Below are 55468 nucleotides of genomic sequence, written 5' to 3' on the forward strand. Positions count from 1 at the left end.
TATCGCGCTGGGCCAGGGCCGCAACGAAAGCCCCGGCGAGGTCGGCGCCCGCGCCGTCGAAACCCTTCACGCCATCGTCGCCTCGGGCAAGGCCCAGGGCGCGGAACAGACAATCACCCAAGACCAGAAGGCAGCCGCAGAATGACAGATTTTACCAACCAGACCGCCATCGTCACCGGGGGCGCACAGGGCATCGGCCGCGCCGTCGCCAACCGCCTCGCCAAGGGCGGCGCGCGCGTCGCTATCTGGGACCGCGACAAGACCTTGGGCGACAGTGCCGCAGATGAGATCGGCGGCGGCGCCTTCGCCTGCGCGGTTGACGTCTCGGACTGGGCCAGCGTCGAAGCGGCGATGAAGACCACGCTCGACACCACGGGCCGCGCCGACATCCTGGTGAACTCCGCCGGCATCGCGGGCTCGAACGGGCCACTGGCCGACTACCCGGTCGAGGAATTCCGCCAGATCACCGAGATCAACCTCTTGGGCACCTTCCACGTCAACCGCGCGGTGGTGCCGTCGATGACCGACCAAGGCTATGGCCGCATCGTCAACATCGCCTCGGTCGCGGGCAAGGAGGGCAACCCTAACGCCAGCGCCTACTCCGCGTCAAAGGCGGGCGTGATCGGGCTGACCAAGTCGCTGGGCAAGGAACTCGCCGACAAGGACATCGCGGTGAACTGCGTGACACCTGCAGCCGCACGCACGCGGATTTTCGATCAGATGAAACAGGAGCACATCGACTACATGCTGTCGAAGATCCCGCGCGGACGGTTCCTGGAGCTTGACGAGGCGGCGGCGATGATCGCCTGGCTCTGCTCGAAGGAGAACAGCTTTACCACCGCCTCGGTCTTCGACCTGTCGGGCGGCCGGGCGACCTATTGATGGCGCATTGGCTGGACGGGATCGCGCTGGTCGACGGGCACCACCATTTCTGGGAGCTGTCGCGCTTTCCCTATCGCTGGCTCGCCCCCGACGCCCCGCCGGCCCGGTTCGGTGACAAATCCACGATCCGCCGGGATTACCTCCCGGCGGACCACCTCGCGGCGTTCGAGGGCCTGCCGCTTGCGGCCAGCGTCCATGTGCAGGCCAACTGCGGCGCAGCCGACCCGGTCGCGGAAACCCGCTGGCTGCAGGAACTCTCGGACAGCACCGGCTGGCCCACCGCCATTGTCGCCGAGGTCGACCTCTGCGATCCCGATGCACCTGAGCAAATCGCCCGTCACCTGCAATCGCCGGCCCTGCGCGGCATCCGGACGCCGGTGGCCTGGGACGATGCTGGCCGCTGGCGGGTGGCAGGCAGGCCCGGCGTCTTGTCAGATGACACCTTCCGCAGCGCGCTCGGGCAGGTGCAGGCCGAAGGGCTCTGCCTCGAATGCGTCGTCGTGCCGGCGCAGCTTCCAGAGGTGCTGGCGCTGGCGCAGGCCCATCCCGGCCTGACCATCGTGCTCAACCATTTCGCCACGCTGGAACCCGAGCAGCCCGGCAACCTGCAGGACTGGCGAAGCGGCATCGCGGCGCTGCGCACGGTGCCCAATGTCTGCGTCAAGCTCTCCGGCCTGTGGACGGTCGACCGGCAGTGGCAGGCCTCTGTGCTGCGCCCGCATGTCACGCACCTGCTGTCCTGCCTCGGCGCGGATCGCGTGCTCTATGGCTCGAACCTGCCGGTCGAAGGCGTCAACTGCCCGCTCGCCCGCCAATTCGACCAGCTCAAGGAAATCCTCGAAGGCCAGCCGAAAGACGCCCTGCGCGCGATCTTTTCCGACACCGCGCGCCGGGTCTATCGCCTCTAGCCGCGCGGATCGCCGGTCGGCCCGGGGTCGAGCCGGAAGATATGCGGCGCCGCACCCTGCGGATAGAGCTGCCGCACGCGCGGATCATGGCCCGGCACGATCAGCCGCGGGTCAGAGGCCAGCGCCCGCAGCCGGGCGAACCCGTCAAGCATGTTCTGCAGGTCGACCACGATCGGAAAGGGCTTCCGCGCAAAGACGTTCTCGTAATAATGCGCCGCGTCGGAGGCCAGCACCAGCCAGCCCGCCGCGGTGCGCACCCGCACGCATTGCAGCCCGCGCGAATGGCCGCCGATGCAATGCACGGTGACACCCTCGGCGACCTCGGCATCGCCGTCGTGAAACACCACCTTGCCGGAATAGAGCCGGGTCACCGCCTCGCAGATGTGCGGCGCCGTGAACGGCGCGCGCAGGGTGTGGTGGCACATGCAGGGGCCGGTGGCGAACTGCATCTCGGCGGCCTGCATGTGTAGGGTCGCATTGGGAAAGAGGTGCAGCCCGCCGGCATGGTCGTAATGCAGGTGGGTGACGATGACCCGGGTGACCGCCTCGGCCGCCAGGCCCAGGGGCTTCAGCGCGTCCCGCGGGTCAAGCTGGATCGGCCGGCCGCGCGCTGCCGCCTCGGCGCTGTCATAGCCGGTGTCGACGAGGATCACCTCTTCGCCGCGGCGCAGCACCCAGATGTAGTAATCCATCGCATGCGGCGCATCGTGGTTGTCGTCGAACAGGAAGCTGTCGGCGCGGGTGCGGGCATTGCGCTCGGCGTATTTGACGGCGTGAACCTCCCAGGCGCTCATTGCGTCACCTGGGTGAAGGTGGCGACCGACTTGTCGGCGATCATCCCGGCGACCTCGGCATCGAAGCTCTTGAAATGCGTGCTTTGCAGGTGGGTTTGGAACGCGTCGGCATCGTCATAGAGCTCGTAGAGAAAGATCACGTCATCGCCGTTGCTGCAGACGTCGAACTGGCGGCAGCCGGGTTCCTGCTCCAGCGAGGCCCGTGCATTGGCCTGCATCAGGGGCAGGAAGGCGTCGCGGGTTCCGGCGCGCAGGGTAAAGGTCACGGTCACGGCATACATCAGGCAGGGCGTCCTTTCAGGCGGTTCAGGGCCCGTTTCGCCACCGGCATCTGGCCGAGGATCAGGGCAAGGATCAAGGTCAGCAGGATCGCCGCGCCGGGCCGCGAGACAAAGACCGAGAGGTCCCCGTCGGACAGCAGCAGCGAGCGGCGGAAGGTTTCGTCGAACATGCCGCCGAGGATCACGCCGATCACCAGCGGCGCGATCGGATAGCGCAGCAGGTTCATCACATAGGCCACGAGGCCGACGCCGAGCATCAGGTAGAGATCATTGAGCCCGCCGCCGACACTGAACGAACCGATGGTGGTCAGCACCATGACCAGCGGCAGGAACACCGTCTGCGGGATGCGCAGCACCTTGATGAAGATGCGCGCGGTGAACAGCCCCATGATGAACATGGTGAAACTGGCCAGCACCATGATCGCGACGACGCGCAGGATGATCTCGGGGTCGATGGTTGGGCCGGGGATCACGTTGTTGATCTTGAAGGCGCCCATCAACGCCGCCGCCGGCGGCGAGCCGGGAATGCCCAACACCAGAAGCGGGATCAGCGCGCCGCCGATGCAGGCGTTGTTGGCGGTCTCTGAGCAAAGCAGCCCCTCGAGCGAGCCCTTGCCGAACTTCTCGCCCTCCTTCGAGACGGTCTTGCCGACGCCATAGCTGACCCAGCCCGCCACGTCCTCGCCGACGCCGGGCAGGGCGCCGACACCGGTGCCGATCACGCCAGAGCGGCCGATGGTGGGCAGGTAGCGGCGCATCGCGGCCATGTTGGGCAGGATGCGGCCCTTGAGCTCGGCCACCTGTCCGGTCTTGACGTGGCGCATGCCCTCGATGATCTGCGGCACCGCGAAGGCGCCCATCAGCACCGGCACCACCGCCACCCCCGACAGCAGGTAGGACCAGCCGAAGGTATAGCGCGCCTCGCTCAGGATCGGGTCCATGCCGACCATCGCCAGCGCCAGACCGATCAGCCCGGCGATCCAGCCCTTGATCGGAAGGTCCTCGCTCATCAGCGTGCCCGACAGCAGGATGCCGAAGAGCGCCAGCAGGGCCTTTTCCGGGCTGGCGATGTTCTTCGAGATCAGCAGCAGCACCCAGACGAAGATCAAAAGCGCCGCGGTGCCGACCAGCGTGCCGATGAAGCTGGCGGTGGTGGTCAGCCCCAGCGCCTCGGCGCCACGGCCCTGTTTCGCCAGCGGGTAGCCGTCCATCGCGGTGGCGGCGCTGGCGGCGGTGCCGGGGATGTTGAGCAGGATCGACGGGTAGGAGCCGCCGTAGATCGCGCCGACATAGGCCCCCAGCAGGGCGATCAGCGCGTAGTCCAGCGGGATCTTGTTGCCGAAAAAACCGGTGAGGATGGTCACCGCCAGCGTCGCCGTAAGGCCGGGCAGGGCGCCGAAGGTAATGCCGAGAAACACCGAGGCGATCAGGTAGACATAGGTCAGCGGGTCGCTGACCAGCGCGGCAAAGGCAAGGCCGAAGCCCGCCAGTTGGCCGAGGACGAATTCCATCTCAGGACCTCCAGATCGGGCGCAGGTGGACGTAGTAGCTGTATTCGATCTTGGCAAAGATCAGCCCGCCGCGGTTCGGCACGTTCTGGCGAAAGCCGAAGGCCATGGCGCAGATCAGCAGCAGCGGCACGCCGAGCGCCAGCACCGGGGTCAGCCGCAGCGCGCGATCGCGCACGCCGGTCAGCTGGTGCCAGAGGGTCAGCGCGACCAGCAGCGCCAGCGCCACCCAGTCGTCACCGTGACGGGCCCATTCGGCTTGCGGGAAATGCATCACCAGCGCGCTCAGCGCGGCGACGGCAATGGCCAGCAAAGGCAGCAGCGGGCGCGGCGCGGGGCGGCCGTGAAAGCTGGCGATCAGCGCGGTGATCAGCAGGCCGGAGGCGAGGATGAAATCGACCCGCGGCACGAGGCCCACGATATAGCACAGCAGCATCAGACCGACGGCGGCAAAGCGCCAGAGCTCGCGCGGCGACCAGCCGAGGCCGGCGGCGCTCAGCGCCTGCGCCGCGCCGCCCGAGCGGATCGAGATCGAAAGCAGCACGCAGGCCAGCACCAGCAGCGCGCCGAACAGGCCCAGCGGCACGATGGCGGCCGAGGTGTACCAGTCGGCGCTGTTGACGCCGGCGCCGTTGCTGCCGCCAAGCGGGATATCGAGCGTTCTCCACAGGAAGAACAGCGACAGCGCGATGAGCGCCAGCGCGCTCCAGAAATCGCGTGCGCGCAGCAGGCGCGTTTCCTGCGCCGCGGTATCGGGTGAATTATCCAAGGCGGGCCTCCCAACGGCAGGGCGGGCGCCGTGGCGCCCGCCGGAAATGGTGCCCCGGCTTGACCGGGGCGCTCCGAGCTTACGGTTTCTCGATGCCGAGGTCTTCGGGCATGACCTTGGCCGCACCGAGGTCCTTGAGCGTATAGGCAAAGGTGCTCTCGAGGTTGGCAAAGAGCGCCTGCGCCGCCTCACCATACTGGCCGCCGACGTCGTACTTGTTGGCCTTGGCCCAATCCGCGACCGTCTCGGACGCCATCGCTTTCTCGAAGGCTTCCGCCAGAGTCGCCTTGACGTTGTCCGGCGCCGAGCCGTGCACGGCAAAGCCGATCGCCTGTTTCAGCGGCAGCACCTCGGAGAGACCCGCGTAGCTGTCGAAGGCCGAGGGCACGGTCTGGCCGGCGATCTCGACGCTGTCGGCGGTGAGCATCGCCAAGGGCTTGAGCTGGCCGCCCTCGATCAGCGCTGCCTGCTCGGCCAGCGAGGTCACCACCAGCGCCACTTCGCCGGCAATCGCGGCTTCCTGGCCGGGGGCCGAGCCCGAGTAGGGCACGAACTTGAAGGTTGCGCCCGAGCCCTGTTCCAGCGCCAGCAGGTTCAGGTGGTGGATTGAGCCGGCGCCGCCAGCGGCGGCGGGCACCGAGCCGGGCTCGGCCTTGGCGGCCTCGATCAGGTCGGTCAGACTGTCGTAGGGGCTCTCGGCCGGCACCGAGATCAGGTCGGGCGAGCCGCCCACGATGAAGGGATACCAGTAGTCGAACTTCTTGTCCCAGCCGCCCTGGACGGCGGCGGTGACGTTGGATTCCGACAGGCCGACCAGCGTATAGCCGTCATCGGGCTGGTTGGCGGCAAAGACAAGACCGTTCGAGCCGGCGACGCCGCCGGTCTGGTTGATCACGTTGATCGACACCGGCAGGTGCTTTTCCATCTCGGCCATGATCATCCGGTTGATCGTGTCGGTGCCGCCGCCGGCGCCCCAGACAACCGCGTTGGTAATGTCGCGATAGGGGTATTCCTGCGCCACGGCGCCGCCGGCAATCCCGCCGGCCAGCGCCAGCGCCGCCAGCGTGCTGGTGATCGAAAACTTCATCTGTCCATTCCTCCCAAAAGGCTTTGCGTTGCTTATTGCGTTTTTTTATGTATGCATTAAATAACACGCTGTCAACGCCGTTCGCAAGATGCCCGGCGCCCCCGCAACCACCGAGAAGGCAAAGCCAGAGATGACCGACACATTTGAGATTGCAGTATTCGAGGGCGACGGCATCGGGCCGGAGATCACCGCCCCCACCGTGGCCCTGCTGAAACAGATGGCCGCCGCCTCGACCGGCTATGACCTGAGCTTTGCCACTCTGCCCGCCGGCGCCGGCCATTACGCCAAGACCGGCGAATCGCTGCCCAAGGAGTCGCTGCGCATCGCCGGCGAGGCCGATGCCATCCTGTTGTCGGCCATGGGCCTGCCGGACGTGCGCTATCCCGACGGCACCGAGATCTCGCCGCAGATCGAGCTGCGCATGGCCTTCGGCCTGTTTGCCGGGGTCCGCCCGGTCAACGTGCGCGCCGGCCAGCCCGGGCCGCTGACCCTGCCGGAGGGCCGCGAAATCGATTTCGTGCTGATCCGCGAAAGCACCGAGGGGCTGTTCTATTCGATGGGTGCCGGCGAGGTCACCGAGACCGAGGCGCGCGAGACCCTGCGCATCACCCGCGAAGTTTCGGAGCAGCTGTTCCGCTTCTCCTTCGACCTGGCGCAGAGCCGCAAGCAGCAGGGCCGGGGCCCCGGCCGGGTGACCTGTGTCGACAAGGCCAACGTGTTCCGCGCCTTTGCCTTCTTCCGTGGCATCTTCGACGAGATCGCGGTCGAATATCCCGACCTTGCGGCCGATCATGCCTATGTCGACGCCACCGCGCTCTGGATGGTACAGAAACCTTGGGATTTTGACGTGCTGGTGACCGAAAACATGTTTGGCGACATTCTCTCCGACCTCGGCGCCGGGCTGATGGGCGGGCTCGGCCTCGCGCCCTCGGCCGATATCGGGTTGAAACAGGCGGTGTTCCAGCCCTGTCATGGCTCGGCCCCCGACATTGCCGGGCAGGGCGTGGCCAACCCGCATGCGATGATCCTGTCGGCGGCGATGATGCTCGACTGGTTGGGCATCAAGCACGACAATGCCGCGCTGCGGGCCGATGGCGCGCGCCTGCGCGAGGCGGTCGAGGCGGTGGTCGCCCGTGGCGATTGCCTGACCCGCGATCTGGGCGGCACCGCCGGGACGGACGAAGCGGCCGGCGCGGTGCGGGCCATGCTGCAGACGGCGCAGGCGGCATGAGCACCGCGCCCCTCACGCCGCCGCTGCGCGTGGCCTGCATCGGGGCGGGCTACTTCAGCCGGTTTCACTATGGCAGCTGGGCGCGGATGAAGCGCGCCCGGCCGGTGGCCTCCTGCAACCGCGACATCGCCAAGGCGCAGGCCACCGGCCTGCCGGCCTATGATGACGTGGCCAGGATGCTGGCCGAGGTGCAGCCCGACCTGCTCGACATCATCCTGCCGCCAGAGGCCCATGCCGCCACCATCCGGCTGGCGCTGGCGGGTGGCGTGAAACGGATGATCTGCCAGAAGCCGTTCTGCCGCACGCTGGAAGAGGCGCGCGCGATCACCGCCGAGGCCGAGGCCCAGGGCGCGGTGATCGTGGTGCACGAGAACTTCCGCTTCCAGCCGTGGTACCGTGCGGTGAAATCGGCGCTGGAGCGGGGCGTGGTGGGCGATCTGCAACAGGTGACCTTTCGCCTGCGTCCCGGCGACGGGCAGGGGCCGCGCGCCTATCTCGACCGCCAGCCCTATTTCCAGCAGATGGAGCGTTTCCTGATCCACGAGACCGCGGTGCACTGGGTCGACACCTTCCGCTGGCTGCTCGGCAACCCGAGCCATGTCTACGCCGACCTGCGGCGGATCAACCCGGTGATTGCTGGCGAGGATGCGGGGTTCGTGCTGTTCGACCATCCCGGTGGGGTACGCGCCCTCTTCGACGGCAACCGCCATCTCGACCACGCCGCCGACAACCAGCGCCGCACCATGGGCGAGGCGCTGTTTGAGGGTACCGAGGGCGCGCTCAGCATCGAAGGCGATGGCGCGGTGCGCCTGCGCCGCCATGGCGAGACCGCCGAAGAAGTGTTGCTGCCGCCCGACGCTCATGACGGTTTCGGCGGCGATTGCGTCCATGCCTTGCAGAGCCACGTGGTTTCCGGTCTTCTGGGGGACCAGCCGTTGGAGAACACGGCGCGCGACTATTTGACGGTGATCGAGATCGAACAGGCCATCTATGCCTCTGCCGCCGAGGGGCGCAAACTCTCGCTGACCGGGGCGGCCGGGTGAGCGACAAGGCGCAAAAGCCCGCCTCCAACGCGCAGCGCGCGGTGCGGCAACTGCGCGAGATGGTGTTCTCGGGCGAGCTGGCGGCGGGATCGGACCACCTCGAGACCGAGCTGGCCGAGCGGCTGGGCATGTCGCGCACCCCGGTGCGCGAGGCGGCGCTGCTGCTGGAAAGTCAGGGGCTGGTCGAGATGCGGCCGCGCAAGGGCGTGCGCATCTTGCCGGTCTCGGCCTCCGACATGCGCGAGATCTATGACGTGCTCACCGAGCTCGAGAGCCTCGCGGCCGAGCGCGCCGCAGAGGCCGGCTATTCTGAACCTGAACTCGCCGCGCTGGCCGGGGCGATCGCCGACATGGACCGGGCCCTTGCGGCCGAGGATCTCGAGGCCTGGGCCGAGGCCGACGACCGGTTTCACGCCGAGCTGGTGCGGCTCGGGGGCAATTCCCGGGTGCGGATGATCGTCGCAATGATGAGCGACCAGGTGCGCCGCGCCAAGGCCTCGACGCTGTTTGTCCGGCCGCTGCCGGTGCAATCCAACGAAGACCACCGCGAGGTCTTTGCCGCCATCCTTGCCGGCGATCCCGCCCGTGCCCGCCGGGTGCACCGCGACCACCGCCGACAGGCCCGCGACGTGCTGACCGGCATTCTCGAGCGGATGCGCCTGCGCAACCTTTGATCCCGGTGCCACGGCGCTTTGCGCTGCCGGCCCCCCCTCTTGCCATGTTTTCGTCTTCACCCCGCCGGTCGTTGCCCGAGCGGGGCGAAATATTTTCCATAGCCAAGCGCGTTCCAATTTAGTACGTATCAATTTGTACTAACCAATCGCGAGTCACAGTCCCTTGGCGATCGATCCAACCCTTCAGCACGCGCCGGCCGCCCGTGGTTATGTGCTGCGCCATGCGCTGGCCCAGCTGCTGCTCTGGTCGGGGTTCTATTACCTTCTGCCGGCGGTACTGCCGCATATGCTGGCCGAGACCGGCTGGTCCGACGTGCAGCTCTCTGCCGCGATGAGCGCCGGGTTCCTGATCTGGGCGCTGCTCTGCCCGCTGGCGGGCAGCGTGATCGACCGGGGCTGGGGGCCGCGCGCCATGCGGCTGGCGGGGCTGGCGGGAGCGGGGCTGTTGCTGGTGGCCGCCACCGGGCAGAGCCTCTGGCTGGTGGGCGCGGCGCTGGTGCTTCTCGGAGCGCCGATGGCGATGACCCTCTATGATCCCTGTTTCAGCCTGATGATCCGCCGCTTCGGCCCGGCCGCGCGCCGGCCGATCACCACCGTGACGCTGATCGCCGGGCTCGCCACGCTTTTGACTTTTCCGCTGGTCGCCGGGCTGTCTGCCGCCGGGCTAGGCTGGCGCGGCATCTTCGCGGCCTTCGCCGGGCTGGCGCTGGTGGCGGTGCTGCTGCTGCCCTCAGAGCCCGCCGGAGGCGCCGTGGCGCCGGCCTCAGTCGCGCCGGAGGGGCCGGCGCCGGGTGCTCGCACGCTTGTCTTCGGGCTGGCTTTCGCGCTGCTGATCTTCGGCCATGCGGCGCTGTTGTTTCAGCTGCCGGCACAGCTGGCCAGCACCCGCGGGCTCGACAATGCGCTGCTGCTGCCGATGGTGCTCGGCCCGGCCCAGATCGCCGGCCGGCTGCTCTGGGAGCGGCTGCAACGTGGCTTCGGTCTCGAACGGGCGGCGCTGGGGCTGTTTACCGTGATGCTGCTGCCGCCGCTGCTGCTGCTCGATCCCGGTGCCGGCCTCTGGCTGGTGCTGCTGGCGCTGCTGGTGCAGGGCGGCTGCTACGGGGTGCACACCATCCTGCGGCCGCTGCTGGCGGCGCATTGGTTGCCGCGGGCAGGCTTTGCGCGCCGGCTGGGCAGCATCGCGATGATCGGCCTGCTGCTGATGGCACTGGCGCCGGCGGCGGCGGCCTGGGTGACTGCGGCGCTGGGCCTGCCGGGCCTGCTGGCGCTGGTCTTCCTCGCCGATCTCGTCGGTCTGGCGCTCTTGGCCGGGCTGGTGATGCGCGCGCGACAGGAGGGCTGGGCATGAGTGATGTGCGGATCGCCGGCGGCGCGATGACGCCGTTCAACCGCCGCAAGGATGCAAGCTCCTGGCGTGACTGGTGCCTTTCGGCCTTCACCGATGCGCTCGCCGATGCGGCGCTGATGGCCGGCGATATCGACGCGCTGATGGTGGCGAGCGAGAGCGATTTCTTCTCGCTGCAGCTCAACCCCGCGGCGCTGATCGCCGACGAGCTGGGCCTTCGCCGCATCCGGGTGCAGCGGGTCGAGGGCGGCGGCGCCACAGGCCACCTCGCGGTTCAGGCCGGCGCGGCGCTGGTGTCCTCGGGCCAGGCGCGGCGGGTGGCGGTGCTGGGCGTCGAGGCCTCGGCCTCGCATCTCGATGGCGCCAGTGTCGGCGGGCTCTACAGCCTGTCGTACGATGCCTGGTCAGAGGGCGAGAGCGGCATCGGGTCGGCCTCGATCTACGCGCTCTCGGCGCTGGCCTTCATGGCCGAGACCGGTGCCACGTCCGAGGATTTTGCCCGCATCGCTGCCCGAAACCGCCAGAATGCGCGGCACAACCGGTTTGCCCATCTGCCGCTCGACGTGACCGAGGCGGATGTGCTGGCCTCGGCCCCGGTCTCCACCCCCTATCGCCGGCTCGACTGTTCGCCGCTGAGCGATGGCGCGGCCTGCGTGATCCTTGCCGCCTCGCAAGACCTGCCGGAGGGGCCGGGGCGGGCGCGGCTGGCCGGGATGGGCGTCGCCAATGACCGGGTGCGGCTGGGCGACCGGGCGCATCCCGGGTGCTTCACCGCCAAGGGCGTCGCCCTGCGTGCGGCGCTGGCGCAGGCCGGCTGCGCGGTGGACCAGATCGGGCTGGCCGAGGTCTATGACAGCTTCTCCGGCGCGCAACTGCAGGCGCTGCAGGCGCTGGGGCTGACGGCGGATCCGCTGGCGGCTGAACGTGACGGGCAGTTCACCGTCGAGGGGGCGTTGCCGGTCAACCTTTCCGGCGGGCTCTTGGGGCAGGGGGCGCCGGTGGGTGCCACCGGCGTGGCGCAGGTGCTGGCGGCGGCGCAACAACTTGAGGGCCGCTATCCCGGTCTGCGCCCGGCGCGCGCGCCGCGCTTTGCCCTGGTGGACACCCATGGCGGCATTGCCACGCTCTGCGCCGTCTCGATTGTGGAGGCGCCGCGATGAAACGCCCGCTGCAGCTCGACTACAACATCCCCCGAGGCCGCCTTGCGCCGCATTTCGAGGCACTGGCCCAAGGCCGCGCGCTGGCCCTGCGCTGCAGCTGCGGCCATGTCGCCTTTCCGCCGGCACTGACCTGCGCGGCGTGTGGCGCACACGACGGGGACTGGGTCGCGCTCAGCGGCCAGGCCCGCATTGAGCACCGCACAGACACGCCCGGGGCGGCCTGGGCGCTGGCCCGGTTCGCCGGCGCCGATACCGCCGTGATGCTGCGCATCGCAACCCCCGAACTGACAACCCGACGCGGCCACCTGGTGCCGCCCGAACATCACGCCGGCCTGTGGCTGGCGCTGGAGGAGACCGACGATGATGACTGACGTGTTCGCTGACTGGAGTGACGGGCAACTGGCCGAAATCGGCCTCAAACGCGGCGCCGAGGGGGTCGAGATCGACATCTCTCCCGACGCCAATATCCATGCCATGACCGTCGGCCGGCAACTGGAGCAGGGCCGCGCCGAAGCGCCGGCGATGGTTTTCGAGCGCGAGGATGGCACGCTCGAACGCTGGAGCTTCGGCGAGATCGACCGGGCAGCCACGGCGCTGGCGGCGCATCTGCGCGACCTCGGCTACCGGCGCGGCGATCCGATCGCGCTGCATACCGGGATGCGGCCGGAAACCGCGATCGGCCATATGGCGGTCTGCAAGCTGGGCGGCGTGGCGGTCACCCTGTCGCAGCTCTATGGTCCCGACGCGCTGGCCCATGCGCTCAACCATTGCGGCGCCCGGTGCCTGCTGACCACCGAGGCCGGCTGGGCGCCCCTGCGCGGCGAGGCGGCACAGCTCTTCCCGGCACTTTCCCACGTCCTGGTGGCCGAGACCGCCGGCCCGGAGCAGGAGCTGCGCGACGTGCTCTCCGGCCCGGTGCCGGAGGATTTCGCGCCGGAATATACCGGTGCCGATGACGAGGCGCTGCTGATGTACACCTCGGGTTCGACCGGCATGCCCAAGGGCATCAGGCACGGCCACCGGGTGCTGGCCTCCTACGTGCCGTCGATCAGCCTGTTCTTCAACCTGACGATGGCGGACGAAGACGCGGTCTTCTGGTCGCCCTCGGATTGGGCCTGGGTCGGCGGGCTGCTCGACATGCTGTTCCCGGCCTGGCTGGCGGGGCGGCCGGTGGTCACCTCCGAGGCGCGGTTCAAGGCCGACTGGGCCTATGACTTCATGGCCCGCCACAAGGTCACCCATACCTTCCTCGCGCCCACCGCGATCAAGCGGCTGGCGCAGACGCCCCACCCGCGCGACGACCATGACCTGGCACTGCGGGTGATCTGCACGGGTGGCGAGGCGCTGGCGGCCGATACCCTGGCCTGGGCCGAGGAGCGGCTCGGCGTGACCTGCAACGAGTTCTACGGCATGACCGAGGTCAACCACCTGATCGGCAATTGCGCTGCACTCTACCCGCGCAAGCCCGGTTCGATGGGCGTGGCCTATCCCGGGCACAAGGTCTGCCTGGTCGATGCCGAGGGCCGCGAGGTGGCCGATGGCGAGCCCGGCGAGATCGTCACCCCGGCAACCGCACCGACCCGCTACCTCGGCTATCTCGACAATGCCGAGAAGGAAAAGGAGCTGCGGCTGGGACAATGGATGCGCACCCATGACCTCGCGGTGCGCGATGCGGACGGGTATTTCTGGTACAAGGGCCGGTCAGACGACCTGATCAAATCCTCGGGCTTCCGCATTGGCCCGGCGGAAATCGAGGAATGCCTGCTGGCGCATCCGGCAGTGGCCGAGGCGGCGGTGATCGGCAAGCCCGACCCCGAGCGCGGCCAGATCGTCAAGGCCTTTGTCCGGCCGGCAAAATCGGCGCAGCCCGGCGCGGCGCTGGCCGATGAGCTGAGGACCCACGTCCGCGAACGGCTCGCCGCCTACAAGGCCCCGCGCGAGATCGATTTCGTCGAGGGTTTCGAGATGACCTCGTCGGGCAAGATCAACCGAAAAGCGCTTCGGGCGCAGGAAATGGCGAATTCAGATTTGACATAACAAATCTGTATGTACTAATATGTACGCAACAGGGAGGACGCGATGACATTCGGAATTCATGCCGGTCTGTGGATGGACCGCTGGACGCAGGATCCGGCGCCGCTGTTCGACCGGGCGGCGCGCATCGGCTTTGACGCGGTGGAGCTGTCGCTCCTCGGCATCGGGCCAGAGCAGGCCGCCCGCCTGCGCCGGGCCGCCACCGAGGCCGGCGTGCTGCTGAGCTGTTCCACCGGGCTCGGGCCCGAGGCCGATCCGGCCTCTGCCGACCCGGCGGTGCGTGGCCATGCCCGCGAGACGCTGGCGCGTGCGATCGAAACGGTCGCCGCGCTGGGCTCCTCCCGTCTCGCGGGCGTGGTCGCCGCACCCTGGGGGCAGTTCGATCCCGAGAACAAGCCCGACCGCGCCAAGCGCTCGGCCGAGACGCTGGGGCAGATGCAGGACCAGCTGGCCAGCCACGGGGTGACGCTGGGGATCGAGGCGCTGAACCGCTTCGAGAGCGATCTGACCAGCACCGCTGCCGAGGCCAGCGCCATCGCCCGCGCCTCTGGCGCGGCGAATGTCGGCGTGCTGCTCGACAGTTTCCACATGAACATCGAGGAAAAGGATCCACCCGCCGCCCTGCGCGCCGCCGGTGACACCCTGGTGCACTACCATGTGTCTGACAATGACCGCGGCGTTCCCGGCAGCGGCCGCTACGACTTTGCCGCCGATGCCAGGGCGCTGGTCGAGATCGGCTACCAGGGCTGGATCGTGGCCGAGATGTTCGTTCGCGCCGGCCAGCCGACCAGTGCCGATCTCAACATCTGGCGTGATATCGAGCCCGATGTCGACGCCGCTGCCGCCCAGGCGCTTGCCCATATGAAGGAGATCTTTGCCAATGTCGGCTGAGCAATATTTCACTGCCCTGCATGCCATGGCCGAGGCCGAGATGGCGCGTCTCAACGCCCTCGACGCGGCGCTTGGCGATGGCGATCACGGCACCACCCTGCTGCGCGGGCTGACCCGGGCCAAGGGCGCCGAGGATGGCGCCCGGGCCAAGGCCTTCATGCGCGCCTCCGGCGGTGCCTCGGGCACGCTCTTTGGTCTGGTGCTGCACGAGATCGAGCAGCATCTCGAGGCCGGCGCGCCGCTGGCCGAGGGGCTGGCGCGGGCCGAGGCGCGGATCTGCGACCTCGGGCAGGTGAAGCCCGGCGACAAGAGCATGGTGGACGCGCTTTCCCCGGCCGTGGCCGCGCTGCAGTCCGGCGATCTGCCGGCGGCGGTGGCGGCGGCGGAACAGGGCCGCGATGCCACCGTCGAGATGACCGCGCGCCGTGGCCGGGCGCAATATGTCGAGGCCGGCGGCAAGGGGCATATCGATCCCGGCGCGGTCTCGCTGACGATGATGCTGGCGCTGCTGGCCGAAACCGAGGGTGCCGCATGAAGAAGCTGTTCAACTCCGCCGAGACCATGGTCGACGACATGATCGACGGCTACGTCAGCGCCTGTCCGCAGGTCACGCGTGGCACGCTCGATCCGCGGGTGGTGATCCGCCGGCAGGGCGCCAAGAACCCCGACGAGAAGGTGACGCTGCTGATCGGCAATGGTGCCGGGCATGAGCCGATCGCCATGGGTTTCGTCGGCCGCGGTCTGCTCGATGCCAATGTGGTGGGCGATGTCTTTGCCGCGCCTTCGGCCGACCTGATCCTCGACGGCATCCGCGAGGTCACCGGTCAGGCCGGGTCGATCCTGCTGATTTCGCAGCATTCCGGCGACGTGATCAACGGTCGCGCCGCGACCATGCTGGCCGAGGAAGAAGGGCTGAACGTCCGCCCTCTACTGATGTACGACGATATTTCTGCCGCCCCACCAGAGCGTCGGCACGATCGGCGCGGCGCCCCTGGCACCATGTTCGTCTACAAGATCCTCGGCGCCGCCGCCGAAGAGGGGCTGGGCCAGGACGCGCTGATGCGGCTGGGCGAGGCGGTGCGCGACCGCACGGTGACGCTGGCCGCTGCCGTCTCTCCGGGCATCTCGCCGCTCTCCGGCCAGCCGATGTTTTCGCTGCCCGACGACGAGATCTTTCTCGGTATGGGCGTGCATGGCGAGCCGGGCGTCGGCCGGGTCAAGACCGGCCCGGTGCGCGACCTGGTGGCCGAGATGGTGGAGCGTCTGCTCGCCGACCGGCCGATTGCCGAGGGGGGCCGCGCCGCCGTGATCATCAACGGCATGGGCGGCACCACCCAGATGGAACTCTGGACCGTCTGGCGCGAGACCGAGGCCGAGCTCCGCCGCCGCGGGATTACGCCGCTGTCGCCGATGGTCGGCAGCTATGTCACCACGCAGGAGATGGGCGGGGTCTCGATCTCGCTGCTCGAACCGGACGACGAGATGCTGCGCCTGTGGTGCGCACCGCAGGACAGCCCGGCCTTTCCCCATATTCATTCCGAGGATGACCAGTCATGACCGATACCCCCTTGAGCCAGCGCCGGCCGATCCATGGCGTCGCCGTCGACCAGGGCAGCGGTCTGGCGGCTGCCCTGCGCGAGGCCCGCGGCACCGCGGCGCGCGACGACGACCTGTTCCGCTTCAAGCAACTGGTCGCCCGCACCATGAGCGCCGAGGCCACGACCTTGCTGGTCGATGCGCAGTATGGCCGCGAGCTCCTGCCGGAAATCGCCGCGCCCTGCCTGCCGATGCTGGCCTATGAGGCGGATGTCTACAAGATCGCCAATGACGACCGGATCACCGTGCTGCCCGACAACCTCAAGGTCTCGGACTATCCCGGTCTGGGCGTCGGGGTGCTGAAGTTCTTCCTCTACTACGGGCCGAACGATGCCGAAGAGGTCAACGCGCGCAAGCACGATCTGGTGCGCCAGATCGGCACGCAGTGCCGCGACAGCGGTGTCAGCTTCCTGTTCGAGCCGATTGTTTATGACCGCAGCATCGAGGACAGCGCCTCGGCGGAGTTCGCCGATCTCAAACCCGAGCTGGTCGAACGCGCCACCCGCCGTTTCGCCGCGCCGGAGTTTAACATCGACATCCTCAAGGTCGAACTGCCGGTCAACCTCAACTACGTCGAGGGCATTGGCGAGGCGCGGATGAGCCGTGCCGAGGCGGAGACGGTGTTCCGCCGCGCCGCCGAGGCGGCTGGTGACGTGCCGCTGCTCTATCTCAGTGCCGGGGTGACGTTTGAGCAGTTCGAGGCCGGGCTGAAACTGGCGCGCGCCGCCGGGGTCGAGATGGCGGGCTTCATGTGCGGCCGGGCGATCTGGTCGGATGCGATCGGAGTGTTCGGTGCCGAGGGCCCCGAGGCCGCCGAGGCCTGGATGGCCGATGAAGGCCTGCGCCGGCTGCGCAAGCTTGGCGAGGCGCTGGCATGAGCATGATCGCGCTTCTCCCCGAGGTCGCAAGCTTTCTCGACACGGTCCAGGGTCTGCGCATCGGTGACGCCAGGGTCGACAGCGCCGGCAGCCTCACGGTCGAGAACCCCTCGACCGGCGGCCGGCTGGCCGAGGTCGCCTGTGCCGAGAGCGCCCATGTTGACGATGCGGTGGCCGCCGCCCGCGCCGCACTTTCGGGCCCTTGGGGGCAGATGACAGCGCATGACCGCGGCCAGCTTTTGTGGCGTCTCGCCGATGCCATCGAGGCGCACAAGGCGGTTTTCGGCCAGCTCGACGCGCTCGACAACGGCAAGCCCTTCGCGGTGGCGCGCGATGTCGATGCGGTCTGGTCGGCGCGGCATTTCCGCTATTTCGCCGGCTGGCCCAGCAAGATCGAAGGCGCCACGATCCCGGTCTCGACGCCGGGGCGCTTCAACTACACGCGGATCGAGCCGGTCGGCGTCTGCGGGCTGATCACGCCGTGGAACTACCCGACGCTGATGGTGGCCTGGAAACTGGCGCCGGCGCTGGCCGCCGGCAATACCGTGGTGCTGAAACCGGCGGAACAAACGCCACTGAGCGCGCTCTATCTTGCCGACCTGGCACTGGAGGTTGGATTTCCGCCCGGCGTGCTCAACGTCATTCCCGGCCATGGCCGCGAGGCCGGCGCGGCGCTGGCGGCGCATCATGGCGTCGACAAGGTAGGCTTTACCGGCTCGACCGAGACCGGGCGGCGGATCGTCGAGGCCTCGGCCGGCAACCTCAAGAAGGTCTCGCTGGAACTCGGCGGCAAGGCGGCCAACATCGTCTTTGATGACGCCGATCTCGACGCGGCCATTCCCGGCGCCTTCTGGGCGCTCTTCGGCAACAACGGCCAGTCCTGCACTGCCGGCGCGCGGCTCTTCGTGCAGCGCCCGCTGCTGGACCGGGTCAGCGAGGCGCTGGCCACGATGGCGCGCGGGCTCAGCATCGGGCCGGGGATGGCAGAGGCCGGGCACGACCTCGGCCCGGTGATCTCGGCGCCGCAGATGGAGAAGGTGCTGGGCTACATCGACAGTGGCCGCAACGAGGGCGCTGAGGCGCTGGCCGGTGGCGCGCGCCAGGGCGAGGCGGGCTATTTCGTGCAGCCGACGGTGCTGGCCGGGGTGCGCGACGAGATGCGCATCGCGCGCGAGGAAATCTTCGGCCCGGTGCTTTGCGTGCTGCCCTTTGATGACGAGGACGAGGTGCTCGCCCGCGCCAATGACACCGTCTACGGTCTGGCCGCCGGTTGCTGGACGCAGAACATCGGCCGCGCCAACCGGATGGCGGCGGGGCTGCGGGCCGGAACGATCTGGACCAACTGCTGGGGCGACACCGATGCCGCCTCGCCGTTCGGCGGCATGGGCCAAAGCGGCTATGGCCGCGAGATGGGCCGCGACGCACTGGCGCTCTACTCGCAGACCAAGAGCGTCTGGCAAGGCTGAGCGATGCGTGATTTGATGCAATCAATTCGATGCATCAGAAAGGTGACAGGATGAACATGCGCGCGGCGCCGAAATACCAGGTTGTCCATGACGAGCTGCTGCGGCGGCTCAAGGCGGGAATGTATTCGGTCGGCACCCGGCTGCCCTCGGAAGAGGCGCTGGCGCAGTCCTTCGCGGTCAGCCGGGTCACCGCCCGCCGGGCGCTCGAGCTCTTGGTCGAGGCCGGCTACCTGGTGTCGCGGCAGGGCAGCGGCTACCTGGTCAACACGCTTTCGCCGCCGGAGACCACCTGCCTCACCTCCTTTACCGACATGGTGCTGCGCGAGGGGCGGATGCCCGGCGCGCGGCTGATCGAGATCCGCGAGGTGGACGAGACCCCGCCTGAGGAGGTCACCGCGCTCTTTGACGAGCCGGTGGCACTGATCCGTCGGCTGCGCACCATCGACGGCGCGCCAAAGCTTCTGGTCAGCACCTGGCTGCCGCGTCGGCTGGTGCCGGGGCTGAGCAAGGCGGATTTCCCGGAAGAGGGTCAGGACCAGTCGATCCTGCGCATCCTCGCCGACCGGTTCAAGATCGACTGGGGCCGCGCCTGCGAGACCGTAGGCTCCTGCGCCGCGCCGCCCGACGCGGCGAAATGGCTGGGGATCGCCGCCGACACGCCGATCCTGTCGCAGGCCTGCACCGCCTTCGACGACGCCCAGAAACCGGTGTTCTTCGACCAGGTCTACCGGGTCGGTCCGATCACCTACACCCTTGTCGGGGCGCGGCGCGAAGCCGACCCGGCCTGAATTCAAGGATTGCCCATGCCCCTGACGATCGGCCTGATCAAGGCCTCCCTGCCGAGCTATTTCCCCGAGCGCCACGGCGTCTTTGAGGCCGCGCGCGCGGCGCTCGACGAGATTGCCAATGCCTGTGGCGCGCGGATCGTCGAGGCGCCAGAGGTGCCGTTGGACGGCGCGCAGGCGCAGCGGGCACTGGATCATTGCCGGGGGCAGGGGGCGGAGTTCATCCTGCTGCTGCATGGCGGGTTCACCATGGGCGATGTGGCGCGGCAGATCGCGCTGTCGGACCTGCCGATGGGGGTCTGGGCGACGCCTGAACCGGGCCATGACGGCGACATCCAGCTGAACAATTTCGTCTCGCTCAACATGAGCCTGTCGATCGCGCGCGGCGTGCGCGACCTGCGCCGCGCTCCGGTGCAATGGTATTTCGGCGCGCCGGACGATGCCGCCCTGCGCGCCCGGCTGAGCCGCAGCCTGCGGGCGCTTTCGGCCCGGGCGGCGCTGCGCGACGCGCGGATCGGTGTGATCGGCGGGCTGGCGCCGACCTTCTACAACATGGCGGTGACGCCCGACACGCTCAAGCGGGCGACAGGGGCCGAGCCGGTGCATGTGGATATCCACCGACTGACCGCCGGCATGACTGAGCAGGGCGGCGAGCCTGTGGCGCAGGAAGTGGCGGCGATGGCGGCGCGGGCCGAGGTGCGCGGCGTTTCCGACGCGCAGATGGCGCTGACCGCACGGGCCGCGCTGGCGATGCGCGAGATCGTGGAGCAGGACGGCTTTGCCGGGTTGGCGGTCTCTGACTGGCCGGCGCTGCAGGAAGACCCGGGCATGCACCCCGGCGCCGCCTTCAGCTGGCTCGAGGAGGTCGACAATCTGCCGTTGGCCTCTGAGGGCGACGTCTTGGGCACGGTGACGCAGATCGTGACGCGGGCGCTGACCGGACGGGTCGGCAGCCTGCTCGACATGACCTCACCGCAGCTGTCGCAGGACCGGATCCTGATGTGGCACGGCGGCGGCGGGCCGCTCTATATGGGCGGCGACGCGGCGGCCTGGATCAACCACCCGATGATCGGCCGGGGCACGGCCGAAGGCCCGCGCTTTGGCGCGATCGCCGATTTCGTCTTTCCCGACGGGCCGCACACCGTGCTGCGGGTGGCGCGCAGCGGCACCGCCGCCTTCGGCTTCGAGACCGAGGTCAGGGCGGGCGGCGAATCGGGCTTTACCGGCTGTCGCGGCTGGGTGACGGATTTCCGCACATCGCGCGGCGCCCACACGGCCGGCGATATCGTGACCTCGGTGATGGAGCACGGGCTCGATCACCACTTCGTTCTGGTGCCCGGACATTTCGCCAGCGATTTCCGCGAATTCGCCACCTGGATGGCGATGGAGCCGCTGGAAATCATTGCCGAACATGACGGTCTTGCGACGGGTTTTAGTTGACAGATACGCTCGCGCGTGTGAACTTGTACATACAAATTAGGCAATACAAATTGTCTGCAGGGAGGCCCATGTGACCAAGGTCCAGCTCAACGCCGTGCGCAAGCAGTTCGGCTCATTCGTGGCGATCGAGAACATCGATCTGGAGATTGAATCCGGCGAACTGGTGGCGCTGCTCGGGCCTTCGGGCTGCGGCAAGACCACCACGCTGCGAATGATCGCCGGGCTCGAGCGGCCCAGCGCCGGTGCCATCCTGTTCGACGGCGAGGACGTCTCGGAACAGCCGGTGCAGGACCGCAATGTCGGCATGGTGTTCCAGCGCTACGCCCTCTTCCCGCATATGACGGTGGAGAAGAACGTGGCCTTCGGCCTGAGCGTGCGCGGCACGCCGCGCGCCGAGATCGGCGAGCGGCTCGAGGAAATCCTCGACGTGGTGCAGCTCAAGCAGTTCCGCCACCGCTTTCCGGCGCAGCTTTCGGGTGGCCAGATGCAGCGGGTGGCGATTGCCCGCACGCTGATCACCAAGCCCTCGGTGCTGATGATGGACGAGCCGCTGGCCAACCTCGACACCAAGCTGCGCGGCGAGATGCGGCGCTTCATCCGCGAGCTGCAGCAGCGCTTCGGCATCACCACGATCTTCGTCACCCACGACCAGGTCGAAGCGATGGAACTGGCCGACCGGGTGGCGGTGATCTTCAACGGCCATCTGGCGCAATATGACGCGCCTGACCGGCTCTATCGCCAGCCCGCCAGCCTCGATGTTGCCGATTTCATGGGCGCCACGAATATCGTGCCGGCCGCGATGAAGGCCGATGACCTGGCGGTGACCGGCGTCGGGCCGATCCGGGTCGCGCCGCGGCCGGGCTTCGGCACCGGCGAGGATGTGCGGGTGATGCTGCGCAGCGAGGCGATCGATCTGATGACCACACAGCCGGCGCAGGGAGGCGTTCCCGGCAAGGTGGTGGCGCGCGACTTCTTTGGCGCCAGCGTCAACTACACCGTCGATTGCGGCGCGCATCAGATCACCGTGACCGAACAGGCCCGGCGGCTGGTCGATGTCGACACGCCGGTCTGGCTCGATATCGACCCCGAAAGGGTCTGGTTGCTGGCGAGCTAGGTCGCCGGCGGCATTCGTATAACCTTGGGAGGACAATCATGAAACATACAGCAACAGTGGCAAGCCTGCTGGCGCTTGTCGCGGCCGGTGCCGCACAGGCCGAAGACGCCGAGGCGGCACAGTTCCGCGACGGCTTTCTCGCCGGCGAGACCGACTGGTCGGCCGTCGAGGCGCGCGCCGGCGAGGAAGGCACCGTCAACCTCTACTACTGGGGCGGCTCCGATCTTCTGAACGTCTGGATGGACCGCGCGGTCACCCCGGCGCTGGCCGAGAAGGGCGTGACGCTCAACCCGGTGCGGATCACCGGCACCAAGGACGCCGTCGATCTGGTCCTGGCCGAAAAGAACTCGGGCAAGGGCGTGGGGCAGGGCAGCGTCGACATGATCTGGCTCAACGGCGAGAACTTCGCCACCCTCAGGCGGCAGGACGCGCTGTTCGGGAGCTTCGCCCCGCTGCTGCCCAACTCCGCGAACCTCGAGTGGAATGCCGAGGACCCGCGCGCGCTGCTGAACCTGCGTGACTTCGGGGTCGAGACCGACGGCGCCGAGGTGCCCTGGTCCGGCGAGCAATATGTCTGCGCCTACAACGCCGACCGGGTCGCCGCCGAGGATGTGCCCTCGACCTTTGCCGAGCTGCGCGGCTATCTCGAGGCCAACACCGGCAAGTTCACCTACGTCAAGCCGCCGCATTACATCGGCAACACCTTCGTGCAGGAGGCGATCTACGCCCACAACCCCGACGGCAACGGCGCCGAGCCGTTCCAGCGCTCGACCGACGAGATCCCGGCCGAGGAACTGGCCCGGCTGATCGCACCCGGCATGGAATACCTGCGCGACCTCGAGCCGCTCCTGCTTGACGCCGCCGGCGGCACGCCGCGCTACCCCGAGGACAATGCCGCGCTCGACGGGCTGTTTCTGAACGGCGAGATCGACTTTAACTGCAAGTTCGGCCTCTACGCGGTGGCCACCGGGCTTGCCACCGGCTCCTACCCCGAGGCGGCGACGCAGTTCGTCTTTCCCGAAGGCAACATGATCAAGAACAAGAACTATCTGGCGATCCCGGCCAATGCGCCGAACCCCGCCGCGGCGCTTGTTCTGGCCGACTGGATGACCTCGGTCGAGGCCCAGGCCTCGAAACTGCAGCAGACCGGCATGCCCGCGGGCATCGACGGCTGGATGCTGGACGAGGCCGGCGCGCAATCGATCGCCGAGGCCTCGCCCGGCCTCGTCGGCGTGACCCAGGACGAGCTCGATGCTAATGCCGCCCCCGACACCAACGCGACCCTGGTCGACGTGATCGAGGCGACCTGGCTCGAGTACATCGAGCGTGACAGCAGCGATCCGATCGAGACGATCGTCGCCCGTGCCTACGAAAACCTGTCGAAGTAACCGGCAGGGCGGCCGCCCCACCGCTCCCCGCGGCGGCCGCACCCCCACCCCCCTTTTCCTTTCTCACTCGGAGGCACGGATGTCCGTATCATCGTCGATTGCGTCCAAATCCGCCGCGCCGCTGCGGATGACCGCCCGCGAACGCCGCACCCGGTTCTGGCAGGTGATCCAGCTCGTGCCGATCATGGCCATCCTGGTCCTGCTGTTCGGCGGCGCGCTGGTGCTGGCGATCCTGCAATCGCTGGGCTTCGCGCCCTGGTTCGGGGTCAACACCTTCCCCGATTTCAGCTACTTCGGCGCGCTCTGGGGCTCGTCGACCTTCTGGGTCTCGCTCGGGCTGACGCTCTATTACGCCACGGTCTCGACGGTGATCGCGCTGATCTTCGGCATCCTGCTGGCGCTGGCGCTGGTCAAGACCTTTCCCAGCAAGACCTTCTACAAGTATCTCTACAAGCTGCCGCTGATGATCCCCTACACGGTGGGCATCGCGCTCGCGGTGCTGATGCTGTCGAACGGCGGCATGCTGTCGCGGCTGGCGGCGTTCTTCGGGATGATCGACGATCCTTCGCAATTCCCGCAGATCCTCAAGACCCACTATGGCTGGGGCATCATCGCGGTCTACGTCTGGAAGCAGACGCCCTTCATCACCCTGGCGGTCTATGCCGTGCTTCTGGGCATCGGCCGCGAGACGGAAGAGGCCGCCGCCATCCTCGGTGCCAAGCGCCGCACCATCTTCTTTCGCGTGACCCTGCCGCAAATCCTGCCCGGCGTGGTCTCCTCGACGTTGATCTGCTTTGCCTTCAACGTCGGGGCTTTCGAGGCGCCCTTCATCCTTGGCGGCGGCTTCCCCGACACCCTGCCGGTGGTGGCCTGGCGCTATTTCAACGATGCCGATTACACCCTGCAGCTGCAGGGCATGGCGACGGTGGTCTCGATCGGGCTGGTCGCGGGGGTGATCCTGTTCGGATACCTCGCCGCCTACCGCCGCTTCGAACGCCGCATGGGACGGAACTGACATGGCACAGAAGTTCAACATCGCATTGTCGAGCCGGCTCTCGCCGTTTCAGAAATTCTACCTGCTGATCATCGCCGGCTTCATCCTCGGGCCGTTCATCCCGCTGATCATCCAGAGCTTTGCCTTCCGCTGGGCCTGGCCCGACCTCTTGCCTTCGACCTGGTGGCTGGAGCAGCGCGACACCGCGATGGTGCCGCTGGCCTGGGACTACGTGCTCTCGCCCTACAGCCGGGTCTGGGAGGCGACGGTCAACACCGTGGTGATCGGCACCATTGTCACCGTGATCTGCCTTGCCATCTGCCTGCCGGCCGCCCGGGTGCTGGCGCGCGAGAAGTTTCGCGGCAAGAGCGCCTTCGAGTTCTTCCTGTCGCTGCCGCTGATCGTGCCCGAGGCCGCCATCGGCATCGCGCTGCTGATGATGTTCATCCGGCTCGGGCTGGCGGGCAGCTACGTCGGCATCATCATCGCCCACCTGATCCCGACGATCCCCTACATGGTGCGGATGCTGACCGCTGTCTATCAGGGGCTGGGGCGCGATTTCGAGGAACAGGCGATGATCCTCGGCGCCAACCGCTGGCAGGTGCTGCGGCTGGTGACCCTGCCGATGCTGCTGCCCGGCGTGGTCGCCGGCGCGCTCTTCACCTTCCTCGTGTCGACCAACATCTTCCTGCTGACCTTCTTCCTCGGACAGGGCCAGATCGTCACCCTGCCGACGCTGCTGTTCTCGAAGATCGCCGGCGGCACGCTCGATGCCTCGGCGGCGGGGATCACCCTGATCGTCACCCTGCCGGGCATCATCCTGCTGATCATCTCCGAACGCTTCATCAAGGAAGAGGCCTTCGGCAAGGGCTTTGGAAACTAAGGAGACCATTCCATGACCACCCCGCAAGCCATCATCGACCGGTTTCCCAAACTGGACGAGGCGCTGGTCGAGGCCCGCCTCGGCCGCCCCGGCGACAGACCGCGCGTCATCATCGACACCGACACCGCCAACGAGATCGACGATCAATATGCCGTCGCCTGGGCGCTGCTTTCGCCCGAACGGCTCGATCTCGAAGGGGTCACCGCGGTGCCCTTCAGCTTTGCCCATCACCGCGACGAACTGATCGCCTCGGTCGACGCGCTCAAGGCGGCGCAGGCCGAGGGAGATACCGACCACTTCATGGGCGGTCTCGGCGGCTGGGCCGAACGGCTGGTGGCGCAGGACAAGCGCGCCGAGGACGTCAATTTCGTCAGCGCAGAGGAGGGTGCCGAGCTTTCCTACCAGGAGATCCTGCGGGTGTTCGACAAATGCGGCGTGCCCTCCGAGGGCAAGGTGTTCCGCGGCACGCCGGGCTATCTCGAGAGCCTCGAACAGCCGATCGACACCGCCGCCGCGCGCTTCATCATCGAGCGCGCCCGGGCCGAGGACGACCGGCCGCTCTACATCCTCGCCATGGGGGCGCTGACCAATATAGCCTCGGCGCTGCTGATGGCGCCCGACATCATCGAGAAGATCGTCGTGGTCTGGACTTCGGGCTTTCCCTCCTACGCGCCGTTCAGCAATGTGCCCTCGCTGAACCTGGTGCAGGACCGGCTGGCCTCGCAGCTGCTGTTCGACTGCGGCGTGCCGCATGTCTACCTGCCGGGCTATCACGTCGGCGCTCAGCTCAAGCTGTCGCTGCCGGAAATGGAGCGCTTCGTGAAGGACAAGGGCGCGATCGGCGCCTACCTGCACCATCTCTACACCAACAACCCGCTGCACGAGATGTTCGCCATCACCGACCGCGAGACCAAGAGTTGGGTGATCTGGGACATCATCAACGTCGCCTGGCTGTTCGACGAGAGCCTGGTCAGCACCCATCTGACCCGATCGCCGCTGCTCGACGACGATCTCAGCTGGCAGCATCCCGAAGGCCGGCACCTGATGCTCGAGGCCTATGATCTCGACCGCGACGCGATCTTCGAGGACATGTACCGCGCCTTCGAGCGCGCCCCGGCCTGACCGGCCTGCGGGCTGCGCCTCAACCGCGCAGCCCGCCCAGCACCTCCGCTGCCAGCTCGAACGACCGCACCCGCGCCGCGGGGTCGTGGATCATGCCGGTGACCATCATCTCGTCGGGCCGGTAGCGCTCAAGCAGCTCGGTCAGCCGCGCACGCGCCATCTCGGGCGTGCCGGTGGCCGAGACCGAGAGCGCGTGTTTGACCTGTGCCAGCACCGGCGCGGGGATATGCGCCGCCACGTCGGCAACCGGATGCGGCAGCTTGCCGGGCCGGCCGGTGCGCAGGTTGGCAAAGGCGAGGTACTGCGACGAGCGCAGGGTCTCGGCCTCCTCTGCGGTGTCGGCCAGGCAGACCCCGGCGGCCATCATCACGTGGGGCGCGGCCAGCGTCTCCGAGGGGCGAAACTGCGCCCGGTAGACCTCGATCGCCTGTCCCAGCATGTCTGGCGCGAAATGCGAGGCAAAGGCGTAGGGCAGGCCGAAATACGCCGCCAGTTGCGCGCCGTAGAGGCTCGAGCCGAGGATCCAGACCGGCACCTCCGTGCCCTCGCCGGGGATCGCACGGACCGCGCCGGCGGGGCCTGAGCCGAGATAGCCGATCAGCTCCTGCACATCCTGCGGAAAGGTATCCTCTGGCGACATGTTGCGCCTGAGCGCGCGGGCGGTGGCGCCGTCGGTGCCCGGCGCGCGGCCGAGGCCGAGGTCGATCCGGCCGGGATGAAGCGTCGCCAGCGTACCGAACTGCTCGGCCACCATCAGCGGCGCGTGGTTGGGCAGCATGATGCCGCCGGCGCCGATCCGCATGGTCCGGGTCACCGACGCGACATGGCCGATCACCACCGCGGTGGCCGCGCTGGCGATGCCCGGCATGTTGTGATGTTCGGCCAGCCAAAAGCGGTGATAGCCGGCCGCCTCGGCGGCGACGGCCAGATCGGCGGTATTGGCCAGCGCCTCGGTGGCTGTTGCGCCCTCGGGCACCGGCGAGAGGTCAAGAAGGGAGAAGTGCTGCATCTGCGATATCCTTTTGCCTCACCTATGCACTTGCTGCAGCCGCGCCAAGCCGGGTGCCGGCATTTTCGCCCCGCCGCCGGTCTGGAACTTCTGCCCCGCCCCGCTGTTGGGTCTGGGTGTATGAACCCCCCGTGTCGGTCAAGAGGTGCCTCGTGCGAGATCAGTCCAGCCCCGTGTTTCCTGTCCCGCCGCATCCCCCCTCTTCCGAAATCCCCGACGATCTGTTGCCCCGTCTTGCTGCCAATGCCAGGGCCGAGGACCGCGGCGACAAGGACATCTCCGCCTCGGTCGAGGCGCTGCGCGCCGCCGGGCTGTTGCAGGCGGTGCTGCCGGGCTCGCTCGGCGGGGCGGGTCTCGGGGCCGGTGGCGCCGGGGCCGAGGCGTCGGTGCGCGGCCTGATGCGGATCGCGCAGGCCAACCTGTCGCTGGCGCGGCTCTTCGAGGGTCATGTCAACGCGGTACAACTGGTCGACCGTTTCGCCCCCGAGACCCTGCGCCACGAGATGGCCGCGGCCGTGCGCGACGGCGCGCTGCTGGGGGTCTGGGGCGCCGATGGCAACACGCCGCTGACGCTGGCGGGCGACCGGCTGGCCGGCGGCAAGCGGTTCGCCTCGGGGCTGGGGGTGGTGTCGCTGGCGGCGGTCACGGTGAACTCCGGACCAGAGGTGCGGCTGGCGCTGGCCGAAAGCGACGCACCAGAGCGGCAGGACCCTGCGGTCTGGAGCATGCTGGGGATGCGCGCCAGCGCCTCCGGGAACTATGATTTCAACGGGCTTCCGGCCGAGCGCTTTCGGCTCTTCGGCGCGCCGGGCGATTACCTGACCGAGCCGGGCTTCGTCTCCGGCGTCTGGCGGATCGCGGCGCTGCAGCTGGGCGGCACCTTCGGGCTGATCGCGGCGGCGCGCGACCGGCTGGCGGCGATTGACCGGCTCGAGGCCGAGGCGCAGATCACCCGGCTGGCCGCGGTGCTGCAGAGGGCCTACGGCGCCATCGGGCTGGTCGAGCGCGCCGCGCGCATCGCCGAGGGGCAAGAGGGTCGGGCGGATGCCGAGCGGGCGGTGGCGCTGTCGATCCTGGCCCGGCTCGAGACCGAGGAGATCGGCCAGACGGCGATTGCCACGGTCGAACGTGCCATCGGCCTGGCGCATTTCGACAGCGACAGTGAGACCGGCCGCATCGCCCGCGACCTTGCCACCTACATGCGGCAGGTGGCGCGCGATGCCTTTCAGCAGCGCGCCGGGCGGATCGCGCTCGCCCCGGGCCGTGACCTTTTGGAGCTCTGGCATGGATAGGCGCGGCGGGGGGGCGTCGCGCGATCTCTGTCACTTCACCGGCGGCCGGCCGGTGATGGTGCTGGCACCGCATCCCGATGACGAGAGCCTTGGCTGCGGCGGGCTTCTGGCGGCCTGTTTCGAGGCCGATGGCGCGCATGTGGTCTGCGTCACCGACGGGCGGATGTCGCACCCCGGCTCGCGCGACTGGCCGGCCGAACGTCTGGCAGTGCAGCGGGAACAAGAGCTGCTGGCGGCGGTGGCGGCGCTTGGCGGGCGCACGGAAGACGTCAGCTGCCTGCGCCACCCGGATCAGGCGGCGCCAGAGGGCGGCCCGGCGGTCGAGGCAATCGCGGCGCTCTGCGAAGAACGCGACATCGGCACGCTCTTCGGCCCGGCACCCGAGGATCCGCACCGAGATCATCTGGCGGTGGCGAAGCTGGCGCGGGCGGTCTGCGCGCGGCAGCCGGGGCTGCGGCTCTTCGACTATTCGGTCTGGGCGCGCTGGCGCGGGCTCTGGGCCGAGGACGCGGCGCAGAGCTTCGAGACCAGCGGCTGGCGGGCGCGCAAAACCGCGGCGATTGCCGCTCATCGCAGCCAACTGGGCCAGCTGGTGACGGACGATCCCGAGGGGTTTGCCATGCCGCCGGGCTTTGCCAGCTTCTTTGCCGAGCAGCCCGAGCGGTTCCGTGAGGTGCGCCGATGAGCGCCGTCGACCGCGCGGCGTTGCAGGGGATCTATGCCGAAAGCAGCGACCCCTGGAATTTCCGCCAAAGCACCTACGAGCAGGAGAAATTCGCCGCCACCCTCGGCGCCTGCGCCCGGATGCGCTATGGCGCGATCCTCGAGATCGGCTGCGGCAACGGCGAGCTGGCGCGGCGGCTGGCGGCCCGGACCGACCGCTATGTCGGGCTCGACGCGGTACCGCGGGCGCTGGCGGCGGCGAGCGAGGCGGTGCCGGGGGGCGAGTTCCTCTGCGCCTATTTCCCTTGCCGCCTGCCGGAGGGACGGTTCGAGCTGATCGTGGTGTCGGAGTTCCTCTATTTCCTCGACCGTGCCGGCGTGGCAGCGCTGGCCGCACAGATCGCCGAACGCTGGCCGCTGGCCGAGGTGCTGACGGTCAACTACCTCGGCGCCACCGGAAATGACCTGCAGGGCGGGCCGGCGGCCGATCACTTCGCAGCCGAACTGGCCCAGACCCATCACTGCGATCTGAGCGTCGCGCGACCGGGCTATCGCCTCGACCGGCTGCTGCCGAAACCGGAGGCCCGGGCATGAGCGCACTTGAGCAGATTGGCCGGGCGATGCCGGTTGCCACCACGTTGCAAGGCCTCAGCTTTGCCGGGCCGGCTCTGGCGCGGCAGGCCACGGCGGTTGTGATCCCGGCGCTCAACGAGGAGGCGCGGATCGGCGCCTGTCTTGCGGCCCTCGCCCGGGACCGCGAGGACCTCTGTGTCGTGGTGGTGGCCAACGATTGCACCGACGGCACGGCAGAGGCGGCCCGCGTGGCGGCGGAGCGCGCCGGCCTCGCGCTCTGTGTCGTCGAGGCAGGGTTTCACGGCCGTGGCAATGCCGGGGTGGCGCGGCGGCTGGGGATGGCCGTGGTGCAGAGCCTCCTGCCGGGGGTGCAACATCTGCTGACCAGCGACGCCGATTGCACCGTCTGTCCCGGCTGGGTGGCCAACAGCATTGCCCATCTGGGCGGTGCCGACGCGGTCTGCGGCCATGTGATCCCCGAACCGGAGGAGGAGCGTCGGCTGCCGTGGCCCTGCGTAGCGCGAGCCGAAGCCGAGCGGGCCTATACCCGTGCGACGCTGGAATTCGAGAGCCTGGTCAGCCCCGATGCCGCCAATCCATGGCCGCACCACGGACAGGCGCCGGGCGCGAGCCTCGGATTTACCCGCGCGGCCTATGTGGCGGCGGGCGGGTTCGCCAACATGGACTGCGGCGAGGATCGCGAGATCATCCAGCGGCTGAAACGCGCCGGCCGCGCGGTGGTACATGCGGCGGATGTGGGCGTGGTGGCCTCTTGCCGGGTGGCGGGGCGGGCGCGGGGCGGCATGGCCGACCGGATCGCGCGCCATATCGCCGAGCCCGACAGCCTGTGCGACGAGCGGCTGATGCCGGCCCATGCGCACTTGGCGCGGGCCGAGCGGGCGCTGCGCGGCGGGCAGACCTTTCGGCTGATCAGCCCGGTGCCGCGCAGCCTGCGCTTGCTGCCCTGGCAATTGCCAGGCGAGCGGGCGCGGCTGACGGCGATCAACGCCGCTCTTGGTGCGGTCCCTGCCGCGGCCCGCGGCGCGCTCTTGACGCAGATGCGGAGCCGCGGGGCGGACCTGTCCTGGCAGGCGTCGCCGGTTCAGGCGGCCGAGTGACTCAGCCGCCGGCCGGCGGGTTGCCCCGCTGATAGCGGTTCCAGCGCACCGAGGACCACAGCGAGACGCCGATCAGCGCCGCGCCGCCCAACCCGGTGATGACCTCCGGGATATGCACCAGCGACTGCATGAACATGATGATCGACAGCGCGATGATGGCATAAAAGGCACCATGCTCGAGAAAGCGGTACTCGGTCAGGGTGCCGTTCTCGACCAGCATGATGGTCATCGACCGCACATACATCGCGCCGATGCCGAGGCCGATGGCGATCACGAAAAGGTTCTGCGTCAGGGCGAAGGCGCCGATCACCCCGTCAAAGCTGAACGAGGCGTCGAGCACCTCGAGGTAGAGAAACGCGCCGAGCCCGCCCTGTGCCGCGCCTTTGACCGCCTTCTGCGTGCTGTCGAGCAGCCCGCCCAGCACTTCGACCAGCAGGAAGGTCAGCAGGCCCCAGATCGCCGAGGTGAAGAAGACCTGTGTCTCGGCGCCATCGAGCAGCCGCGAGAAGATCAGCACGGTGACCAGCGCGATCGCCACCTCGATGCCGCGGATTGTGGCATGGCGCGCCATGCGCTTTTCCAGCCACTGCACCCAGTGCACGTCCTTTTCGTGATCGAAGAAAAAGCTGAGCCCGACCATCATCAGGAAGGTGCCGCCGAAGGCCGCGATCGGCAGATGCGCCTCCTCCATGATGAGGGCGTATTCCTCGGGTTTCACGGCGGCGAGGGTGATCGCCTCCCAGGGGCCGATCCGGGCCGAGATCACCACGATCAGCAGCGGAAAGACGATCCGCATGCCGAAAACGGCGATCAGGATGCCCCAGGTCAGGAAGCGGCGCTGCCAGACCGGGGTCATGTTCTTGAGCTTGTTGGCGTTGACGATGGCATTGTCGAACGACAGCGAGATCTCGAGCACGGCAAGCACCGCGCAGATGAACAGGATCGTCAGCATGCCGGCCAGCGTGCCGGTGGTGGTCCAGCCGAGCCAGGCGCCAAGCGCGAGGCCGAGGCCGGTGACGATGAAGGCCCATTTGAGATAGGAAAGCATGGAGCGGGCCGGTGCGCCGTCTTGGGCGCCACCGACGTGGGGGGTATTCTGTGCCATGATGTGAACACGTCCAGGCGGCTGGAAAAAGATCTGGTGCCGACATCACGAAAGCGCCGCCACTTTCGCCAGAGGGGCCCGGTCACCCGATTTGCAGCGCGCACGCGCTTGGCGCTTTCTGGCCTGTCGGGGCGGTTTTGTAAACGGATTCGTCGCCTCGTGGCGGTGCTGGGCCGTTCTGTGCCGAGGTGGTGGGGTGGTCCGGCCACAGAGACGGCCTGCGGTGGCGCTTTGCGGGTCGCAGGGCCGGCGTGTCCGCTTGTAACGCTTCGCCGCCCAGGACTTGAGCCGGGGCCTCCGGCGCCGGCGGTTGGCAGGAGGTCCCGGGTCACGCCCGGGAAAATGGCGCGGCGAACGAGGCCTCCGACGCGATATCTTAAGGGCGGACAGGGTGTTGGCGGGGAGGTCCCGGATCAAGTCCGGGACGGAGATGGGGTTTATGGTGAGTGGAATGACAGGGGTCGGCAGGGAGTGGCTGTGGTTGGCAGCCCTGAGTATGCGCCTCGGATCGGCAGCATCCAGCGCACTGTCCCGACGGGTCGCTGCGGTGCCGATGACCTCTCGGGGCCGCAGCGGTTCGGAAAGGACCGAAGGAGGGCCTGAAGGGGGATCCGCCTCAGCTGCCAATTTTGTCATATGAGAAAAAAATTGACAAAAGTAAACGTAACGCAGATAGTTGCGGTCAAGCTAGGCCTGCCCTGCAGGCTCCGTGATCTGCCACGAGGGAGGACAAGATGGCAAACTCGAAAACCAGCTACGTGTCACGCCGCGCATTTCTGAAGACGGGGGTCGCAACGGGGGTGGCGCTGGCCGCGCCGACGTTCTTTGTCGGCAAGGCGCATGCCGACACCGAGACGCTCAACATCGGGATCATCCCGGCCTATTCCTTCGGCATCTACTGGCTGGTCCAGGACCAGGGCTTCGCGCCCGGCGTCGAGATCGATTTCAGCGTCTTCCCCTCCGGCCCCCCCGCCATCGAGGCGATGGTCGGCGGCTCGGTCGACGCGATCACCGTGGGCTCGGTGCCGCCGCTGGCGGCGATGGCGCGCAACGTGGCCGACTTCCGCGAGATCTCGGTCTGCGGCGATGCCTCTGGGCTGTTCACCATCGTCGGCCAGCCGGGGATGAAGAGCCTGGCCGATCTCGAAGGCAAGCGGATCGCGGTCACGTCCGGGTCGAACTTCGATTTCTTCCTCGGCGTGGCGCTGGAACAGGCCGGTCTGTCTGACATGAAGATGACCCGGATCAATATGGAGCCGATCGACGCCCAGGCGGCGCTGATTGCCGGAGCGGTGGATGCCACCGTGCCGCTGGCCACCTCGCGCCAGCTGATCTTCGACAAGCTGCCGGGCGCCTCGATGCTGGCCGATGGCACACAGATGCCGATCGGCAAGCGGCCCTCGATCATGGATGTCTTCATGACCACGCAACAGACCATGGACGCCAAGCAAGAGGCGCTGACCGAAGTGGTGCGCGCCTTCCACGAGGACGGGGTGAAGATGCTGCGCGAAGACAATGCCGAGGTCGTCCAGCGGATGATCAAGTGGCAAAGCGGCATCGGCCGGGCCGGGGTCACGGCGGCAGAGGTCGAACCGCTGCTCAACAACTACTTCTATTTCGACGTGCCCGAGATCAAGTCGGTCTATGCCGACGGCATCCTGAAAAACGCCCTGCGCGTGCAATCGGAGTTCCTGGTCGAGAACGACCGCATCCGCAACATGCCCGACCTCGATGCGCTGGTGTCGGACCAGATCGTTGCGCGGCTCTGAGACCGATGGCTGTGATCGATACTCTCCGGTCAAGGCGCCTGTGGTTGGGCGCCTTGTCGATCGCCACGGTGTTCGCGGTCTATATCTGGATCACCAACCAGCCCGACAACAACCCGGCGCTGCTGCCGCCGATCTCCGATATCCTGGCCTCGTTCAAGACCAACCTGACCAGCGGCAGCCTGCTGACCGCACTGGGGGCGAGCCTGTTCCGGATTGCCATGGGGTTCTTTATCGGCACCACGCTGGCGCTGATCGTGGGTTGCCTCGTGGGCTGGTACAAGACGGTGGAATACCTGCTTGATCCGCTGATCGAGGCGCTGCGGCCAATCCCGCCGCTGGCCTATATCCCGATCATCATCATCTGGTTCGGGATCGGTGAATTCAGCCGGGTGCTGATCATCACCATCGCTTGTTTCATGGTCTGCGTCGTCAACGTGATCGCCGGCATGAAGAACGTGCCGCAGGTCTATGTCGATGCCGCCTCGACCATGGGCGCCAGCCGGTTTCAGGTGTTCCGCACCGTCGCGGTGCCTGCCGCCACACCGTTCATAATCACCGGCTACCGGATCGCGCTGGCCGCCGCCTGGACGACGCTTGTCGCCTCGGAACTTCTGGCGGCGCAGAACGGCCTCGGCTTTCTGTTGCAGGAGGGACGGCGCTACTTCCTGACCGATCAGGTGATGATGATCATCGTGATCATCGGCGGCTGCGCCTTCATCATGGATCGCGTCTTCCGCAAGATACAGGCTCATCTCATGCAATGGTCGGAGGCCCGTGAATAATGCCAGAGATCATCGTCGACAATCTCACCCACACCTTCGGCAAGGGCGAGCCCGGCGCGCTCACCGTGCTGGACAAGATCAACCTCACCTTCGAGAGCGGCTCGTTCAACTCGATCATCGGCACCTCGGGCTGCGGCAAGTCCACGCTGCTCAAGATGATGGCAGGGCTCTTCACCCCCTCTGACGGGCAGATGACCCTCGATGGCGAGGTGATCGAAGCCACCGACCGCCGCCGCGGCATGGTGTTCCAGCAAGACGCGGTGTTTCCCTGGATGACCGTGGCGAAGAACATCTCCTACGGGCCGCGGCTGCGCGGCGCCTCGCGGTCCGAGCAATCCGAGGTCGAGGCGAAATGGACCGAGATGGTGGGGCTCAAGGGCTTCGAGGACCGCTGGCCGCGCGAGCTCTCTGGCGGCATGCGCAAGCGGGTCGATATCGGCCGGGTCTATGCCAACGACCCCGACGTGTTGCTGATGGACGAGCCCTTCGGGGCGCTCGATGCCCAGACCAAGGAGCGGATGCAGTCGGACCTGTTGAAAACCTGGCAGAAGACCAAGAAGACCGTGGTCTTTGTCACCCATGACATCGAAGAGGCGATCTTTCTGTCGGACAAGATCATCGTGCTGTCCTCGCGTCCGGGCAGGGTGCATCACATCGAAGAGGTCAGCCTGCCGCGGCCGCGCAATGACGAGATGCGGCTGACCGAAGAGTTCCTGGCGATCAAGCGCCGGCTCTGGGGCATGCTGGATCACTGAGTTTCCCGAACCTCCCTGGCCCTTCGGGGCACCCTTGCCGCGTGGGTCCCCGGGGACCGACGCGGTTTTTTCATGCGGTGTCGTATCGGCGCGCCGCGGCCGAGCGGCGCTAATCTGCCGCGGTGGCGTCGATCTCGAACATCAGGCCGGGGATCGCCAGCCGGGTGACCCCAAGAAGCGTCATCGGGGGGGCGCAGTGCAGCGGCCCGAAACGCTGGCCCAGAAGATCGAGGTTCTTCAGAGCCGCGTCGACATCCGTCGCATAGATGCCGAGCTTGATGATGTGGCTCAGGCCCATGCCCGCCTTGGCCAGAACGGCCTCGAGATTGTCGAGCGCAAGGCTGATCTGGGCCCGCATGTCGTCCGGATGCTGCGGTGTGCCGGTGCTGTCGACGGCGGTCTGGCCAGCGCAGATCAGCTGTCGCCTTGCGCCTTCGATCACTTCGGCCTGATTGTAGCCCAGGTTCAATGACCAGTCCCAGGGGTTCACGGCTGTGCGTTGCATCGGGTCTCTCCTTGTCGATGTTGCTGACGCCGGACTAGATCGAAACGGTGCCAAAATTTGGCACCATTTGTGCTAGGGTGGTGAAATGAACATTCGCAGTCGACAAGACGCCATCGTCCGCAGCCTGCGGCGCAACGGCACATCCACTGTCGACGGCCTCGCACGCGAGGTCGGCGCCTCGCGGCGCACGGTGCTGCGCGACATCAGTTCCTTGCGCGATCAGGGCTTTGTGATCCACTCCGATGTTGGCCGGGGTGGCGGGCTTCAGCTTGATCCGCGCTCGGTCCAGACCACCTCGCGGCTGTCGGTGCCAGAGGTCTTTGCGCTGCTGATCAGCGTCGCGGCAATGCGCGCGGCCGGCAGCCTGCCATTCTCTGACCTCGCCGATGCCGGACTGGCCAAGATCGAAAGGGCCCTGCCGTCTGACAAGGCCAAGGATCTGCGGGCCTTCCTTGACTGCCTGCACATCGGCCGGCTGTCGCCGCTGCAGGACCTGTCGGACATGGGCCGGATGGATCCGGCGCTCTTGCCGGAATTCGAGACGGCGTTTCTGCAGCGTCAGTTGATTCGGTTTTGTTATGCCGATGCCAAGGGGCGCCGGACAACCCGCGAGGTGGAGCCGCAAGCCATGCTGATCCTGCCGCCGCTGTGGTATCTGGTGGCCTGGGACCCGAAGCGCGACGAGTTCCGGCATTTCCGCATGGATCGGATCAGCGATCCGGTCAGCGTCGCAGGCACCACCTTTCGGCGACGCCATGTGCCGTTCGACGACGACGTCTGCCCGTTCAGCGAGGTGTCACGGTGAGGCCCGCCAACGCAAAACGCCCCGATCTCTCGGGACGTTCCGGTGGTGCAGCAAGGCTCGCCGCTACAGCGCTTCGGCCTTGACCAGCGAATGCACGTCGTCCACCCGGGCCGTGGCGAGGTCATCTTCGGTGATGCCGAAACTCGCGCCCATCAGGTCCTCGATCCCGCCCACCAGCGCCAGCGCATCCAGCCCGTAATAGCGCATCAGGTAGGCACGCGAGCCGCCATGCGCATAGGTGTCCTTGAGCCCCAGCCGCACCAGTCGCTTGCCGACGCCGGCATCGGCCATGGTCTCGGCCACCAGCGAGCCGACGCCGCCCTCGGTGACGTGGTTTTCCAGCGTCACCACGCCGTGCTTGACCGAGCCGATGTGGTCGAGCAACTGCCTGTGATCGAAGGGCTTGATGGTGTGCAGGTGGATGTGGCGGATCGACAGACCGGCATCGGCCAGCGCCGAGCGCGCGCGCATCGCCTCTTCGGTGCTGATGCCGGACGACACCACCAGGATGTCCGTCCCCTCCGACAGCACCCGCATCTCGCCCACCTTGATCGGCGTATCAAACAGCCGCGGCACCGAGCCGCGCAGCACCCGGCACCAGACCGGGCCGTCGATGCTGTCGGCGGCCTCGCAGATGCTTTCCACCTCGGTGGCGTCGCCGGTCTCGAGGATCGTCATGTTGGGGATCGAGCGCATCACCGATATGTCTTCGATCGACTGGTGGGTCATGCCGCCGGGGGTGGTGACACCGGGCAGGAAGCCCATCAGCCGCACCTTGCGCCGGGGATAGGCGATCGAGGCCATCAACTGGTCATAGGGCCTGCGGTACATGAAGACGCCGAAGGTGTGGATGAACGGCCGGAAGCCGGCCAGACCCAGACCGCCGGCAAAGCTGAGCATGTTCTGCTCGGCCATGCCCATCGACAGGAACTGATCGGGGTGGCGGTCGCGAAAGCCGTCGATCTCGCACGACGAGGTCAGATCGGCCGAGAGACAGAGGATCTCGGACTTGCCGGCGGCGAATTTCTCGAACGCCGAGGCGTAGGGGCGGGATACCATTTCAACCATGTGCAGGGCTCCTCAATGGGCGTAATCGATGGGATCGACGCCCAGATCGGCGGCAATCGAGGTGTTGAAGCGGGCGCGTTCGTCTTCGGACTTGAAGCGCAGGTAATGCAGCCGCGGAAAGCGTTCCTCTAGGATCGGCATGGTCTGATAGGGCGAGGTCCGGGCGAGGATGATCAGCGGCTTGCCGTCATGCGCTTCCTGGGCGGCGTCGCGCATCGCCTGAATGTCGTGGCCGTCGATCTCGACACAGGTGGCGCCGAACTCGGTGAATTTGCGGCGCAGGTCGCCGACCTGCATCACGCTGTCCATCGCGCCGTCGCATTGCTGGTCGTTGACGTCCATGATGGCGCAAAGGTTGTCGATGCCATGGAACTGCGCCGCGGCAACCGCCTCCCAGGTCTGGCCTTCCTGAACTTCGCCGTCCGACATGAAGACCCAGGTCTTGCCCGGCTCGCCGCGCAGCTTGCGGCCATAGGCCAGCCCGGCGCCGGTCGACAGGCCGATGCCCAGCGTGCCGTTGTGCACCTCCATGCCCGGTGAATGCTCGGCCCCGATCATCTCGACCGAAGAGCCGTCCTTGTTGAACATCTCGAGCCCCTCAGGCGCCATCCGGCCAACCTCGATCAGCGTGGCATAGGCCACCAGCGCGTAATGCGCCGGCGCGATGAACAGCCGGTCGTACTCGGGCGCGGCGGGGCCGTTGTATCCGGCACCGGTGTGATAGTCGGGGTTGGCGGGCGAGGGCACGCCTTCAAACGGCTTGGGGATCATCGGCAGGGTCGGCGCGCCCAGCTTGAGTTCCTCGTTGTAGAGCCATGCCAACTGCTCGGCGGCAGAACAGGCCTGGCTCAGATATCCGCCATTGTTGCGGATCGTGTGCTCGAAGACCCGGCGCCGGAGTCCCAGCGCGACGTCTTCTGTGGTTCTTTCGTTCTGCATGGCATCCTCTGATTTGCTGCTTTACAAAAGTCAGTAAATCGATCATATGTAAAAGTCAAGCGCCGCAGGACCCGGCGGCGGAAAGGACAGACGATGAAATACACCGCAGCCCATTGGGGCGCTTACCGGATCGAGGGCGACGCGCTGCGCCCGCTCGACGATGACCCCCGGCCATCGCGCATCGGCCGGGGCTGGCTTTCGGCCGCGCGCGACCCGGCCAGCCGCGTGCTTGCGCCGATGGTGCGGGAGGGCTGGCTTGACGGTGATGGCGGTCGGGGGCGCGGCTATGACAGCTATCGCGAGATGACATGGGATGAGGCCACCGCGCTTGTCGCGCGCGAGATCCGCGGCGTCTCCCGCGCACATGGCAATCAGGCGATTTATGCCGGCTCCTACGGTTGGGCCAGCGCCGGGCGGTTCCACCATGCACAAAGCCAGATGCGGCGGTTTCTCAACCTTGTGGGCGGGTTCACCGCCTCGCATGAGACCTATTCCCATGCCGCCGCCGAGGTGATCTTTCCGCATGTGCTGGGCCTCAGCAACCGCGGCATGTTCGACGCCATGACCAGCCTCAGCCTTGTCGCCAGGCACGCCGATCTGCTGCTGGCCGTCGGCGGGATTTCAGAGCGCACCGCACAGGTCGCCTCGTCCGGCGTCACCCGGCACGATATGGCCGGGCCGCTGGTGCAGATGCAGGCGCGGGGCGGGCGGATCGTCAATGTCTCGCCGCGCGGCAGTGACCAGCCGGGGGCAGAATGGCTGTCGATCCGGCCGGGCACCGATGCGGCGCTGCTGCTGGCGCTGTCGCATGAGGTGGTGGCTGCGGGCCGGGCCGACGAGGCGTTTCTGAGCACCCGCACCAGCGGCTGGCCGGCGTGGCGCGCCTACCTGATGGGCGAGACCGAAGGACAGGCCAAGAGCGCGGCCTGGGCCGCGCCGCTCTGTGACATCCCCGCCGAGGATATTCGCGCGCTGGCGCAGTCCCTGACCGAAAGCCGCAGCATGATCGCGGTGAACTGGGGGCTGCAGCGGGCCGACCATGGCGAACAGGTGATCTGGGCGGCGCTGGGGCTGGCCTGCATCCTGGGCCAGATCGGCCAGCCGGGCACCGGGTTCGGCTTTGGCTACGGCTCGACCACGCCGGTGGGCCGCCCGATGCGCTGGATCGGCTGGCCTTCGGTGAGCCAGGGGCAGAACCCGGTGACAGAGGCCATTCCGGTGGCCCGTATCGCCGACATGCTGCTCAACCCGGGCGGCAGCTATCGCTTTAACGGCGCGGAGCGGGCCTATCCGGATATCCGGCTGATTTACTGGTGCGGTGGCAACCCGTTTCACCACCATCAGGATCTCAACCGGCTGGAACAGGCCTGGACGCGGCCCGAGACGGTCATCGTGCAGGACCACAGCTGGACCGCCACCGCGCGGCGGGCCGATATCGTGCTGCCGGCAACGACGCCCTTCGAGCGCGACGACCTGATGATCAACCGTCGCGACCCCGCGCTACTCTACATGTCAAAGATGCAGGAGCCGATGGGCCAGGCGCGCGACGATCACGAGATCTTTCGCATGATCGCGCGGCATTTCGGGGTGGAAGAGGCGTTTACTGAGGGGCGCGATGCCGACGGGTGGCTGCGCCACCTCTGGGCGCGGGCGCAGGGGGTGGCGCAGGAGGCGGGCTTTGCCCTGCCGGAGTTCGACGCCTTCCGCGAGGAGGGGCGGGTCGACGTGCCTGACGCCTTTGAGGAAAAGGTGGCGCTGGAACGCTTCGTCGCCGACCCCGAAGCGCATCCGCTGGCCACTGAGAGCGGGAGGATCACGCTGAGCAACCAAGCGATCGCGGGCTTCGGGCTGGAAGATTGCCCAGGTCACCCGAGCTGGCTGATGCCGGCGGAAACGCTGCTTGATGCGGCGGAGGATGAGCTGCACCTGATCTCGGGCCAGCCCGACACCCGGCTGCATTCGCAGAACGACCGCGGCAGCGAGGCGCAGGGCGACAAGATCGACGGCCGCGAACCGGCCTGTCTGCATCCCGAGACGGCGGCGGACCGGGGGCTCGCCGCGGGCGATATCCTGCGGCTGTTCAATACGCGGGGCGCCTGCCTGGCCGGGCTGCGGCTCGATCCGCTGATGCGGCGCGACTGTGTGGCGCTGGCCACCGGCGCGTGGTTCGATCCGCAGATCGTGAATGGCGAGCGGCTCGAGGTGCACGGCAACCCCAACGTGCTGACGCTCGACAAGGGATGCTCGGGGCTGAGTCAGGGCAATATCGCCCATACCGCGCTGGTCCGGGTCGAGAAATGGACCGGCCCGCTGCCGGCGCTGAGCGTCGACCGGCCGCCGAAGATCACCGGAACCGCGACATGACGGAGGCGACGATGGGCACGCTCTGGCTGGGACTGGACGTCGGCACAACCGCGGTCAAGGCCGCCGCGTATACGCCCGAAGGACGACAGGTGGCACTGGCCGAGGCGCCGAGCCGGGTGCGCCAGGTGGCCGGCGGCGGCAGCGAACAGGACATGGAGCAGGTCTGGCAGACCGTGGTTGCGGTCTTGGCCGAGCTGGCCGGCCGCTGCGACGGTGCGGCATTCGCGGCGCTGGGGATTGCGGCGCAGGGCGACGGGCTCTGGTGCGTGACCGAAGCGGGCGACCCGGCCGGCCCTGCGATGCTGTGGAACGACACGCGGACGGCCGACGATCTGGCGACGCTCGAGGCCTCGGGCGCGACCGGGGTGATCGGTCGGGGCTGCAACACCTCGCTGTGGTCGGGCACCTCGGGCATGCTCTGGCGCTGGCTGCGGGAACACCGACCCGAGATGGCGGCGCAGACCGCGCATGTGATGACCTGCGTCGACTGGATCGGGCTGAAGCTCACCGGGGCGCTTGGGACCGACTATTCCGACGCGACGATCCCGTTTCTCGACATCGCCAGCCGCAGCTATGCGCCGGCGCAGATTGCCGCGCTGGGGTGCGAGGACCTGGCCGACAAGCTGATCGCGCCGCGCCCGGCCGACAGCGTGCTGGGGCAGGTGACGGCTGCGGCGGCGCAGGCCACGGGGCTGCCTGCGGGGCTGACGGTCTCGGTTGGCACGCTCGACCTCTCGGCGATGATCACCGGCATGGGGCTGGCGAACGCCGGCGAGACGATGATGATCATGGGCACCACCGCCGTGGTCAACATCCTGACCGACCAGATCACGCCAACGGATGCGCCGGTGGGTGCGAGTTGCCTGCATCCCACCGCGCCGGTCACCATCCGCGTGCTTGCTCCCACCACCGGCGCCGCCGCCTTTGACTGGTTCGCGGCGCTGCATCCGAAAAGCCTTGGCGGCGCCTCGGCCGGAGAGGTTGCGGCGCGCATGAATGCGCTGGTCGAGACCGTACCGCCGGGGGCCAATGGCGTGACCTTCCTGCCCTATCTCAACGGCGAACGCGCGCCCTTTGTGGCGCCCAACCTGCGCGGTGCCTTTCACGGCCTGTCCTCGACCACCTCGACCGGCGACATGGGCCGGGCGGTGATGGAGGGCGCGGCGCTGAGTCTGCGGCATTGTTTCGAGGAAGAGACCGGCCTGCCGACCGCGCCGGTGCAGCTGACCGGCGGCGGCTCGAAGAACCCGGTCTGGTGCCAGATCATCGCCGATGTCATGGGCCAGCCGGTGCTGGTCAGCGCGGCCTCGGATCACGGGCTCTGGGGCGCGGCCTGCCTCGGCGCTGCGGCCGCCGGGCTGGGAGAGGCGGTGGCGCTCGCCGCCCGGGACGAGGATTTGCAGAGCTACACACCCAAAGATCACGCGGCCTATGGGCCGGTTTACGCCAGATACGCCCTGATTTCGCGCCATCACCGCGCCTTGCAGGCGGATCTCAATACCTTGCGGGAGACCACGACATGACCAACATGATGACCACCGCCGTGCAATATGCCATCGACGACATCCGCATCGAGGACCGCCCGGTGCCAGAGATCGGCCCCGGTGAGCTGCTGCTCAAGACCCTGGCCTGCGGGCTTTGCGGTGGCGAGACCATGGCCTGGTACAAGACCGAGCCCAAGGTGCTGGGCCACGAGCCGGTGGGCGAGGTGGTCGAGGTGGGTGCCGGCGTGACCGACTACAAGATCGGCGACCGGCTGTTCGTCAACCACCACGTGGGCCGGGTCGATTCCCATCTGTCGCGGCGTGGCCATTTCACCCGCGATCCGTTCTACAAGTCGATGAAGCTCGATCCCGGCGGGGTCTGCGACTATTACCGCGTCACCGCGCAACATCTGGCGATGGACGCCCACAAGCTGCCTGACAGCATCTCGACCGAAGCCGCCGTCACCATCGAGCCCTGGTCCTGCGTGCTGTCTGGTCTGAAGGTCTGCAACATCCAGCCGGGCGACACCGTCGCGGTGGTCGGCGCGGGCTTCATGGGGCAGGGCTTTGTCCACATGGCGCCGCTCTTTGGTGCCGGCAAGGTGGTGGCGCTCGACTTCTCGGACTGGCGCCTCGAGAAGGCGCGCGCATTCGGCGCGACCCATACCATCAACCCGAAAACCGAAGACGCGGTGACGGCGATGCGCGCGCTCAACAACGGCCGGCTGGCCGATACGGTGATCGTGATCGCGCCTTTTGCGCCGGCGTGGGAGCAGGCGCTGGCGCTGACCGAGGTGGGCGGCTGCCTGCACCTCGGCGCGCCGATGCCGCCGGGCGAGACCTGGGCGCGCGACGGCAATGCCGCCTATTTCGACCAGATCACCGTGACCTCGCGCTATTCCTCGGATCATACCGACACCTACAGCTATATCCGCCTGCTCGAAGCCGGCCGGATCAAGGCGGAGGAGGCGATCTCGCACCGGTTCGACATGGCCGATACGCCAGAGGCCTTCCGGATGCTGGTCGAGGCCGAGAAGAGCCTGAAGATCGTCGTCTATCCACATGGAATTCCGAATGAAAAGCAGGAGGCGGCGTGATGCTTGAGGCGCTGAGGCGAGAGGTCTGCGAGCAGAACCACGAACTGCCGCGCAACGGTCTGGTGACAGGCTCCGGCGGCAATGTCTCGGGGCGCGATCCCGAGACCGGGCTGGTGGTGATCAAGCCGTCGGGGGTGAAGTTCGCCAAGCTGACGGCTGAGACCATGGTGGTGGTCGATCTCGATGGCACCGTCGTCGAGGGCGAGATGAAACCCTCGGTCGACACCGGCATTCACCTGTATGTCTATCGGCACCGGCCCGACGTGATGGGCATGTGCCACACGCATTCGCCCTATGCCACGAGCTTTGCCGCCCGCGGCGAGCGCATCCCGGCGGTGCTGACCCCGATCACCCATATGCTGGGCCGCGACGTGCCCTGTTCGCGCTATGCGACGCCCGGCGAGGTCGACACCGGCCAGGCCATTCTCGAGGCGGCGGAGGGCGGCAAGGCGGCGCTGGTCAAGGCGCATGGGGTCTTTACCATGGGCAAATCGGCCACCGAGGCGACCTCGATCGCGATGTACCTCGAGGAAGCGGCGATGACGACGCATCTTGCCATGACCCGCGGACCGGTCGAAGATTTGCCGCAGGACGAGATCGACCGCTGCTATGCCTGGTTCCGCCAGAACTATGGCCAAGCCGGGGCAAAGAAGGTAAACGCTTGAGAATGCACAAACCCGGTGAAAAGGAAGCGCTTCTGTCGAACGTGGCGCTGCTCTATTATGGCGAGGGGCTGACCCAGGGCGAGATCGCCAAGCGGATGAAGGTCAGCCGTGCCACCATCGTCAACATGCTGCGCGAAAGCCGCGACCTGGGCGTCGTGGAGATCCGCGTTGACGGCCAGTTTCTCACCGGGTCGAGCCTCGCGCGCGAGGTGCGGGAAAAATACGGGCTGGCGGATGTCTACGTGGCGCAGCCTTCCTCAGACGCGGTGACGCTGAGCCGCGAGGACAGCCTGCGCCAGCTGGCGCGGGTGGCGGCGATGGCGGTGCTTGACGTGGTGGAGCCCGGCGACCGCTGCGGCGTGGCCTGGGGCGAGACGATCATGGCGGTGGCCGATGCCATGCCGCGCAACGCGGTGGCCGATGTCGAGGTCTGCCAGCTGATCGGCTCGATGATTTCCGACCGCGTGCCGGCCTCGGAGAACTGCACCATCCAGATCGCCGGCAAGCTGGGCGCGGAGTGCTTTACCCTGCATGCGCCGGGGTTGATCTCTTCGCCCGAGCTGGCACGGCAGTTCCGGTCCGAGGCGACCATCCGGATGCAGCTTGAACGGTTGAAATCGCTCGACCTGGCGATCTATTCGGTGGGCAACATGCAGGCCGAGACGCATCTGGTGGCGGCCGGCATGACGTCCGAGGCGGCGCTGTCGCAGGCGGTGGCAGCGGGCGCGGCGGGGATCCTGTGCTGCCGGTATCTCTCGGCCGAGGGCGCGCAGATCGACCTGCCCCCGCATGACCGGCTGATCGCGGCCGAAGTGGCCGACCTGCGGGCGGCGCGCAAGAAGCTGCTGGTGGTCTGCGGCGTCGACCGGGCCGAGGCGACGCTGGCTTGCATCCGCGGTGACCTGGCGACGCATCTGGTGGTGGACAAGCCCCTGGCGCAGGCGTTGCTCGAGAGGTGACGGTGGGTTGCAAACCCACCCTACGGGCGGTGGCGCGAAGGCTGACCGGGGCCGCGGCATCGGGCCGAACAAAGCAGCGTCATGCCTTTACGACGCGCGGCGGGTTTTCTGCCAGCTCTCAACGCATATCCCACCCGGAAACGACGTTATTGTTCGCAAAATCAGATGCTTGGTCTGCCTTGGGGCTGTCCGGATGTTCGCCGGGGCGCCAAGCGGCCAGACGCGACGGGCGATGACAGCGCGCATGGGGCCGCTGGCATCGCCCTTGGAGAGACTTACGCCGGCACCGCGTCTTTCAGCCCCAGCCGCGCGTATTGCTCGGGCGGGCAGCCCTCGTCCTCCATCAGCGCGCGCACCAGGTCGAGCATCCTTGCGCGCTCATCCGGCGCGGCGTCCCAGAGATTGCGGGTCTGTGCGGGGTCTTCGGCGCGGTTGAACAGGAACTCCGTCTCGGTGCGCGGATCGATCGAGATCGGCGTCTTCCACATCGGCAGGTCGACCGAGGGGTCGAAAAAGCCGGTGTCCACCGGCTTGTTCGGCGCCTTCGCCAGCCGGCCATCAACCGGGTTGTCGACGATCAGCGGCCGGAAGATCGCGGTGGAATAGAGGTAGAGCGGCTGATCGGGATCGGGCGCCTTCATCACCGTCCAGGTGCCGTCAGTGGCGCAGATGCCCTGGCCGAAGGTGCCATAGAGCACGGCATCGCGCGGCGAAGGCGCATCCGCGACGATCATCGGCAGGAGCGAGCGGCTGTGGCGGTTGGCCTTTGTCACCTCGACGCCTGCGGCCTCGATGATCGTGGCGAAGAGGTCCACGGTCTGGGTCAGCCCCGAGACCCGCTTGCCATTGCCGGGGTTGGCCGGATGCCAGACCATCAGCGGGATATTGGCGTGGCTGTCGAAATGCGGGTGCTGCTTGCCGAAGGCGCGGCGCTCGCCCATGTCGTGGCCATGGTCGGTAGTGAGGATGACCATCGTGTCGTCCCACAGGTCCTGTTCGTCGAGCTTGTCGAGCAGGGTACCGAACCACCTGTCCATCATGGTGACCTTGCCCATGAACTGCGAGCGCAGGAACTTGAGCTCGTCGGGCGTCGTCTGGTCCATGAAATTCTCGAGATCGGCATAGACCTGATAGGGTGGCCAGACGTTGAACTCGCTCTTGCTCGCGCCCTCGGCATACATGCTCTCGTAGGGTTCGGGGATATGGAACGGCTCGTGCACGTCGAAGGTCTCGACATGCAGAAAGAAATCGCCCTTGTCGGCGTTGCGGTCGAGCCAGTCGCAGGCGCTGCCGAAGGTCTTGGCCGAGAAGTAATCCTCCTCGCCGTCGAACTCCTTGGTATTGGCGTAGTACTGGCCGATGTGTTCCGGCGCGCGGAACTTCTCGACGTTCCTGACCCAGGCGGGTTTCTCTTCCGTCGGGTCCTGCGCCTGCCAGCGGTCGACCTCGTAGCCGCGGATCATCTCGACGGTGTCATAGCTCTGCAGGTAGCCGTTCGCCTCTTCTTCCCAGTAATGGTAGTGATCGGTCACCACATGGGTGCGATGGCCGCCCTTGCGCACCTCGGCCGGCAGCCGCGGGTCAAACACCTCGAGCGAGCCCCAAGGCCGCCAGAGGAACTCCTTGCGGCCGGCAAGGATCTCGCGCCGGGCCGGCATGCAGGGCAGCGATCCCACGAAATGGTTGTCGAAGATCGCCGAACGCTTGGCGAACCGGTCGATGTTGGGCGTGTTGCAGGGGCTCTTCGGGTCATAGGCCCGCAGGCAGTTGCGCGTCAGGCTGTCGACCAGCACCAGAATGATATTCACGGGCAGCACCCCCCTCGAAGATTGATCCGAGGGCAGTATAGGCGGGCGAAACGCGCCTTACAAGTGTCAAAAAAATTGTCAGATGTAAATTTATGTGCCGTTACCCCGCGTCGAGCTTGACCACCTCTGACAGCCGGGCGGCGGCATCGGCGAGGTGCTCCTTCATCCGCGCATGGGCGGCCTCTGCGTCCTGCGCTTCGATCGCCTCGGCGATGGCGCGGTGCAGGGGCACGGATTTGCGGTTCAGCCGCTCGTCGGGGTTGGTCAGCCGGATCGACAGCATCAGCCCGGCAAAGATCGCGTTCTCCAGCGCCAGCAGGTAGCGGTTGTTGGTGGCGCGCAGCACGGCGATGTGAAAGCGCGCATCCGAGAGCACGTATTCGCTGTTCTCGCCGGCATGGGCCTCCATCTGGGCGACCGCGTCGCGGATCGCGGCCATCTGCGTCTCGCTGCGCCTTGTGGCGGCATGAAAGGCGGCGTCGGGCTCGATCGATTGCCGCAGCTCCATCAGGCTGATCAGCCGCTCGTCCTCGATGGTCAGCGACTGGTGCCACATCAGGACGTCGCGGTCGAGCATCTGCCAGTGACCGACGTCCTGCACCCGGGTGCCTATTCGCTGGCGCACCTCGAGCAGCCCCTTGGCGACCAGCATCTTGACCGCCTCGCGCACCGCCGTCCGGCTGACGCCGAATTCCTCGCAAAGTGCGTTCTCATCCGGCAGGAGCTGGCCGGGCTGCAGCTGGCCGTCGAGGATACGCTCGCCCAGCTTGCGCGAGATCTGCCCCGAGAGCGACCGCGACAGCGTGTTCGAGGTGGGGATCAGGACATCTGACTCTGAGGCGGGCACGGCATTACTCCTGTCTTTTCGTAATCATAATACCTTTCAAGCAGGACGCAACGGCCGAGTTTCACACCCCGGGGGCAGGATAGGCGCGTTGCCAGCACGGATCGTGAAACGCCCCCTCTGGCGGCGATTTCGCTTGCGGCACCGCCTTGTCGGCGTGGCCGGCGGCGAGACCCTGAAGCAGACTGGCGGTCAGCGCAAGGTCGAGCCGGGCGCGCACCTTCGGGTGGGCGTCGATGACGTTGTGCTGCTCGCTCGGGTCGCGCTCCAGATCGAAGAGCGCCTCGGTGCCGTTGCCGTAGCGCCCCAGTTTCCAGCCCGGCACGCGCAGCATGACGCCGCCGCTGGTGGCGCCGGCGATGGCGCGGTCGGGGTCCGGGTCGTCCAACGGCCGGCCCTGCGCCTGGGCGGCGGCGGGTAGACCGGCCCAGTCGAGAAAGCTGGGGAAGAGGTCGAGCAGCGAGGCCGGAGCGGTCTCGACCCGCGCCTCGGGCCGGCGGAAATCGGCAACGATCAGCGGCACCCGGACCGAAGGCTCGTGGAAGAACCCCTTGCCCATCAGCCCGAAGTCGCCAAGGTAATCGCCGTGGTCCGAGGCAAAGACGACGATGGTGTTGTCGAGCCGGCCGGTCTCTCTCAGGGTCTCGATCAGCAGGGCGACATCCTCATCCAGCCGCTCGACCGAGACCGCATAATGATGGCGGATGGCCCGGATCTGCGCCTCGGTCAGGGTCGAATAATCCAGATCGGCCCAGTCGCGTTTGTAGCTGGCCACATGCGCCGGCCTATGGGTTTCGCTCTCTTCCGTCGGCGGCAGGGCAGGCGGCATGGCCTGCGGGTCGACCCGGCCCAGCGCCCGGGCGGGCGGATCGTAAGTGCAATGCGGGCCGGGAAAGCCCACCATCATCGCGAAGGGCTGATCGCCTTTCAGACCCCTCAGGTGGTCGGCGGCGCGATGGGCGACCCAGCGGTCGGGCTGCAGGTGATCGGGCAGCGGGTTGGTGGCGGCGCCCTTGGTCTCACTATAGCCGGGCATCTCCTTGCCGTGCCGCTTGGTTTGGCCCTCGGCGGCCAGCGCGTGGTGATAGTCGTCGCGCACATGCAGATGGCGCTTGTCCTCGGCGATGATGCGGGTCTGAAAGCCTTCGGCGAGGTCCCAGGGGTAGAAATGCATCTTGCCCACCGCGGCGGTGCGATAGCCCGACGCGGCCGGCAGCTCGGGCCAGGTGAAAACCCCCATCTGGCGCCGGTCGGGGCGCAGCCAGCAGAGGTTGTGGAGGATGCCGGTGGCATGGGCGTGCTGGCCGGTCAGCATCGAGGCGCGGGCCGGCACGCAGATCGGCGAGGGCGAAATCGCGGTCTGCCAGCGCGTGCCATGGGCGGCGAGCGCGTCAATCGCCGGGGTGTTGAGGAAATCGGCACCGTAGCAGCCTAGGAAATCAGGGCGCAGCTGGTCGGGCAACAAAAAGAGGATATTGGGGCGGTCGGTCATCGTGTCTCCTGTGGGGTTGGGCGGGTGCTGCGCATCTGGACGATCCCGGCGCAGAGGATCAGCACGATGCCGGCGGCGCCGGCCCGGTCCGGCAGATAGCCCCAGAGCGCGGCGTCGAAGGCCAGCGACCAGAGCACGCTGGTGTAGCGCAGCGGTGAGATGCGGCTGAGCGGCGCGCGGCGTAGCGCGGCGATGATCAGCACGTTGGCGCCGACGAAGCCCAGCGCTGCCAGCGCGATCAGGTAGAGGTCGGGGGCGGTGGGCCAGACCCAGCCGCCCTCCGACGGCAGCGCCGCCGCGATCGCGCCGACCAGCGCCAGCGAGACCAGCGCGATGCGGAAGGTATCGGTCTGCGGCGGCAGCAGCCGGGTGGTGACGTCGCGCAGCGCATAGGCCAGGGTCGAGACCAGCGCCAGCCCGACGCCGAGGGCCGAGAACTCGAGCCCCGGCTGCAGGATCAGCAGCGTGCCGCCGCAGGCCAGCACAAGCGCCAGCCAGTTGCCGGCGGTCAGCCGCTCCTTCAGCACCAGCCCCGAGAGGATCACCGCGATCACCGGCAGGGTGGCGTGAATGCTGGCCAGAAGCGACAGCGGGATCTCGAAGATCGCCAGCGAGAAGGTCAGCGCCGCCAGCGCATCGAGCCCGGCGCGGGCCAGCCCGCGCGGCCCGATCAGCCGCGACGCGCCGTGGCGCCGGACCCATGTGATTGCGGCGATCAACGCAAAGGCCAGCGCCGAGCGCAGCGCAATGGCCTGTCCGCCGGGCATCTGGTCGAGCGCTTTCAGCGCCACGCCGGCCGCGACGCCGGAAAACAGCGCGATCAGCGCCAGCACCGCGCCGCTGTCGAACAGGCTCAGGCGGCGCATGTCTGGGTGACCTCGACGAGGTTGCCGGCCGGATCCTCGAAAAAGGTCCAGAGCACGCCCGAGGCCCCGACCCGCGGCGGATGCAGCGGCGCGATGCCCTGCGCCGCCAGATGGGCAAGCACCGCCGCGATATCCCGGGTGTGCAGCCCGAAGTGACCGGCGGCGGGGGCGGTGGTGCAGGCCAGCAGCTCGACGAACTGGCCGTCGCGCTGCATCTGCTGCAACGCGATTGTGCCATCGTCTGCGTGCCGGACGAACCCGGGCGCAAAGCCGAAGGCTTCGTAGAAGGCCATGCTGCGCGCGGGCTCCGGCGCGGCAAGGGCGACGTGGTTGAGGCGCAGCGCCGGTGCGGCGCTCATGCTGCCAGCCGCTCGGGCCAGAGGCTGCGGGCGGCGCGGGTCAGGCCGGCCAGCGTGGCGGCCTCGGCGTCGACATGGGTCATCCGGCGGCCGAAATGCGCCAGCGCCGCGGCATAGCGCTCGGTCAGCACGCCGCTGGCCAGCAGCAGCACCGGGCCGTCATCGCCTTGAGCCGCGCATTCCGCGCCGATCAGCACGCCCGAGAGATAGGAGGCGACCTCTTCCGGTGCCAGCCCACCGGTCAGCACCCCGGCGCGGCCGGCAAAGACCGCATGCGACAAGGGCAGCGTCGCGCCGCGATCGAGCCCGCGGCGGAAGGCCGCGTCATCGTGGCTGTCGCCCTGCGCCAGCGCCCCCACGAGGCTCTGGGTCAGCAAGAGCTGGTAGAGCTCGCCCGAGACGAAGGTGCTGAACCCGGTCAGCGCGCCTCCCGAGAGTTCGGCCCATTTGCAATGGGTGCCGGGGATGCAGATCGTCGCCGTCTGCTGCCCGGTCAACAGCGCCGCGCCGAGAATCTGAACCTCCTCGCCGCGCATCACGTCGCTCTCCATGCAGGCGCCGGGCAGAATCACCGCCGGGTGGGTGTCGATGGCAAAGCGCAGCGCATGGGCCGCCAGATCGTTGAACCGCGCGGGGCAGGGGACATAGGGGGCCTCGTGCCATCCCGCCCGTGCGCCGACCATCCCCTGCATCAGGATCGGGGTGGTCGGATCGGCGTTCATCCAGGTACCACAATGGGCGCGGATCACCGCGTCAAAGCCCCGGTTTTCCACCGATTTCAGCCCGTCGGGCCCGTTTGTCGCCGCCAGTACCGTGCCCTCCGCGTCGACCGCCCAGGCGCGGAACGACGAGCTGCCCCAATCCACCGCGATGAAAGATGTCTGTGTCATGGCCCTGCCACTCCTGTTGCGAAAACTCGTTGACAGGTTACGCAGGCCGCATCTATGTTTCAACTATGAAACGTCAGTTACAAATAGTGAGACTCAACAAATGATAGCTGCGCTGAGAGGTGTTCTCCCCATCGTGCCGACCCCGTTCACCCCGGAGGACGCGGTTGACGAGGTCTCGCTGAAGAAAGTCGCGACCCATGCGATCGAGGCGGGCGCCGCGGCGCTGGTCTTTCCCGGGGTGGCGAGCGAGGATCTCTACCTCTCGTCCAAAGAGCGCCGCAGTGCGCTGTCGCTGGTCGCCGGTGTCGCCAAGGGCCGGCTGCCGGTGATTGCCGGGGTGAACTCGGCCGACCCGGCCGAGATGGTCGAGATCACCCGCATGGCCGTCGAGGCCGGCGCCGATGGCATCATGGCGATGGCGGTGCCGGCGATGGACGGCGCCTGCGGCACGTGGTTCGGCCGGATCGGCGCAGCGCTTGGCGAGGACCGGCCGATCATCCTGCAGAACCTGTTCAAGCCGCGCGGCGCCGACCTCTCGGCCGAGGAGATGCTGGCGCTGGCCGCCGAGGTGCCGGCGATCCGCTACGTCAAGGAAGAGGGCATCCCCTCCGGTCCCAAGGTCTCGCGGCTGGTGGCGGGCTGCGGTGCCGATCTTGACGGGGTGATCGGCGGCGGTGGCGCGCGCTACCTGCTGGAAGAGCTGGACCGCGGCGCGATTGCCACCATGCCGGCGATCGAACTGCTCGACCTGCATGTCGCGCTCTACCGGGCCTATGCGGCACATGACCGGGCCGAGGCGCTGCGGCTCTATGAGCGCAGCCTGCCGCTGTTGCTGATCCAGGCGCCCTACCGGATGCGGCTGACCAAGCTGATCCTGAAACACCGCGGGCTGATCGCCTGCGACGCCGTGCGCGAACCGCTGCCGGAGATGGACGCCGAGCTGAGCGAGCTGGTGCTCGAGCTCTACGAGCGCGCCAGCCTGACGCGGGAGCTGGCCGATGCATAAGCGCATAGAGAAGATCGAGGTCTTTACCTTCGAGCGGTCGCGCAACACCACCTATCTGGGGGATCTCGGCGATGGCGAGTTTGCCCTCGGCGACAGCCACGTGGTGCGGCGCTTCAACGGCACGGTCTATCCGCGCTTCGACCGTTCGGTGGTGCTGCGGCTGACCGATGCCGACGGCGCCACCGGCTGGGGCGAGACCTATGGGCTGGTCGCGCCGAAGGCGGTGGCGGCGCTGATCGAGGACCTGCTCGGCCCCTACCTGATGATGCTCGACCCGGGCCGGCCTGACGCCACCTGGGACGCGCTTTACGAATTGCAGCGGGTGCGCGGCTATTGGGGCGGCTACCTGGCCGATGCCCTGGCAGCGCTCGACATTGCGCTCTGGGATCTCTTTGCGCGCAGCCGGGGCGAGAGCCTGCAGGCGGCGCTTGGCCGGCCCGGGGTAGGCGCTCTCCCCGCCTATGTCTCGGGTCTGCCGGGCGCGTCGAAAGCGGCGCGGCTGGAGCTGGCGCAGAGCTGGCAGGCGCGCGGTTTCGACAAGGTGAAGATCCCCGTCAGCCACAGCGACGACGGCGATATAGCAGGTGAGTTCGACAGCCTGCGCCGCGGGCTGGGCGCGGATCAGAAGATCGCGGTCGATGTGCATTGGACCTGCAGCGCCGAGGCCGCGATCGCCATGGCGGGCAGCCTCGCGCCCTATGATCCGTGGTTTTTCGAGGCGCCGGTGGCGTCCGAGGATATCGCGGCGCAGCATGCGGTGGGCCGGGCTATCGCCTGCCCGCTGGCGCTGGGGGAAGAATGGCGCACCGAGTGGGATTACCGGCCGCGCGCCGGCGCCGCAGCCATCGTGCAGCCCGAGATGGGCCATACCGGGGTGACGCAGTTCATCCGCATCGCCGAACGCGCCCGCACCGACGGCGCGCAGATCATCCCGCATGCCACCATCGGGCTCGGCCTTTTTGCCAATGCCAGCCTGCGCGCCGCACTGGCCGCCGGCGCCGAGGCGCATGAGTTCCAGCACACCATCTATCCCGAGAATGCCGCCCTGCTCGAGGGCGCGGCGTCCTGCGAGGCCGGGGCGTTTCACATCCCCGACAGCCCCGGCCACGGCACCATCCCGAACGAGGACGCGATGGCGCATCTCAAACCCCTGCTGACACTGTAATCAAAGACCAACGAGGAGGAGACCCGACATGAACACCCTGAGACAGACCGCCATCGGCGCGCTGCTGGCCGCCAGCACCATGATGACCGCGCTGCCCGCCAGCGCCGAGACCCTGACCTTTGTCAGCTGGATGAAGGACGAACCCGGCTACGGCGACTGGTGGAACGAGATCATCGCCGAATTCGAGGAAACCCACGACGGGGTGACCATCAACATGTCGCGCGTGAGCCGCGCCGAATATGCCGACACCATGTTCACCATGTTCGCCGGCGGCAACCCGCCCGACATCGTGCATCTTGCGGCCTTTGAGTTCCAGCCCTTCGCCAACGAGGGCTGGATGGAGCCGCTGGGCCCCTGGATCGAGAAGTCCGGTCTCGACATGGAAGGCTGGGCCGGCCAGTCGACCTGCGAGTGGGAGGGGGAAACCGTCTGCATCATGCTGCTCTATACCGGGTTCGTGATGGCCTATAACGAGGCGATCTTCGAGGCGGCCGGGATGGAGGTTCCGACTGATTGGGACAGCTATCTGACGGCAGCGAAAGAGCTGCGCAAGGACACCGACGGCGACGGCATCCTTGACCAATACGGCATCGCGTTGCCGTTCGACGATCCGGCCAGCGTCATGCAGGAGGCGCTGAACTTCGTGCTCGACACCGGCGGCAGCTGGACCGTGGATGGCGAGCCTGCCTTTGACCGGCCCGAGGTGGTCGAAGGCCTGGCGCGCTACAAGACGCTGTTCCGCGACAGCCTGACCCCGAAAGAGCTGTCGTCGGCCGACGTGCGCCAGCTTCTGCTCGAGGGCCGGTTGGCGATGACCGTCGATGGCGGCTGGATCAACAACACCTTCCGCAGCGCCGCCCCTGAGGTGCAGCAGCACCTGAAGATCACCCAGTCGCCGTTCTCGCCGCCGCTGGGGGGCACCTCCAACGTGCTGGGCATGTCCGCCGACATGTCGGACGAGAAGAAACAGCTGGTCTGGGACTTCATCGAGATGACCGCCTCGCCGAAATACCAGCAGCGGTTTGCGGAATGGGCCAAGACACCGGCGCCGCGGCCCGGCGTGGACTATACCCAGCTGAAGGCCGGCAACCCGTCGTTCGAGGTTCTGGCCAAGGCGGCCGAGGATGCGGCCGCGGCCAATGTCGACCGTCTGCCCAAGGGGCTGGAGCTGCAGAACAACGAGGTGGTCAAGGTCTTCTACAAGGTTGCCCAGCAGATGATCTTGCAGAATCTTGATCCCGCGGAGGCCGCGACGCGCCTTCAGGATGAAGTCTCGCGCATCAAGGACTGACCTTTCAGCCAACAGGCCGGCGCCCCGAAGGGGGGCCGGCCACACAAGGGCAAGGACCAAATGACCGACACAACCACCCCCCATCGCGCCGGATCGGCGGGCGGGCTGATCCCCTCCATCGATTTCAGCGCGCCGCGCCACCGCGCCAAGTTCGGCTACCTGCTGCTGGCGCCGGCGGTGCTGCTGATGGCCGTGATCATCGTCTATCCGATCATCCTGTCCGTCAGCATTTCAATGCAGGACGTGCGCATTGCGCGCATCGGCGACGGCGCCGAACCCTGGACGCTGGACAACTACAAATGGTTGTTCGGCTCGGGGGAGACCTGGCAGGCGCTCTGGGTCACCTTCAAGCTGGTGGCGGTGGTCGGCGGCCTGTCGGTGATCATCGGCTTTGCCACGGCCCTGCTGGTGAACCAGAAATTTCGCGGCCGCACCGCCGCGCGGCTGTTCGTGGCGCTGCCCTGGGCGGTGCCCGAGGTGGTGGCGACGGTGATCTGGGCCTGGATGCTCGACAGCTCT

Annotated in this window: 55 protein-coding genes (2 of these 55 cut by a window edge); 39 read left to right on the plus strand and 16 right to left on the minus strand. The window is 67.7% G+C overall.

From position 1 onward, the window contains the following. The 3 genes in view from VOI27_RS06340 to VOI27_RS06350 are tightly spaced (each overlapping or abutting the next) and all read left to right on the plus strand, a layout consistent with a single transcriptional unit that may run on beyond the window. Positions 1-145 carry the 3' portion of a Gfo/Idh/MocA family oxidoreductase gene (locus tag VOI27_RS06340; protein ID WP_323764473.1) on the plus strand. It extends 929 nt beyond the left edge of the window, so only the last 145 of its 1074 coding nucleotides appear in the window; its start codon lies off the left edge, out of view; the stop codon is at positions 143-145. Further along, complete coding sequence (locus VOI27_RS06345) at positions 142-882, plus strand: SDR family NAD(P)-dependent oxidoreductase (RefSeq protein WP_323764474.1); 741 nt, start codon at positions 142-144, stop codon at positions 880-882. Before VOI27_RS06340 ends, VOI27_RS06345 begins: the two co-directional genes overlap by 4 nt. Then, positions 882-1790: an amidohydrolase family protein gene (locus tag VOI27_RS06350; protein WP_323764475.1), complete on the plus strand. Its 909-nt coding sequence runs from the start codon at positions 882-884 to the stop codon at positions 1788-1790. Before VOI27_RS06345 ends, VOI27_RS06350 begins: the two co-directional genes overlap by 1 nt. On the opposite strand, the gene VOI27_RS06355 is transcribed toward VOI27_RS06350, so the two are convergent. From VOI27_RS06355 to VOI27_RS06375, 5 genes are all read right to left on the minus strand, one after another. Then, positions 1787-2584, minus strand: a complete 798-nt coding sequence (locus VOI27_RS06355; RefSeq protein ID WP_323764476.1) for an N-acyl homoserine lactonase family protein — start codon at positions 2582-2584, stop codon at positions 1787-1789. The two genes, VOI27_RS06350 and VOI27_RS06355, sit on opposite strands and share 4 nt — an antisense overlap. After that, positions 2581-2865, minus strand: a complete 285-nt coding sequence (locus VOI27_RS06360; RefSeq protein ID WP_323764477.1) for a putative quinol monooxygenase — start codon at positions 2863-2865, stop codon at positions 2581-2583. Before VOI27_RS06360 ends, VOI27_RS06355 begins: the two co-directional genes overlap by 4 nt. After that, positions 2865-4376 (minus strand): tripartite tricarboxylate transporter permease, encoded by a 1512-nt coding sequence (locus VOI27_RS06365; protein WP_323764478.1) that lies wholly within the window; start codon positions 4374-4376, stop codon positions 2865-2867. The genes VOI27_RS06360 and VOI27_RS06365 overlap by 1 nt, the downstream gene beginning before the upstream one ends. A gap of 1 nt (position 4377) precedes the next feature. Continuing rightward, a complete protein-coding gene (locus tag VOI27_RS06370; RefSeq protein ID WP_323764479.1) occupies positions 4378-5142 on the minus strand; it encodes a tripartite tricarboxylate transporter TctB family protein in 765 nt (254 codons plus the stop codon). A gap of 79 nt (positions 5143-5221) precedes the next feature. Then, positions 5222-6229 carry a tripartite tricarboxylate transporter substrate binding protein gene (locus tag VOI27_RS06375; protein WP_323764480.1) on the minus strand — a complete coding sequence of 336 codons (1008 nt, stop codon included), beginning with the start codon at positions 6227-6229 and terminating at the stop codon, positions 5222-5224. A gap of 130 nt (positions 6230-6359) precedes the next feature. On the opposite strand from VOI27_RS06375, the gene VOI27_RS06380 reads away from it, so the two are divergent. From VOI27_RS06380 to VOI27_RS06470, 19 genes are all read left to right on the plus strand, one after another. Then, positions 6360-7460 (plus strand): isocitrate/isopropylmalate dehydrogenase family protein, encoded by a 1101-nt coding sequence (locus VOI27_RS06380; protein WP_323764481.1) that lies wholly within the window; start codon positions 6360-6362, stop codon positions 7458-7460. After that, a complete protein-coding gene (locus VOI27_RS06385; protein ID WP_323764482.1) occupies positions 7457-8503 on the plus strand; it encodes a Gfo/Idh/MocA family oxidoreductase in 1047 nt (348 codons plus the stop codon). The genes VOI27_RS06380 and VOI27_RS06385 overlap by 4 nt, the downstream gene beginning before the upstream one ends. Then, the gene (locus tag VOI27_RS06390; RefSeq protein WP_323764483.1) at positions 8500-9177 is read left to right on the plus strand and encodes a GntR family transcriptional regulator; all 678 of its coding nucleotides are present in this window, start codon (positions 8500-8502) and stop codon (positions 9175-9177) included. The genes VOI27_RS06385 and VOI27_RS06390 overlap by 4 nt, the downstream gene beginning before the upstream one ends. Positions 9178-9340: 163 nt before the next feature. After that, positions 9341-10528: an MFS transporter gene (locus VOI27_RS06395; protein ID WP_323764484.1), complete on the plus strand. Its 1188-nt coding sequence runs from the start codon at positions 9341-9343 to the stop codon at positions 10526-10528. Continuing rightward, entirely contained in the window at positions 10525-11685 is a 1161-nt protein-coding gene (locus VOI27_RS06400) for a thiolase family protein (RefSeq protein ID WP_323764485.1), read from the plus strand. The genes VOI27_RS06395 and VOI27_RS06400 overlap by 4 nt, the downstream gene beginning before the upstream one ends. Further along, positions 11682-12056, plus strand: a complete 375-nt coding sequence (locus VOI27_RS06405) for a zinc ribbon domain-containing protein (RefSeq protein WP_323764486.1) — start codon at positions 11682-11684, stop codon at positions 12054-12056. The genes VOI27_RS06400 and VOI27_RS06405 overlap by 4 nt, the downstream gene beginning before the upstream one ends. Further along, positions 12049-13722 carry an acyl-CoA synthetase gene (locus VOI27_RS06410; protein WP_323764487.1) on the plus strand — a complete coding sequence of 558 codons (1674 nt, stop codon included), beginning with the start codon at positions 12049-12051 and terminating at the stop codon, positions 13720-13722. The genes VOI27_RS06405 and VOI27_RS06410 overlap by 8 nt, the downstream gene beginning before the upstream one ends. A gap of 42 nt (positions 13723-13764) precedes the next feature. After that, the gene (locus VOI27_RS06415) at positions 13765-14610 is read left to right on the plus strand and encodes a sugar phosphate isomerase/epimerase family protein (protein WP_323764488.1); all 846 of its coding nucleotides are present in this window, start codon (positions 13765-13767) and stop codon (positions 14608-14610) included. Further along, on the plus strand, positions 14600-15145 hold the full coding sequence (locus tag VOI27_RS06420; protein WP_323764489.1) for a DAK2 domain-containing protein: 546 nt from the start codon (positions 14600-14602) through the stop codon (positions 15143-15145). Before VOI27_RS06415 ends, VOI27_RS06420 begins: the two co-directional genes overlap by 11 nt. Further along, complete coding sequence (locus VOI27_RS06425) at positions 15142-16167, plus strand: dihydroxyacetone kinase subunit DhaK (protein WP_323764490.1); 1026 nt, start codon at positions 15142-15144, stop codon at positions 16165-16167. Before VOI27_RS06420 ends, VOI27_RS06425 begins: the two co-directional genes overlap by 4 nt. After that, positions 16164-17084 (plus strand): tagatose 1,6-diphosphate aldolase, encoded by a 921-nt coding sequence (locus tag VOI27_RS06430; protein ID WP_323764491.1) that lies wholly within the window; start codon positions 16164-16166, stop codon positions 17082-17084. Before VOI27_RS06425 ends, VOI27_RS06430 begins: the two co-directional genes overlap by 4 nt. Further along, positions 17081-18550, plus strand: coding sequence for an aldehyde dehydrogenase family protein (locus VOI27_RS06435; protein ID WP_323764492.1), 1470 nt, complete (start codon positions 17081-17083; stop codon positions 18548-18550). Before VOI27_RS06430 ends, VOI27_RS06435 begins: the two co-directional genes overlap by 4 nt. Before the next feature lie 50 nt (positions 18551-18600). After that, entirely contained in the window at positions 18601-19338 is a 738-nt protein-coding gene (locus VOI27_RS06440) for a GntR family transcriptional regulator (RefSeq protein ID WP_323764493.1), read from the plus strand. A gap of 15 nt (positions 19339-19353) precedes the next feature. Then, entirely contained in the window at positions 19354-20775 is a 1422-nt protein-coding gene (locus VOI27_RS06445) for a hypothetical protein (RefSeq protein ID WP_323764494.1), read from the plus strand. A gap of 70 nt (positions 20776-20845) precedes the next feature. Beyond that, a complete protein-coding gene (locus VOI27_RS06450; protein ID WP_323764495.1) occupies positions 20846-21889 on the plus strand; it encodes an ABC transporter ATP-binding protein in 1044 nt (347 codons plus the stop codon). Positions 21890-21927: 38 nt separating this feature from the next. Beyond that, complete coding sequence (locus VOI27_RS06455; protein ID WP_323764496.1) at positions 21928-23277, plus strand: ABC transporter substrate-binding protein; 1350 nt, start codon at positions 21928-21930, stop codon at positions 23275-23277. 79 nt (positions 23278-23356) lie between these two features. After that, positions 23357-24292: an ABC transporter permease gene (locus tag VOI27_RS06460; RefSeq protein ID WP_323764497.1), complete on the plus strand. Its 936-nt coding sequence runs from the start codon at positions 23357-23359 to the stop codon at positions 24290-24292. A 1-nt stretch (position 24293) separates the two neighbouring features. Further along, on the plus strand, positions 24294-25154 hold the full coding sequence (locus VOI27_RS06465) for an ABC transporter permease (RefSeq protein WP_323764498.1): 861 nt from the start codon (positions 24294-24296) through the stop codon (positions 25152-25154). 12 nt (positions 25155-25166) lie between these two features. Next, positions 25167-26276: a nucleoside hydrolase gene (locus VOI27_RS06470; protein ID WP_323764499.1), complete on the plus strand. Its 1110-nt coding sequence runs from the start codon at positions 25167-25169 to the stop codon at positions 26274-26276. Between the two features lie 19 nt (positions 26277-26295). Here VOI27_RS06470 and VOI27_RS06475 read toward each other — a convergent pair whose 3' ends face one another. After that, positions 26296-27285 (minus strand): LLM class flavin-dependent oxidoreductase, encoded by a 990-nt coding sequence (locus VOI27_RS06475; protein ID WP_323764500.1) that lies wholly within the window; start codon positions 27283-27285, stop codon positions 26296-26298. Positions 27286-27509: 224 nt separating this feature from the next. On the opposite strand from VOI27_RS06475, the gene VOI27_RS06480 reads away from it, so the two are divergent. Genes VOI27_RS06480 through VOI27_RS06495 form a run of 4 tightly spaced genes read left to right on the plus strand, consistent with a single transcriptional unit; the run spans position 27510 to position 30931 of the window. Next, entirely contained in the window at positions 27510-28577 is a 1068-nt protein-coding gene (locus VOI27_RS06480; protein ID WP_323764501.1) for an acyl-CoA dehydrogenase, read from the plus strand. Further along, entirely contained in the window at positions 28570-29262 is a 693-nt protein-coding gene (locus tag VOI27_RS06485; protein ID WP_323764502.1) for a PIG-L deacetylase family protein, read from the plus strand. The genes VOI27_RS06480 and VOI27_RS06485 overlap by 8 nt, the downstream gene beginning before the upstream one ends. Continuing rightward, positions 29259-29834 (plus strand): class I SAM-dependent methyltransferase, encoded by a 576-nt coding sequence (locus tag VOI27_RS06490; RefSeq protein ID WP_323764503.1) that lies wholly within the window; start codon positions 29259-29261, stop codon positions 29832-29834. Before VOI27_RS06485 ends, VOI27_RS06490 begins: the two co-directional genes overlap by 4 nt. Continuing rightward, positions 29831-30931 (plus strand): glycosyltransferase family A protein, encoded by a 1101-nt coding sequence (locus tag VOI27_RS06495; RefSeq protein WP_323764504.1) that lies wholly within the window; start codon positions 29831-29833, stop codon positions 30929-30931. The genes VOI27_RS06490 and VOI27_RS06495 overlap by 4 nt, the downstream gene beginning before the upstream one ends. 1 nt (position 30932) lies before the next feature. On the opposite strand, the gene VOI27_RS06500 is transcribed toward VOI27_RS06495, so the two are convergent. After that, a complete protein-coding gene (locus VOI27_RS06500; RefSeq protein ID WP_323764505.1) occupies positions 30933-32036 on the minus strand; it encodes a DUF475 domain-containing protein in 1104 nt (367 codons plus the stop codon). A gap of 734 nt (positions 32037-32770) precedes the next feature. On the opposite strand from VOI27_RS06500, the gene VOI27_RS06505 reads away from it, so the two are divergent. Genes VOI27_RS06505 through VOI27_RS06515 form a run of 3 tightly spaced genes read left to right on the plus strand, consistent with a single transcriptional unit; the run spans position 32771 to position 35342 of the window. Next, positions 32771-33805, plus strand: a complete 1035-nt coding sequence (locus VOI27_RS06505; RefSeq protein WP_323764506.1) for an ABC transporter substrate-binding protein — start codon at positions 32771-32773, stop codon at positions 33803-33805. 53 nt (positions 33806-33858) lie between these two features. After that, positions 33859-34587 (plus strand): ABC transporter permease, encoded by a 729-nt coding sequence (locus VOI27_RS06510; RefSeq protein ID WP_323764507.1) that lies wholly within the window; start codon positions 33859-33861, stop codon positions 34585-34587. Next, complete coding sequence (locus VOI27_RS06515; protein WP_323764508.1) at positions 34587-35342, plus strand: ABC transporter ATP-binding protein; 756 nt, start codon at positions 34587-34589, stop codon at positions 35340-35342. The genes VOI27_RS06510 and VOI27_RS06515 overlap by 1 nt, the downstream gene beginning before the upstream one ends. 109 nt (positions 35343-35451) lie before the next feature. Here VOI27_RS06515 and VOI27_RS06520 read toward each other — a convergent pair whose 3' ends face one another. Continuing rightward, complete coding sequence (locus VOI27_RS06520) at positions 35452-35847, minus strand: RidA family protein (RefSeq protein ID WP_323764509.1); 396 nt, start codon at positions 35845-35847, stop codon at positions 35452-35454. An 85-nt stretch (positions 35848-35932) separates the two neighbouring features. On the opposite strand from VOI27_RS06520, the gene VOI27_RS06525 reads away from it, so the two are divergent. Further along, on the plus strand, positions 35933-36652 hold the full coding sequence (locus VOI27_RS06525; protein ID WP_323764510.1) for a helix-turn-helix transcriptional regulator: 720 nt from the start codon (positions 35933-35935) through the stop codon (positions 36650-36652). A 63-nt stretch (positions 36653-36715) separates the two neighbouring features. Here VOI27_RS06525 and VOI27_RS06530 read toward each other — a convergent pair whose 3' ends face one another. Then, a complete protein-coding gene (locus VOI27_RS06530; protein WP_323764511.1) occupies positions 36716-37720 on the minus strand; it encodes a transketolase family protein in 1005 nt (334 codons plus the stop codon). 12 nt (positions 37721-37732) lie between these two features. Continuing rightward, positions 37733-38659: a transketolase gene (locus VOI27_RS06535; RefSeq protein WP_323764512.1), complete on the minus strand. Its 927-nt coding sequence runs from the start codon at positions 38657-38659 to the stop codon at positions 37733-37735. A gap of 93 nt (positions 38660-38752) precedes the next feature. On the opposite strand from VOI27_RS06535, the gene VOI27_RS06540 reads away from it, so the two are divergent. From VOI27_RS06540 to VOI27_RS06560, 5 genes are read left to right on the plus strand one after another with little or no spacing between them, the layout of a single operon-like run. Next, a complete protein-coding gene (locus VOI27_RS06540; RefSeq protein ID WP_323764513.1) occupies positions 38753-41023 on the plus strand; it encodes a molybdopterin-dependent oxidoreductase in 2271 nt (756 codons plus the stop codon). After that, entirely contained in the window at positions 41020-42546 is a 1527-nt protein-coding gene (locus tag VOI27_RS06545; protein ID WP_323764514.1) for an FGGY-family carbohydrate kinase, read from the plus strand. Before VOI27_RS06540 ends, VOI27_RS06545 begins: the two co-directional genes overlap by 4 nt. Next, positions 42543-43604 (plus strand): zinc-binding dehydrogenase, encoded by a 1062-nt coding sequence (locus tag VOI27_RS06550; RefSeq protein WP_323764515.1) that lies wholly within the window; start codon positions 42543-42545, stop codon positions 43602-43604. Before VOI27_RS06545 ends, VOI27_RS06550 begins: the two co-directional genes overlap by 4 nt. After that, the gene (locus tag VOI27_RS06555) at positions 43604-44269 is read left to right on the plus strand and encodes a class II aldolase/adducin family protein (protein ID WP_323764516.1); all 666 of its coding nucleotides are present in this window, start codon (positions 43604-43606) and stop codon (positions 44267-44269) included. The genes VOI27_RS06550 and VOI27_RS06555 overlap by 1 nt, the downstream gene beginning before the upstream one ends. Positions 44270-44271: 2 nt before the next feature. Then, positions 44272-45228 (plus strand): sugar-binding transcriptional regulator, encoded by a 957-nt coding sequence (locus tag VOI27_RS06560; RefSeq protein ID WP_323764517.1) that lies wholly within the window; start codon positions 44272-44274, stop codon positions 45226-45228. A gap of 275 nt (positions 45229-45503) precedes the next feature. Here VOI27_RS06560 and VOI27_RS06565 read toward each other — a convergent pair whose 3' ends face one another. The 6 genes from VOI27_RS06565 to VOI27_RS06590 all read right to left on the minus strand — a co-directional run bounded on the left by VOI27_RS06565 (position 45504) and on the right by VOI27_RS06590 (position 51487). After that, positions 45504-47036, minus strand: coding sequence for a sulfatase (locus tag VOI27_RS06565; RefSeq protein ID WP_323764518.1), 1533 nt, complete (start codon positions 47034-47036; stop codon positions 45504-45506). 100 nt (positions 47037-47136) lie between these two features. Continuing rightward, complete coding sequence (locus tag VOI27_RS06570; RefSeq protein ID WP_323764519.1) at positions 47137-47883, minus strand: FadR/GntR family transcriptional regulator; 747 nt, start codon at positions 47881-47883, stop codon at positions 47137-47139. 61 nt (positions 47884-47944) lie between these two features. Further along, positions 47945-49372 carry a sulfatase gene (locus tag VOI27_RS06575; RefSeq protein ID WP_323764520.1) on the minus strand — a complete coding sequence of 476 codons (1428 nt, stop codon included), beginning with the start codon at positions 49370-49372 and terminating at the stop codon, positions 47945-47947. After that, a complete protein-coding gene (locus VOI27_RS06580; protein WP_323764521.1) occupies positions 49369-50238 on the minus strand; it encodes a DMT family transporter in 870 nt (289 codons plus the stop codon). Before VOI27_RS06580 ends, VOI27_RS06575 begins: the two co-directional genes overlap by 4 nt. Further along, on the minus strand, positions 50226-50597 hold the full coding sequence (locus VOI27_RS06585) for a VOC family protein (RefSeq protein ID WP_323764522.1): 372 nt from the start codon (positions 50595-50597) through the stop codon (positions 50226-50228). The genes VOI27_RS06580 and VOI27_RS06585 overlap by 13 nt, the downstream gene beginning before the upstream one ends. Next, on the minus strand, positions 50594-51487 hold the full coding sequence (locus tag VOI27_RS06590; protein WP_323764523.1) for a 2-dehydro-3-deoxygalactonokinase: 894 nt from the start codon (positions 51485-51487) through the stop codon (positions 50594-50596). Before VOI27_RS06590 ends, VOI27_RS06585 begins: the two co-directional genes overlap by 4 nt. A gap of 100 nt (positions 51488-51587) precedes the next feature. On the opposite strand from VOI27_RS06590, the gene VOI27_RS06595 reads away from it, so the two are divergent. The 4 genes in view from VOI27_RS06595 to VOI27_RS06610 are tightly spaced (at most 60 nt apart) and all read left to right on the plus strand, a layout consistent with a single transcriptional unit that may run on beyond the window. After that, positions 51588-52493 carry a dihydrodipicolinate synthase family protein gene (locus tag VOI27_RS06595; protein WP_323764524.1) on the plus strand — a complete coding sequence of 302 codons (906 nt, stop codon included), beginning with the start codon at positions 51588-51590 and terminating at the stop codon, positions 52491-52493. Then, positions 52486-53658, plus strand: coding sequence for an enolase C-terminal domain-like protein (locus VOI27_RS06600; RefSeq protein WP_323764525.1), 1173 nt, complete (start codon positions 52486-52488; stop codon positions 53656-53658). The genes VOI27_RS06595 and VOI27_RS06600 overlap by 8 nt, the downstream gene beginning before the upstream one ends. A 28-nt stretch (positions 53659-53686) precedes the next feature. After that, positions 53687-54949, plus strand: a complete 1263-nt coding sequence (locus VOI27_RS06605; protein ID WP_323764526.1) for a sugar ABC transporter substrate-binding protein — start codon at positions 53687-53689, stop codon at positions 54947-54949. Between the two features lie 60 nt (positions 54950-55009). Next, positions 55010-55468, plus strand: the beginning of a protein-coding gene (locus VOI27_RS06610; protein ID WP_323764527.1) for a sugar ABC transporter permease. It continues 489 nt past the right edge of the window; 459 of the gene's 948 nt are visible here — the first part of the coding sequence; the start codon lies at positions 55010-55012; its stop codon lies off the right edge, out of view.

It is taken from the genome of Marinovum sp. (genome assembly GCF_034669705.1).
In the GTDB taxonomy this organism is placed as follows: domain Bacteria; phylum Pseudomonadota; class Alphaproteobacteria; order Rhodobacterales; family Rhodobacteraceae; genus Marinovum.

What these genes read in the sequence shown, in the direction of transcription:
- VOI27_RS06345 (WP_323764474.1), top strand. Translation starts at nt 142, where the DNA reads ATGACAGATTTTACCAACCAGACCGCCATCGTCACCGGGGGCGCACAG.
- VOI27_RS06350 (WP_323764475.1), top strand. Translation starts at nt 882, where the DNA reads ATGGCGCATTGGCTGGACGGGATCGCGCTGGTCGACGGGCACCACCAT.
- VOI27_RS06355 (WP_323764476.1), bottom strand. Translation starts at nt 2,584, where the DNA reads ATGAGCGCCTGGGAGGTTCACGCCGTCAAATACGCCGAGCGCAATGCC.
- VOI27_RS06360 (WP_323764477.1), bottom strand. Translation starts at nt 2,865, where the DNA reads ATGTATGCCGTGACCGTGACCTTTACCCTGCGCGCCGGAACCCGCGAC.
- VOI27_RS06365 (WP_323764478.1), bottom strand. Translation starts at nt 4,376, where the DNA reads ATGGAATTCGTCCTCGGCCAACTGGCGGGCTTCGGCCTTGCCTTTGCC.
- VOI27_RS06375 (WP_323764480.1), bottom strand. Translation starts at nt 6,229, where the DNA reads ATGAAGTTTTCGATCACCAGCACGCTGGCGGCGCTGGCGCTGGCCGGC.
- VOI27_RS06380 (WP_323764481.1), top strand. Translation starts at nt 6,360, where the DNA reads ATGACCGACACATTTGAGATTGCAGTATTCGAGGGCGACGGCATCGGG.
- VOI27_RS06385 (WP_323764482.1), top strand. Translation starts at nt 7,457, where the DNA reads ATGAGCACCGCGCCCCTCACGCCGCCGCTGCGCGTGGCCTGCATCGGG.
- VOI27_RS06400 (WP_323764485.1), top strand. Translation starts at nt 10,525, where the DNA reads ATGAGTGATGTGCGGATCGCCGGCGGCGCGATGACGCCGTTCAACCGC.
- VOI27_RS06405 (WP_323764486.1), top strand. Translation starts at nt 11,682, where the DNA reads ATGAAACGCCCGCTGCAGCTCGACTACAACATCCCCCGAGGCCGCCTT.
- VOI27_RS06410 (WP_323764487.1), top strand. Translation starts at nt 12,049, where the DNA reads ATGACTGACGTGTTCGCTGACTGGAGTGACGGGCAACTGGCCGAAATC.
- VOI27_RS06415 (WP_323764488.1), top strand. Translation starts at nt 13,765, where the DNA reads ATGACATTCGGAATTCATGCCGGTCTGTGGATGGACCGCTGGACGCAG.
- VOI27_RS06420 (WP_323764489.1), top strand. Translation starts at nt 14,600, where the DNA reads ATGTCGGCTGAGCAATATTTCACTGCCCTGCATGCCATGGCCGAGGCC.
- VOI27_RS06425 (WP_323764490.1), top strand. Translation starts at nt 15,142, where the DNA reads ATGAAGAAGCTGTTCAACTCCGCCGAGACCATGGTCGACGACATGATC.
- VOI27_RS06430 (WP_323764491.1), top strand. Translation starts at nt 16,164, where the DNA reads ATGACCGATACCCCCTTGAGCCAGCGCCGGCCGATCCATGGCGTCGCC.
- VOI27_RS06435 (WP_323764492.1), top strand. Translation starts at nt 17,081, where the DNA reads ATGAGCATGATCGCGCTTCTCCCCGAGGTCGCAAGCTTTCTCGACACG.
- VOI27_RS06440 (WP_323764493.1), top strand. Translation starts at nt 18,601, where the DNA reads ATGAACATGCGCGCGGCGCCGAAATACCAGGTTGTCCATGACGAGCTG.
- VOI27_RS06445 (WP_323764494.1), top strand. Translation starts at nt 19,354, where the DNA reads ATGCCCCTGACGATCGGCCTGATCAAGGCCTCCCTGCCGAGCTATTTC.
- VOI27_RS06455 (WP_323764496.1), top strand. Translation starts at nt 21,928, where the DNA reads ATGAAACATACAGCAACAGTGGCAAGCCTGCTGGCGCTTGTCGCGGCC.
- VOI27_RS06460 (WP_323764497.1), top strand. Translation starts at nt 23,357, where the DNA reads ATGTCCGTATCATCGTCGATTGCGTCCAAATCCGCCGCGCCGCTGCGG.
- VOI27_RS06465 (WP_323764498.1), top strand. Translation starts at nt 24,294, where the DNA reads ATGGCACAGAAGTTCAACATCGCATTGTCGAGCCGGCTCTCGCCGTTT.
- VOI27_RS06470 (WP_323764499.1), top strand. Translation starts at nt 25,167, where the DNA reads ATGACCACCCCGCAAGCCATCATCGACCGGTTTCCCAAACTGGACGAG.
- VOI27_RS06475 (WP_323764500.1), bottom strand. Translation starts at nt 27,285, where the DNA reads ATGCAGCACTTCTCCCTTCTTGACCTCTCGCCGGTGCCCGAGGGCGCA.
- VOI27_RS06485 (WP_323764502.1), top strand. Translation starts at nt 28,570, where the DNA reads ATGGATAGGCGCGGCGGGGGGGCGTCGCGCGATCTCTGTCACTTCACC.
- VOI27_RS06490 (WP_323764503.1), top strand. Translation starts at nt 29,259, where the DNA reads ATGAGCGCCGTCGACCGCGCGGCGTTGCAGGGGATCTATGCCGAAAGC.
- VOI27_RS06495 (WP_323764504.1), top strand. Translation starts at nt 29,831, where the DNA reads ATGAGCGCACTTGAGCAGATTGGCCGGGCGATGCCGGTTGCCACCACG.
- VOI27_RS06500 (WP_323764505.1), bottom strand. Translation starts at nt 32,036, where the DNA reads ATGGCACAGAATACCCCCCACGTCGGTGGCGCCCAAGACGGCGCACCG.
- VOI27_RS06505 (WP_323764506.1), top strand. Translation starts at nt 32,771, where the DNA reads ATGGCAAACTCGAAAACCAGCTACGTGTCACGCCGCGCATTTCTGAAG.
- VOI27_RS06515 (WP_323764508.1), top strand. Translation starts at nt 34,587, where the DNA reads ATGCCAGAGATCATCGTCGACAATCTCACCCACACCTTCGGCAAGGGC.
- VOI27_RS06520 (WP_323764509.1), bottom strand. Translation starts at nt 35,847, where the DNA reads ATGCAACGCACAGCCGTGAACCCCTGGGACTGGTCATTGAACCTGGGC.
- VOI27_RS06525 (WP_323764510.1), top strand. Translation starts at nt 35,933, where the DNA reads ATGAACATTCGCAGTCGACAAGACGCCATCGTCCGCAGCCTGCGGCGC.
- VOI27_RS06530 (WP_323764511.1), bottom strand. Translation starts at nt 37,720, where the DNA reads ATGGTTGAAATGGTATCCCGCCCCTACGCCTCGGCGTTCGAGAAATTC.
- VOI27_RS06535 (WP_323764512.1), bottom strand. Translation starts at nt 38,659, where the DNA reads ATGCAGAACGAAAGAACCACAGAAGACGTCGCGCTGGGACTCCGGCGC.
- VOI27_RS06540 (WP_323764513.1), top strand. Translation starts at nt 38,753, where the DNA reads ATGAAATACACCGCAGCCCATTGGGGCGCTTACCGGATCGAGGGCGAC.
- VOI27_RS06545 (WP_323764514.1), top strand. Translation starts at nt 41,020, where the DNA reads ATGACGGAGGCGACGATGGGCACGCTCTGGCTGGGACTGGACGTCGGC.
- VOI27_RS06550 (WP_323764515.1), top strand. Translation starts at nt 42,543, where the DNA reads ATGACCAACATGATGACCACCGCCGTGCAATATGCCATCGACGACATC.
- VOI27_RS06555 (WP_323764516.1), top strand. Translation starts at nt 43,604, where the DNA reads ATGCTTGAGGCGCTGAGGCGAGAGGTCTGCGAGCAGAACCACGAACTG.
- VOI27_RS06560 (WP_323764517.1), top strand. Translation starts at nt 44,272, where the DNA reads ATGCACAAACCCGGTGAAAAGGAAGCGCTTCTGTCGAACGTGGCGCTG.
- VOI27_RS06575 (WP_323764520.1), bottom strand. Translation starts at nt 49,372, where the DNA reads ATGACCGACCGCCCCAATATCCTCTTTTTGTTGCCCGACCAGCTGCGC.
- VOI27_RS06580 (WP_323764521.1), bottom strand. Translation starts at nt 50,238, where the DNA reads ATGCGCCGCCTGAGCCTGTTCGACAGCGGCGCGGTGCTGGCGCTGATC.
- VOI27_RS06585 (WP_323764522.1), bottom strand. Translation starts at nt 50,597, where the DNA reads ATGAGCGCCGCACCGGCGCTGCGCCTCAACCACGTCGCCCTTGCCGCG.
- VOI27_RS06590 (WP_323764523.1), bottom strand. Translation starts at nt 51,487, where the DNA reads ATGACACAGACATCTTTCATCGCGGTGGATTGGGGCAGCTCGTCGTTC.
- VOI27_RS06595 (WP_323764524.1), top strand. Translation starts at nt 51,588, where the DNA reads ATGATAGCTGCGCTGAGAGGTGTTCTCCCCATCGTGCCGACCCCGTTC.
- VOI27_RS06600 (WP_323764525.1), top strand. Translation starts at nt 52,486, where the DNA reads ATGCATAAGCGCATAGAGAAGATCGAGGTCTTTACCTTCGAGCGGTCG.
- VOI27_RS06605 (WP_323764526.1), top strand. Translation starts at nt 53,687, where the DNA reads ATGAACACCCTGAGACAGACCGCCATCGGCGCGCTGCTGGCCGCCAGC.